Annotated in this window: 40 protein-coding genes (1 of these 40 only partly in view); 21 read left to right on the top strand and 19 right to left on the bottom strand. The window is 71.1% G+C overall.

The features are described 5' to 3' along the window. Positions 1-49 precede the first annotated feature (49 nt). The 4 genes from IPV10_RS09595 to IPV10_RS09580 are packed head-to-tail and all read left to right on the top strand — an operon-like array spanning position 50 to position 4,038. A complete protein-coding gene (locus tag IPV10_RS09595; RefSeq protein ID WP_207483165.1) occupies positions 50-901 on the top strand; it encodes a tryptophan 2,3-dioxygenase in 852 nt (283 codons plus the stop codon). Beyond that, on the top strand, positions 901-1,929 hold the full coding sequence (locus IPV10_RS09590) for a hydrolase (protein ID WP_207483163.1): 1,029 nt from the start codon (positions 901-903) through the stop codon (positions 1,927-1,929). The genes IPV10_RS09595 and IPV10_RS09590 overlap by 1 nt, the downstream gene beginning before the upstream one ends. 1 nt (position 1,930) lies before the next feature. Further along, positions 1,931-3,229: a kynureninase gene (locus IPV10_RS09585; protein WP_242684815.1), complete on the top strand. Its 1,299-nt coding sequence runs from the start codon at positions 1,931-1,933 to the stop codon at positions 3,227-3,229. Further along, positions 3,226-4,038: a PaaX family transcriptional regulator C-terminal domain-containing protein gene (locus IPV10_RS09580; protein WP_207483161.1), complete on the top strand. Its 813-nt coding sequence runs from the start codon at positions 3,226-3,228 to the stop codon at positions 4,036-4,038. The genes IPV10_RS09585 and IPV10_RS09580 overlap by 4 nt, the downstream gene beginning before the upstream one ends. Before the next feature lie 10 nt (positions 4,039-4,048). On the opposite strand, the gene IPV10_RS09575 is transcribed toward IPV10_RS09580, so the two are convergent. Beyond that, positions 4,049-5,050: a LacI family DNA-binding transcriptional regulator gene (locus IPV10_RS09575; RefSeq protein WP_207483159.1), complete on the bottom strand. Its 1,002-nt coding sequence runs from the start codon at positions 5,048-5,050 to the stop codon at positions 4,049-4,051. 163 nt (positions 5,051-5,213) lie between these two features. Between IPV10_RS09575 and IPV10_RS09570 the strand changes: the two genes are divergently transcribed. The 5 genes from IPV10_RS09570 to IPV10_RS09550 all read left to right on the top strand — a co-directional run bounded on the left by IPV10_RS09570 (position 5,214) and on the right by IPV10_RS09550 (position 11,218). Further along, positions 5,214-6,506, top strand: a complete 1,293-nt coding sequence (locus IPV10_RS09570) for an extracellular solute-binding protein (protein WP_207483157.1) — start codon at positions 5,214-5,216, stop codon at positions 6,504-6,506. Beyond that, entirely contained in the window at positions 6,487-7,455 is a 969-nt protein-coding gene (locus IPV10_RS09565; RefSeq protein WP_207483155.1) for a carbohydrate ABC transporter permease, read from the top strand. The genes IPV10_RS09570 and IPV10_RS09565 overlap by 20 nt, the downstream gene beginning before the upstream one ends. Next, on the top strand, positions 7,452-8,324 hold the full coding sequence (locus IPV10_RS09560; protein WP_207483153.1) for a carbohydrate ABC transporter permease: 873 nt from the start codon (positions 7,452-7,454) through the stop codon (positions 8,322-8,324). The genes IPV10_RS09565 and IPV10_RS09560 overlap by 4 nt, the downstream gene beginning before the upstream one ends. A 40-nt stretch (positions 8,325-8,364) precedes the next feature. Next, complete coding sequence (locus tag IPV10_RS09555; RefSeq protein ID WP_374192227.1) at positions 8,365-10,683, top strand: beta-glucosidase; 2,319 nt, start codon at positions 8,365-8,367, stop codon at positions 10,681-10,683. 187 nt (positions 10,684-10,870) lie between these two features. Continuing rightward, entirely contained in the window at positions 10,871-11,218 is a 348-nt protein-coding gene (locus IPV10_RS09550) for a hypothetical protein (RefSeq protein WP_207483151.1), read from the top strand. Between the two features lie 9 nt (positions 11,219-11,227). Here the strand turns inward: IPV10_RS09550 and IPV10_RS09545 are convergent, their stop codons facing one another. Beyond that, on the bottom strand, positions 11,228-11,629 hold the full coding sequence (locus IPV10_RS09545) for a hypothetical protein (RefSeq protein ID WP_207483149.1): 402 nt from the start codon (positions 11,627-11,629) through the stop codon (positions 11,228-11,230). Positions 11,630-11,836: 207 nt separating this feature from the next. Between IPV10_RS09545 and IPV10_RS09540 the strand changes: the two genes are divergently transcribed. Next, positions 11,837-12,043, top strand: coding sequence for a CsbD family protein (locus IPV10_RS09540; protein WP_207483146.1), 207 nt, complete (start codon positions 11,837-11,839; stop codon positions 12,041-12,043). Positions 12,044-12,098: 55 nt separating this feature from the next. Here IPV10_RS09540 and IPV10_RS09535 read toward each other — a convergent pair whose 3' ends face one another. Then, entirely contained in the window at positions 12,099-12,263 is a 165-nt protein-coding gene (locus IPV10_RS09535; RefSeq protein WP_207483144.1) for a hypothetical protein, read from the bottom strand. 146 nt (positions 12,264-12,409) lie between these two features. On the opposite strand from IPV10_RS09535, the gene IPV10_RS09530 reads away from it, so the two are divergent. Genes IPV10_RS09530 through IPV10_RS09510 form a run of 5 tightly spaced genes read left to right on the top strand, consistent with a single transcriptional unit; the run spans position 12,410 to position 16,531 of the window. Next, a complete protein-coding gene (locus IPV10_RS09530; protein WP_207483142.1) occupies positions 12,410-12,676 on the top strand; it encodes a Rho termination factor N-terminal domain-containing protein in 267 nt (88 codons plus the stop codon). Between the two features lie 9 nt (positions 12,677-12,685). Then, positions 12,686-13,762 carry a YbdK family carboxylate-amine ligase gene (locus IPV10_RS09525; protein ID WP_207483140.1) on the top strand — a complete coding sequence of 359 codons (1,077 nt, stop codon included), beginning with the start codon at positions 12,686-12,688 and terminating at the stop codon, positions 13,760-13,762. Between the two features lie 38 nt (positions 13,763-13,800). Further along, positions 13,801-15,186, top strand: coding sequence for an MFS transporter (locus IPV10_RS09520; RefSeq protein ID WP_207483138.1), 1,386 nt, complete (start codon positions 13,801-13,803; stop codon positions 15,184-15,186). Between the two features lie 55 nt (positions 15,187-15,241). Continuing rightward, complete coding sequence (locus IPV10_RS09515) at positions 15,242-15,931, top strand: DUF899 family protein (RefSeq protein ID WP_207483136.1); 690 nt, start codon at positions 15,242-15,244, stop codon at positions 15,929-15,931. 27 nt (positions 15,932-15,958) lie between these two features. Further along, complete coding sequence (locus IPV10_RS09510) at positions 15,959-16,531, top strand: hypothetical protein (RefSeq protein WP_207483134.1); 573 nt, start codon at positions 15,959-15,961, stop codon at positions 16,529-16,531. Here the strand turns inward: IPV10_RS09510 and IPV10_RS09505 are convergent. Genes IPV10_RS09505 through IPV10_RS09495 form a run of 3 tightly spaced genes read right to left on the bottom strand, consistent with a single transcriptional unit; the run spans position 16,491 to position 22,514 of the window. Further along, positions 16,491-17,849, bottom strand: coding sequence for a M1 family metallopeptidase (locus tag IPV10_RS09505; RefSeq protein WP_207483132.1), 1,359 nt, complete (start codon positions 17,847-17,849; stop codon positions 16,491-16,493). The genes IPV10_RS09510 and IPV10_RS09505 overlap by 41 nt on opposite strands. Further along, on the bottom strand, positions 17,846-21,766 hold the full coding sequence (locus IPV10_RS09500) for a Pls/PosA family non-ribosomal peptide synthetase (RefSeq protein ID WP_307861097.1): 3,921 nt from the start codon (positions 21,764-21,766) through the stop codon (positions 17,846-17,848). The genes IPV10_RS09505 and IPV10_RS09500 overlap by 4 nt, the downstream gene beginning before the upstream one ends. Before the next feature lie 10 nt (positions 21,767-21,776). Beyond that, positions 21,777-22,514 carry a hypothetical protein gene (locus IPV10_RS09495; protein WP_207483128.1) on the bottom strand — a complete coding sequence of 246 codons (738 nt, stop codon included), beginning with the start codon at positions 22,512-22,514 and terminating at the stop codon, positions 21,777-21,779. Positions 22,515-22,684: 170 nt separating this feature from the next. Here IPV10_RS09495 and IPV10_RS09490 point away from each other — a divergent pair, with 170 nt between their 5' ends. Next, entirely contained in the window at positions 22,685-23,029 is a 345-nt protein-coding gene (locus IPV10_RS09490; RefSeq protein WP_207483126.1) for a three-helix bundle dimerization domain-containing protein, read from the top strand. 4 nt (positions 23,030-23,033) lie between these two features. Here the strand turns inward: IPV10_RS09490 and IPV10_RS09485 are convergent, their stop codons facing one another. Further along, the gene (locus tag IPV10_RS09485; protein ID WP_207483124.1) at positions 23,034-23,846 is read right to left on the bottom strand and encodes a phytanoyl-CoA dioxygenase family protein; all 813 of its coding nucleotides are present in this window, start codon (positions 23,844-23,846) and stop codon (positions 23,034-23,036) included. A 74-nt stretch (positions 23,847-23,920) separates the two neighbouring features. Between IPV10_RS09485 and IPV10_RS09480 the strand changes: the two genes are divergently transcribed. Then, positions 23,921-24,736, top strand: coding sequence for a helix-turn-helix domain-containing protein (locus tag IPV10_RS09480; RefSeq protein ID WP_207483122.1), 816 nt, complete (start codon positions 23,921-23,923; stop codon positions 24,734-24,736). Positions 24,737-24,745: 9 nt separating this feature from the next. On the opposite strand, the gene IPV10_RS09475 is transcribed toward IPV10_RS09480, so the two are convergent. The 3 genes from IPV10_RS09475 to IPV10_RS09465 are packed head-to-tail and all read right to left on the bottom strand — an operon-like array spanning position 24,746 to position 27,628. After that, positions 24,746-25,336, bottom strand: a complete 591-nt coding sequence (locus IPV10_RS09475; protein ID WP_207483120.1) for an isocitrate lyase/phosphoenolpyruvate mutase family protein — start codon at positions 25,334-25,336, stop codon at positions 24,746-24,748. Positions 25,337-25,392: 56 nt separating this feature from the next. Next, positions 25,393-26,295, bottom strand: coding sequence for a hypothetical protein (locus tag IPV10_RS09470; protein WP_207483118.1), 903 nt, complete (start codon positions 26,293-26,295; stop codon positions 25,393-25,395). 46 nt (positions 26,296-26,341) lie between these two features. Then, complete coding sequence (locus tag IPV10_RS09465) at positions 26,342-27,628, bottom strand: glycosyltransferase (protein ID WP_207483116.1); 1,287 nt, start codon at positions 27,626-27,628, stop codon at positions 26,342-26,344. A gap of 66 nt (positions 27,629-27,694) precedes the next feature. On the opposite strand from IPV10_RS09465, the gene IPV10_RS09460 reads away from it, so the two are divergent. Next, positions 27,695-28,276 carry a TetR/AcrR family transcriptional regulator gene (locus IPV10_RS09460; protein WP_207483114.1) on the top strand — a complete coding sequence of 194 codons (582 nt, stop codon included), beginning with the start codon at positions 27,695-27,697 and terminating at the stop codon, positions 28,274-28,276. A gap of 16 nt (positions 28,277-28,292) precedes the next feature. On the opposite strand, the gene IPV10_RS09455 is transcribed toward IPV10_RS09460, so the two are convergent. The 7 genes from IPV10_RS09455 to IPV10_RS09425 form a co-directional block, all read right to left on the bottom strand. Further along, positions 28,293-29,813: a triacylglycerol lipase gene (locus IPV10_RS09455; RefSeq protein ID WP_207483112.1), complete on the bottom strand. Its 1,521-nt coding sequence runs from the start codon at positions 29,811-29,813 to the stop codon at positions 28,293-28,295. Positions 29,814-29,840: 27 nt separating this feature from the next. Continuing rightward, the gene (locus IPV10_RS17320) at positions 29,841-32,054 is read right to left on the bottom strand and encodes a CHAT domain-containing protein (protein WP_207483111.1); all 2,214 of its coding nucleotides are present in this window, start codon (positions 32,052-32,054) and stop codon (positions 29,841-29,843) included. Between the two features lie 271 nt (positions 32,055-32,325). Continuing rightward, a complete protein-coding gene (locus IPV10_RS09445; protein ID WP_207483109.1) occupies positions 32,326-34,788 on the bottom strand; it encodes a CHAT domain-containing protein in 2,463 nt (820 codons plus the stop codon). Between the two features lie 20 nt (positions 34,789-34,808). Beyond that, positions 34,809-36,344, bottom strand: a complete 1,536-nt coding sequence (locus tag IPV10_RS09440) for a S8/S53 family peptidase (RefSeq protein ID WP_207483107.1) — start codon at positions 36,342-36,344, stop codon at positions 34,809-34,811. Positions 36,345-36,357: 13 nt separating this feature from the next. Next, on the bottom strand, positions 36,358-36,834 hold the full coding sequence (locus IPV10_RS09435; protein ID WP_207483105.1) for a hypothetical protein: 477 nt from the start codon (positions 36,832-36,834) through the stop codon (positions 36,358-36,360). Next, entirely contained in the window at positions 36,831-37,439 is a 609-nt protein-coding gene (locus IPV10_RS09430) for an RNA polymerase sigma factor (protein WP_207483103.1), read from the bottom strand. Before IPV10_RS09430 ends, IPV10_RS09435 begins: the two co-directional genes overlap by 4 nt. 69 nt (positions 37,440-37,508) lie before the next feature. Next, a complete protein-coding gene (locus IPV10_RS09425) occupies positions 37,509-37,793 on the bottom strand; it encodes a hypothetical protein (RefSeq protein ID WP_207483101.1) in 285 nt (94 codons plus the stop codon). 182 nt (positions 37,794-37,975) lie between these two features. On the opposite strand from IPV10_RS09425, the gene IPV10_RS09420 reads away from it, so the two are divergent. The 3 genes from IPV10_RS09420 to IPV10_RS09410 all read left to right on the top strand — a co-directional run bounded on the left by IPV10_RS09420 (position 37,976) and on the right by IPV10_RS09410 (position 40,579). Then, positions 37,976-38,458: a hypothetical protein gene (locus IPV10_RS09420; protein ID WP_207483099.1), complete on the top strand. Its 483-nt coding sequence runs from the start codon at positions 37,976-37,978 to the stop codon at positions 38,456-38,458. 145 nt (positions 38,459-38,603) lie between these two features. Next, positions 38,604-38,810, top strand: a complete 207-nt coding sequence (locus IPV10_RS09415; RefSeq protein WP_207483097.1) for a hypothetical protein — start codon at positions 38,604-38,606, stop codon at positions 38,808-38,810. 83 nt (positions 38,811-38,893) lie between these two features. Next, positions 38,894-40,579 (top strand): MFS transporter, encoded by a 1,686-nt coding sequence (locus IPV10_RS09410; protein ID WP_207483095.1) that lies wholly within the window; start codon positions 38,894-38,896, stop codon positions 40,577-40,579. Positions 40,580-40,834: 255 nt separating this feature from the next. On the opposite strand, the gene IPV10_RS09405 is transcribed toward IPV10_RS09410, so the two are convergent. Next, a complete protein-coding gene (locus IPV10_RS09405; protein ID WP_207483093.1) occupies positions 40,835-41,002 on the bottom strand; it encodes a hypothetical protein in 168 nt (55 codons plus the stop codon). Between the two features lie 89 nt (positions 41,003-41,091). Continuing rightward, positions 41,092-41,427, bottom strand: the end of a protein-coding gene (locus tag IPV10_RS09400; RefSeq protein ID WP_207483091.1) for a hypothetical protein. Its footprint extends 576 nt past the window's final position; only the last 336 of its 912 coding nucleotides appear in the window; the start codon falls outside the window, past its right edge — the gene reads right to left on this strand; its stop codon occupies positions 41,092-41,094.

Raw genomic sequence — 41,427 nt, 5'->3', positions numbered from 1 at the left:
AACATTTCACTATTGTGACGTTCGGCGTGATCGTTATATGTTTGACGACATGAGCACTGAGAACGAACGCGCACTCGAAGACGGCATCGTCACCGACCTCACGGGTCGCATGACCTACGGGTCCTACCTCGCACTCGACCAGCTGCTCACGGCGCAGCATCCGGTGAGCCGGCCCGAGCACCACGACGAGATGCTGTTCATCATCCAGCACCAGACCACCGAGCTCTGGCTCAAGCAGCTGCTGCACGAGCTGTCGTCCGCGCGCACGCTGCTCGCCAGCGACGACCTCCGCGAGGCGCTCAAGCGCGTCGCCCGCGTCAAGAGGATCCAGGACGTGATGACCCAGCAGTGGTCGATCCTGGCGACACTCACCCCCACCGAGTACGCGCAGTTCCGCGGCTCGCTCGGCAGCTCGTCCGGATTCCAGTCCGCGCAGTACCGGTCCGTCGAGTTCGCGCTCGGCAACAAGAACGAGAAGATGCTCGGCGTCTTCCGCGACCACCCCGCGAACCTCGCGCTGCTCACCGCCGAGTGGGAGAAGCCGACCCTCTACGACGAGTTCCTCCGCTACGCCTCCCGCCGCGGGCTGCCGGTCCCCGCCGAGATCCTCGAGCGCGACGTGCGCCAGCCCTACCGCGAGACGCCGGCGCTCGTTCCGGCGATCCGCGAGATCTACCAGGACCCGAGCACCCACTGGGATCTCTACGAGGCGTGCGAGGATCTCGTCGACCTCGAGGACAACTTCCAGTTCTGGCGCTTCCGGCACCTGAAGACGGTCGCGAGGACGATCGGCATGAAGGTCGGCACCGGCGGCTCCAGCGGCGTGGGCTTCCTGCAGCGCGCCCTCGACCTCACGTTCTTCCCCGAGCTGTACGCCGTGCGCACCGAGATCGGCGGCTGATGAAGGCCGCGACGTTCTTCGACGGGGAGGGATGGCGCGACGGCATCCTGACCGCGGATGACGACGGGCGGATGCTGCTGAGCGATGACTCCCCCGCGGTCGGACTCCCCCGGTTCGACGGCGTGATCATCGGCGGATTCACCGACCACCATGTGCACCTGCAGCTCGTCGATCACGCGCTGCTCGCTGGATCTCGGCTCGGAAGAGTCGTCGACCTCGGGGCGAACCCCGCGGCGATCGCGCGGCTCGCTCGCCACAACTCCGGAGAAACGCACCGTTTCTCGGCCGCAACCGGCGATTCGGGCGGATTCGAGGGCGGAACTCCGGAGTTGCGAACGCCGCACGAGGCCCGCGCGACCTCGATCGAGTTCGCCGGAGCCTTCCTCACTCCACCGGGCGGGTACCCGTCCGAACGCTCCTGGGCGCCGGCAGGCTCGTTCCGCCAGATCGCGAGCCCGGCGGATGCCGCAGCGGCAGTGGCCGAGATGGCGGACGCCGGAGCATCCTGCATCAAGGTCGCCTGCAACAGCGACGCAGGCCCCGTCTTCGGCGACGACACGATCCTCGCGATGGTCGACGCGGCATCGGCCCGCGGCCTCCCCGTCGTGGCCCATGCCCAGGGCCCCGGCGAGGCGCAGCGCGCCGCCCGTCTCGGCGTCGACACCCTCGCGCACGCGCCGTTCACCGAGCGGCTCACGGACGACGAGATCGCTGCGCAGGCGGCATCCGTCTCCTGGATCTCCACGCTCGCGATCCACGGCGACGCCGACCGGTCGGTCGCGATCGACAACGTGCGCCGGTTCCACGCCGCGGGCGGCACCGTCCACTACGGCACAGACATGGGCAACGGCCCGACCCCGGTCGACGTGAACCCGCACGAGATCGCCGCGCTCCGCGACGCCGGCGTCGACGACACAGCGCTCCTCCGCGCGCTCGCACCTGCCGACCCGCTCGATCCGGCATCCGTCCTCCTCGTCCTCCCCGCGACGACCTCCGACCCCCTCGACGCCCGACCCCTGAAGGTGTGACATGACCGACCTCCTCGCAACCGCCCGCGCCCTCGACGCCGCCGACCCGCTGGGCGCGCACCTCGCCGCCTTCGCCGAGGCGCCAGGGGTCAGCGCCTACCTCGACGGCAACTCGCTGGGCCGCCCGCTCAGGGACATCCCCGAGAAGCTCGCGGCCTTCGTCCGCGACGACTGGGGCACCCGGCTCATCCGCTCCTGGGACGAGCAGTGGATGGCTCTGCCGATGGAGCTCGGCGACCGCATCGGCGCCCTCGCCCTCGGCGCCGCGGCCGGGCAGACCGTCGTCGCCGACTCGACGAGCGTGCTCATCTACAAGCTCATGCGCGCCGCTGCCGGCGCCGACTCCACCCGCACCGAGCTCGTGATCGAGGCCGGCAACTTCCCCACCGATCGCTTCATGGCCGAGGGCGTCGCCGCCGAGACCGGCATGACGGTGGTCTGGCTCGAGCCCGACCCCGTCCACGGCGTCACGGTCGCCGACGTCGAAGCCGCCGTCTCCGACCGCACGGCCCTCGTCTCGCTGAGCCACGTGGACTACCGCTCCGGCGCCCTCGCCGACATGCCGGGCATCACCGCGGCCGTGCACGAGGCCGGCGCGCTGATGATGTGGGACCTCTGCCACTCGGTCGGCGTGATCCCGATGCAGCTCGACGCCTGGGGCGTCGACATGGCCGTCGGATGCACCTACAAGTACCTGAACGGCGGCCCCGGCTCCCCCGCCTTCGCGTACCTCCGCCGCGAGCACCAGGGCGTGCTGCGCCAGCCTATCCAGGGCTGGTGGAGCGCCGCCGACATCTTCGCGATGGGCCCCGAGTACGTCCCGGCCGGCGACATCCGCCAGCTGCTCAGCGGCACCCCGCCCGTCACCTCGATGCTCGCCATGCAGGGGATGCTCGACCTGATCGAGCAGGCCACGATCGACGGAGTCCGTGCGAAGTCGAAGTCCCTGACCGACCTCGCCGTGCGGGCGTACGACGAGGTGCTCGCCCCGCTCGGCGTGCGACTGCTGAGCCCGCGCGACCCGGAGCTCCGCGGCGGGCACGTCACGATCGGCCACGACGACTTCCGCGAGGTCACTCGCCGGCTGTGGGCGGACGGGATCATCCCCGACTTCCGCTTCCCCGACGGCATCCGCCTGGGCCTCTCCCCGCTGAGCACCTCGCACGTCGAGACCGTCACGGGCGTGCTGGCGGTGCGCGACGCGCTGGCCCTTCGATCCCAACGCCCTCTCCGCGCATCGCCTCCGGCGCTGCCCGGAGCCTCGGGGCGCGTGGGCCCGGCTCAGGGGTCCGGCCTGTGAACGATGCCGCCGTGCTCGACGACATCGACGCGCGCCCCGGCAGCACCGCCTCGCTGCTGCGCACCGTCGTGGGCCTGTATCTGCGGCGGCTCGGCGGCTGGATCTCGGCGGCGCAGCTGGTGGCGCTCGCCGGCGACCTCGGCATCCCGGCCGCGCAGGCCCGCACCGGCATCACGCGCCTCAAGCAGAAGGGGCTGCTGATCGCCGAACGCGACGCCGCGATCGGCTACCGGCTGAACCCGGCAGCGGTGACCATGCTCGAGCGCGGCGACCGGCGCATCTTCGAGATGCGCGAGATGACGGATGCCGACAGCTGGTGCCTCGTGTCGTTCTCGATCCCGGAGAGCGCGCGGAGCGTGCGCCATCAGCTCCGCCGCCGCCTGCAGTGGATCGGCGCAGGTGTCGTCTCGCCCGCGCTGTGGATCTGTCCCGGCCACCTGCAGGGCGAGATCGAGCAGATCCTGGCGGAGCTCGACGCGAGGCAGTGGGCGACCCTGTTCCAGGCGGCGACCCCGAGCACCGCGGGAACTCTGCCTGAGGCTGCGGCCGAGTGGTGGGACCTCGGCGCGCTGCGCGCCGAGCACCTCGCCTTCCAGGAGTCGCTCGCGGCGCTCCCCGCCGCCCCGTTCGCCGCCTACGTGCAGCTGATCGACAGCTGGCGGGTGCTCCCGTACGTCGACCCCGGGCTGCCGCCGGCGATGCTGCCGGACGGCTGGCCGGGCCGCCGCAGCTTCGCCGAGTTCGCCCGCCGCTCGGCGGCGCTGCAGGCGCCGGCATGGGAGCACGTGCGCAGGATCGCGGCATCCTGACCCGCGGCGGTCAGCCCGCGTGGGCGGCCGTCGTCGCGCGGACCACCAGTCGCGTCGGCAGGATCACGTGCGTCTCCTCGAGCTCGCCGCCCGACAGGAGCGTGAAGACCATCTCGGCGGCGAGCGCGCCGAGCCGGCGCATCGGCTGCTGGATGGTCGTGAGCGGCCGCGCCCGGCGCGACGCCTCCGGGACGTCGTCGAAGCCGATCACCGAGAGGTCCTCCGGAACCCGCAGCCCGAGGTCGTTCGCGACGTCGATCACCGCGATCGCCGACAGGTCGTTCGCGGCGAACACCGCGGTCGGGCGCGTCGGGGCGCCGAGCATGACGCGTGCCGACTCCCTGGTCGTCTCCAGCTCGTACCGGCCGACCTTGATCAGGGCGGGGTCGACCAGGATGCCGGCATCCGAGAGCGCCCGGCGATAGCCCGCGTCGCGCAGCGCCGCGGATCGCAGGTCGGGGCGCCCGGCCAGGAAGCCGATCCGCCGGTGTCCGAGGTCGATCAGGTGTCGGGTGGCGGCGTATGCGCCGCCGAAGCTGTCCGATTCCACCGTGGGAAGGTCGGCGCGCCCCGTGTGCGGGTCGATCGCGACGACGGGGATCTCCGTGCCCGGGCTGACGACCGTCGGAGTCACCATGATCGCCGCGTCGATCAGCGTGCCGGAGAGCCTGCTCAGCGAGCGGCGCTCCCAGCCGTCTCCGGCGCCGTGATGCGACCCGCTGTAGGCGAGGAGGTCGAACGCGGTGTCGTGCACTGCGGCGCCGACGCCCTTCAGTATCTCCGCGCTGAACGGCTCGAAGTCCGCCAGGAGCACCCCGATCACGCCGGTTCGCCGTGCCCGCATGCTGCTGGCGACCAGGCTCGACTCGTAGCCGAGCTCGCGCACCGTGTCGAGTACCCGCTGCACCGTGACATCGGCGATCCCGTAGCGCCCGTTGACGGCCTTCGACACGGTGGACACCGAGACGCCGGCCGCTCTCGCGACGTCGTGGATCGTTGTCCGTGCCCCCATGACACGCCAGCGTAGCCCCGCGCGGGCTCGCATGGAAACTGTTTTCGAAAACGTTTGACGAGTTGATCGCACGACACGAGACTGCTTCCCACCGCGGTCTCATCCGAGCCGCCGCGGGCGCCCGCATCGACGCGGTGCGCCACTCGATGAGGAGAACAATCACATGATCAGCAGAAGGCTCCCCCTCGCCTCCGCAGCCGCACTCGCGGCCGTCGGAGCGCTCGTCCTCTCCGGCTGCACCACCGGCGGATCCGACAGCGGCGACGGCAGCACCTCGATGACGCTCTGGCACAACTCCACGACCGGACCGGGCGTGGATTTCTGGGAGCAGACCGTGGCCGACTTCGAGGAGGCCAACCCCGGGGTCACGATCGACGTGCAGTCGATCCAGAACGAGGACCTCGACGGCAAGCTGCAGACGGCGCTCAACTCCGGCGACGCCCCCGACATCTTCCTGCAGCGCGGCGGCGGCAAGATGGCGGCAATGGTCAAGGCCGGCCAGCTCAAGGACCTCACCGACGCGATCAGCGGCCCGGCAGCCGAGGAGATCCCGGATGCCGCATACTCGGCGAACAGCCTGGACGGCAAGGTCTACGCGATGCCGGTGGCGGTCCTGCCCGGCGGGCTGTTCTACAGCCAGGACCTCTTCGACCAGGCCGGGATCGCCGAGAACCCGACGACGCTCGACGAGCTGACCGATGCGACCGCCGCACTCAAGGACGCCGGCATCGACCCGGTCGCCCTCGGCGCTCAGGACGCGTGGCCCGCCGCGCACTGGTACTACTGGCTGGCGCTGCGCGAATGCAGCCCGGAGACGCTGGCCGAGGCGGCCGACGCCATGACGTTCGACGACGAGTGCTGGGTGCGCGCCGGCGAGGACCTGCAGGAGTTCGCGGCCACCGAGCCGTTCAACGCCGGGTTCCTGACCACCTCCGCGCAGAAGGGCGCCGGCAGCTCTGCCGGCCTGATCGCCAACCACCAGGCCTCGATGGAGCTGATGGGCGCGTGGGATCCCGGTGTGATCGGCTCCCTCACCCCCGACCAGAAGCCGCTCGCGGATCTCGCCTGGTTCCCGTTCCCCGAGGTCGACGGCGGCGAGGGCCTGCCCGGTTCGATGATGGGCGGGGTCGACGGCTACTCCTGCTCGGTGGATGCCCCGGACGCCTGCGTCGACTTCCTCAACTTCCTCGGCACGTCGGAGGTGCAGACCGCGTACTACAAGGCGTTCAACGCCCCGCCGGTCAACACCGTGGCGCAGGAGGCGGTCACTGAGCCGTACCTCCAGGACATCCTCGAGGCCTACAACGCGGCCCCCTACGCCTCGCAGTGGCTCGACACCGTCTACGGGCAGAACGTGGGCAACGCCCTGAACGTCGCAGTGGTGACCATGCTCGCGGGTCAGGGAACGCCTGAGGACATCGTCAAGGCTGTCCAGGATGCCGCGGCGAAGGCGTGAGACGGCGGTCCGGCTGGAAGTGATCCTTCTGGCCGGGCCCGCCCTGCTCGTCTTCCTCGCCTTCGTGATCTTCCCCGTGCTGATGGCCGCCTTCTACGGCTTCTTCAGCTGGCAGGGGTACGGCCCGCCGACGGACTTCGTGGGGCTGAAGAACTACCTCACGATCCTGCAGGACCCGCTGTTCCACGAGGCCCTGGCCCACAACGGCATCATCCTGGTGCTGTCGCTGGTGCTGCAGGGGCCCGCAGCGATCCTGCTCGCGCTCCTGCTGAACCGCCGCATGCGCGGGCAGTCGCTGGTCCGGGTGCTGATCTTCGTGCCGTACGTGATCTCCGAGGTCGTCGTCGGCACCGGCTGGAGCCTGATGCTGCAGACCAAGGGCGCGCTGAACGCGCTGCTGGAGAACAGCGGACTCGGCTGGCTGGCGAACGACTGGCTGTCTGACCCCGGCATCGCGATCTGGACGCTGATGGCGATCATCACCTGGAAGTACATCGGCTTCGCCGTCATCCTTTTCCTCGCGGGGCTCCAGGGAATCCCCGAGGAGCTCCACGAGGCGGCCGCGATCGACGGGGCGTCGTACTGGCAGATCCAGTGGCGGATCACCCTGCCGCTGCTCGCGCCGACGCTGCGGATCTGGGCGTTCCTGTCGATCATCGGCTCGCTGCAGCTGTTCGACCTCGTCTACATCATCTGGGGGCAGTACATCGCCTCCACAGCCGGCACGTCGACCATGGCGACCTACATGGTGTCCGAGGGCCGCAACGCGGGCAACTACGGGTACGGCAACGCCGTGGCCGTGGTGCTCTTCCTGATCTCCCTCGTCGTCGCGCTGATCTATCAGCGGGCCGTGCTCCGCAGGGACACCGAGGGCGCACTGACCGATCCGGAGGCCGGGAAGCCGGCAGCCGAGGCGCGCACCGCGCGCGTGAAGGAGAAGACACGATGACCGCCACCTCGGTGCTCGTCACCCGGCGGCCCGGCCGGTCCGCCCGGCCGCGGCTCCCCTGGGCGAACCCCGCCGTCTACGTCGTCGCGGCGGTCGCGATCGGGCTGATGCTCGCCCCCATCGCCTACATCATCGTCGGCGGATTCCGGACGAACGCGCAGATCACGACCGACCCGTCCGGCCTGCCGCAGCCGTGGGTGGTGTCGAACTACCTCGACGTGCTCACCGGCGGCGTGTTCTGGCGGCAGATCCTGAACTCCACCCTGGTGGCGCTGGCCACGACCGCCGGGGCGGTCTCGCTCGGGCTGATGGCCGCGTACACGCTCGCCCGCTACCGGTTCGCCGGCCGCGGTGTGCTCTACGCGTTCTTCGCGGCCGGGCTGATGTTCCCGCTGACCGTGGCGATCACGCCGCTGTACATCGTGATCAGGAGCCTCGGGCTGATGAACTCGCTCGGCGGGGTGATCCTGCCGCAGATCGCGTTCGCGCTGCCGACCACGATCATCATCCTGGTCCCGTTCCTGCGGGCGATCCCCGACGAGATCCAGGAGGCCGCGTTCATCGACGGATGCAGTCGCCTCGGGTTCTTCTGGCGGATGGTGCTGCCGCTGTCGCTGCCCGGTGTCATCACCACCGGCATCCTGGCGTTCATCGGCAGCTGGAACGGCTATCTGCTGCCGCTGTTCATCCTGAACGACGACGCCGCGTTCACGCTGCCGCTGGGCGTGCAGTCGTTCGCCTCGCAGTACTCGGTCGACACCGCCAAGGTGCTCGCGTTCACCTCGCTGTCGATGATCCCGGCGCTGGTGTTCTTCAGCCTGTTCGAGCGGCGGATCGTCGGCGGACTGACCGGTGCGGTCAAGGGCTGAGCGCCGGCCCGGATCATCCGACCGCCAAGAGACCCCGAAGATGAGAGATACGAACGTGCCGCAGAACTCCCCCGCCCCCTCCCCGCGCGTGACCGCGCTCCTGGAGCAGATGACGCTCGAGGAGAAGCAGGCCCAGCTGGTCGGCTTCTGGGTCGACCAGGGCGATGAGGTGGTCGCCCCGATGGCGGGCGAGAAGAAGAGCTCGACCCGATACGAGGAGGCGACCCGCGACGGTATCGGCCACCTCACCCGGGTCTACGGGACCCGCCCTGTCGACCCTGTGGAGCGCGCCGGGTGGCTGTGGGCGGAGCAGCGCCGCCTGCAGCGCGAGACCCGGCTGGGCATCCCGGCGATCGTCCACGAGGAGTGCCTCACCGGCCTCGCGGCCTGGAAGGCGGCGACCTTCCCCACGCCGCTGGCCTGGGGCGCCTCGTTCGACCCCGAGCTGGTCGAGGAGACCGGACGCGCGATCGGCACGTCGATGCGCGCGCTCGGGATCCACCAGGGGCTCGCGCCGGTGCTCGACGTCATCCGCGACCCTCGGTGGGGCCGGGTGGACGAGTGCATCGCCGAGGACCCGCTGGTGGTCGGCGCCCTCGGCGCCGCGTACGTCCGCGGCCTGCAGAGCGAGGGCGTGCACGCCACGCTCAAGCATTTCGTCGGGTACTCCGCATCGAGGGCAGGGCGCAACCACGCCCCGGTGCACGCGGGCCGGCGCGAGATCGAGGACGTGCTGCTCCCGCCGTTCGAGATGGCGCTGCGCGAGGGCGGCGCCCGCAGCGTGATGAACTCGTACACCGACATCGACGGAGTGCCCGTCGCGGCCGACCCGACGTACCTCACCGGGGTCCTGCGCGAGCGGTGGGGGTTCGACGGCGTGGTCGTGTCGGATTACTTCGCCGTCGACTTCCTGCGGAGCATGCACCGGGTGGCTGCGGACGCCGCGCACGCGGCCCGGCTCGCGATCGGCGCAGGGATCGACGTCGAGCTCCCCTCGCCCGACGCGTACACGACGCTCGCCGCACAGGTGCGCGACGGGTCGCTGGGCGAGGATGTCCTCGATCGCGCGGTGGTCCGGGTGCTGTCGCAGAAGGAGGAGCTCGGGCTCCTGGACGCCGATTTCAGCACCCCTCCGGAGCGGATCGACCTCGATTCGCCGGAGCATCGGGCGATCGCGCGCCGGCTCGCGGAGGAGTCGGTCGTGCTGCTGAGCAACGACGGGCTGCTCCCCCTCGACGCGGATGCCGCACGGCGGATCGCCGTGATCGGTCCCAACGCCGACAGCGCCGAGGCGCTGATGGGCTGCTATTCCTTCGTGAACCACGTGCTCGCGCACCATCCGCAGACACCGGCCGGGATCTCCCTGCCGACGGTCCTGGGGTCGCTGCGGGGCGAGTTCGCGGATGCCGTCGTCTCCCTCTCCCCCGGGTGCGCCGTCGAGGGCGAGGATCGCTCAGGCATCGCCGCCGCGGTCGCCGAGGCCGCGCGGGCGGACGTCGCGATCGTCGTGGTCGGCGACCGGGCCGGCCTGTTCGGCCGCGGCACCGTGGGCGAGGGCAACGACGTCGAGACGCTCGAGCTCCCCGGCGTCCAGCGCGCCCTCGTCGAGGCCGTCGTCGCGACCGGGACGCCCGTGATCCTGATCGCGATGACCGGGCGGCCGTATGCGCTCGACTGGGCTCTGCCCCTGCGCGCCGGGGTCCGCGGCGCCGTCGTCGGACTCGGCGCCGTGAACTCGGCGGCGCCGGAGGCCGCCGCTGCGGCTGCGGCATCCGCCCGTCCCGCAGCCGTGCTGCAGGCGTTCTTCCCCGGCGAGGAGGGCGGACCGGCGATCGCCGCACTGCTCAGCGGCCGCGTGTCGCCATCGGGGCGGCTCCCCGTGTCGATGCCGCGATCGGCCGGCGCGCAGCCGTACTCGTACCTGCATCCGGTGCTCGGCGGCCGTACGGACGTCACGAGCGCCGACCCGACGCCCGCGCGTCCGTTCGGATTCGGCCTGAGCTACACGACCTTCGACCACGACGACCTCGCCGTCGCTTCCGCCGACGGAGTCCTGCGCGCGTCGGTGCGGGTGCGCAACACCGGCACGCGCACGGCATCCGACGTCGTGCAGCTGTACGCGCACGACGAGATCGCCAGCGTCACGCGTCCGATGGCTCAGCTGATCGGCTTCCGCCGCATCACCCTCGAGCCGGGTGCGGAGGAGCGGGTGACGCTCGAGGTGCCGGTCGACCGGCTCGCCTTCACAGGGCTCGACGGCGTGCGCCGCGTCGAGCCCGGGCGGTTCCGGCTCTGGGTGGGACCGTCATGCGAGGACGAGGAGACCGTCGCGACGCTCGACATCGGAGCCGACGGCTAGCCGGCTGACCTCCGCGCAGACCAGGGCGCGGATCGCGCGCTCGTCGATGGCACGCATGGCGGAGGAGTGCCTCCGTGAGCAAGGGCGAGCCTGCACCGGTTTGTTTCACTGAGTGTCGCCGGCGGTTCCCCTCCGCGGGCGGCGCCCCTACTCTTGCGGGAACGCATCCGACCGACAGGAGACTCCCGTGTCCAGCCCGCTGAACCACCTTCCGCCCCTCCAGGTGCGTGAGCGTGCAGCGTGCATGTGCCGTCAGGGAGACGTCTGCTCCTCGTTCGCTTCGGGTCACGCGCTGCACCTGATCCAGGCCCGCATCGCCTCGGCGACGCCGGCCGAGTGGGTCGACGCGATCGTCGAACAGGCGGATGCCGCCACCGGCGATCTCGTGGTGCGCACGCTCGACGGCGTCGCGCACGCACTGTGGAACGCGTCGGGAGCGGCCCTCGAGGCGGCGCCGGGGACTCCGGTCGCCCTGCACCCCCGCTACAGCGTGCTCGCGGTCGGCCGGGCGCAGTTCAACGTCGCCGCGGTCTGAGCTCGCGCGTCAGGCCGACGCCATCATCATGTCCTTCATGGCCATGCACGCATCCATGCACGCCTGGCAGGCCTGAGCGCACATCCGGCAGACGTCGCTGTCATCGGCGTGCGCCATGCACTGGTCCATGCACACCTGGCACATCGCGATGCAGGCGTCGAGCATCGCCATCATCGACGCCGGCGTCATGCCCTGCATCCGCATCATCGAGCGCATGGTCGTGTTGCACATGTCGGCGCAGTTCATGCACGCGGGCGAGCAGTCCATCATCTGCGTGGAGCAGACGACGCACGCCTGCTCGCAGGCCGAACACGCGTCCATGCACGCCTGCATGACGGACATGTCCATCGTGGCCATGTCCGGCATCGACATCATGTTCTCGGACATGGCGCCCATCATCATCGAGTCCATCGCACACCGCTTCCGTCTTCGGCCGCAGCCGAGTGAGAACGGGCAGGACCACCCGCCTGACGCCAGGGTAGTCCTCCGCGGGCGGCGCGTCGATGGCGGATCTCCGCCTCTCATGCGCCGCGCGGATTGTCAATCCCGTGGCCGCCTCCCTGGATGGGTGAGACGGTGTCATCTCGACCGGAACACCCCCATTGAGAGGAGCTGACGATGAGCGGCGCAGACGACATGAAGCACGCAGCGGAGAAGATGGCCGGAAAGGTCAAGGAGGGCGCCGGCAAGGTCACCGACAACGAGGACCTTGAGCGCGAGGGCCGCATGGACCAGGCGAAGGCGTCGGCGAAGCAGGCCGGCGAAGACGTCAAGGACGCCGCGCACGATGCCGGCGACAACGTCAAGGATGCCTTCAGGGAGTGACTCCGAGCGCGTGGGGCCCGCCATCGGGCGGGCCCCACTCGCCGGTCACCCCGGTTCAGACGCTGCTGCGACCACTGATCGCCCTGATCAGCCACGCGATCACAGCGATCGCGAGAAGGACCAGACCGACCCAGAGGAGGAACTGCAGAGACTGCACCAGTCCGCCGGTGATCGCGAGGATCACGGCGACGACGACCACGATGATCAGGAGGATGTTCATCGGTCTTCCCTTCTGCCGAGGACAAGGCGTCCGCTTGAGTGACCTCACGCTACTCGCAGGCGCACCACTCGCCGGAGGGGCTTGACGCGGCCCCCTCCTGGTGCCACGACTCCACGGAGACGGGGAAGCACAGAGGAGATGAGGACATGCCCGAACGGCGGAACAGGTCGCTCAAGGACCCGGAGCTGTACGAGGAGCTCCGCGAGGACGGAGCGTCGAAGGAGAAGGCGGCGCGGATCTCGAACGCGGCGGCGAAGGAGGGGCGCAGCACCGTCGGCCGGCGCGGTGGCGAGCACGGCGACTACGAGGAGTGGACCGTCGACGAGCTCCGCAGGCGCGCGAAGGAGCTGGGCCTGAGCGGCTACAGCGGCAAGCGGAAGTCCGAGCTCATCTCGGCGCTGCGGAACCACTAGGGGCCGGCGATGCCCGCCCGATTCGGCGTCGAGGAGGAGTTCGTCCTCCTCGACGAGGAGACTCTCGTGCCGCTGTCGATGCGCGACGGCAGCCGCGAGCGCATCACCGGCCACAGCAGCGGCGGTGAAGTGATGCCGGAGTACCTCACTTGCCAGTTCGAGTGCGTCACGGAGCCGGCATCGACACGGGCGGATGCCTCGGCGCAGCTCAGCCGGATGCGGCAGCTGATCGGCACCCACGCCGCGCAGCAGCGGGCGGTGGCCGCCCCCTCGGCGACGCCGTTCATCTCCCCCGGCGGTCTCGTGGTGTCACCCTCCGAGCACTACGCGGAGGTCGCCACGCAGCTCGCCGAGATCACCCGCGAGCACGAGGTCAACGGACTCCACGTCCACGTCGAGGTCGACGGCGACGAGGAGCGCGTGCGGGCGCTCAATCGCGTGCGCGGCTGGCTGCCGGCGCTGCTCGCACTCACCGGCAACGGGCCGTTCGCCCACGGCCGGCACACCGGGTTCGCGAGCTGGCGCAGCATCCTGATCCGCCGCCTGCCGTCATCGTGGTGCCCACCCCACTTCCGTGACCTGGACGACTACCGCGCCCGCGTCGACCGCCTGATCGCGCTCGGCGCGATACCGGATGCGGGCTCGCTGGCGTGGGCCGTTCGCCTGTCCGAGCACTATCCGACGGTGGAGGTCCGCGTCTTCGACGCCCAGCTGACCCCGGAGGACGCCCTGTTCGCCGCGACGCTGTCGCGGGCGCTCATAGTGAGCGATCCGCCGCCGAGCGCCCGCGACGAGGAGCTCGACGCGATCGACGCGTCACTGTGGATCGCCGCGAGGCGGGGGCCGGAGGCCAGGGTCATCGACCCGAGCACCGGAGAGGTGGCGCCGCTCTGGGAGGTCGCGGCGACCATGCTCGCGCACGCCGCGCCCGCGCTCGCGGAGTACGGCGACGAGGAGTTCGCGGCCGGGCATCTCGAGCGCATCCGCGTCGAGGGGACGGGCGCGCAGCGCCAGGAGAGGGCGTACGAGCGGGACGGCATCGCGGGGCTCCGATCGCTGTACCGCGCCGGCACGACCGCCGCCTGATCGGAGCCGGGTGGCCCCGTCGTCGGTATCGTCGAACCGTGGCTTCCTTCTCGGCACTCCAGCGTCTCGTCATCACGATCGCGGTCCTCGCCTCGTTCGTGACTTTCCTCGACGGCACGGTCGTCACTGTCGCGCTCCCGGCGATCAGCCGCGAGCTCGGCGGCGGCATCACCACGCAGCAGTGGGTGGTCGACGCGTATCTGATCACGCTCAGCGCGCTGATCCTGCTCGCGGGCTCCGTGTCCGACGCCTACGGCCGCGTGCTCGTGATGCGCGTCGGGCTGATCGCCTTCGGCGTGGCATCCGTCGCGGTCGCCGCCGCCCCCGATCCGCTCATCCTGATCATCGCCCGGGCTGCGCAGGGCGCGGCGGGAGCCCTCCTGGTGCCGAGCTCGCTGGCGCTCATCACCGCCACGATGCGCGCCGACGTGCAGTCGCGCGCCATCGGCGTGTGGACAGCGTTCACGACCGCGGCGATGCTCGTCGGGCCGCTGCTCGGCGGCCTGTTCGTCGATCTCCTCTCCTGGCGGTTCGTCTTCCTGATCAATGTCCTGCCGATCGGCGTCACGCTCGTGCTTCTCGCCCGGCTGCGCCTGCCGGAGCATCCGCGCGGGATCCGCGTCGACTGGTGGAGCGGGGCGCTGTGCGCGATCGGACTCGGCGCCGTCGTGTTCGCGCTCATCGAGCAGCCGAACCTCGGCTGGGCCTCTCCCGCGATCTGGATCCCCGGCACCGCGGGTGCCGCTCTGTTCGCGCTGTTCCTGATCCGGCAGCAGCGAGCGGCGACACCGATGATGCCGCTGTCGCTGTTCCGGGTGCGCAACTTCGGCTGGGGGAACCTCGCGACGCTCTTCGTCTACGCCGCACTGTCACTCAACGGCTTCGTCGTCGGAGTGTACCTGCAGCAGGGCGCCGGTCTCAGCGCGACCGCCGCGGGGCTCGCGAGCCTGCCGCTGACGATCCTGATGATCCTGCTGAGCTCGCGGGCGGGTGCGTGGGCCGGCCGGTTCGGGCCGCGCATCTTCATGACGGTCGGCCCGCTGCTGATGGGCGCGGGCGCGCTGCTGCTGCTCACCGTCGCCTCCGACTTCGACTACTGGTGGCAGGTGCTCCCGGCGATGATCGTGATGGGTCTCGGTCTCGCGCTCACCGTGGCACCGCTCACCTCGGCGATCCTCGGCGCCATCGAGGAGAAGCGCTCTGGCATCGCCTCGGCCGTGAACAACGCCGTCTCCCGCGTCGCCGGACTCCTCGTGGTGGCCATGGTGTCGACCATCGTCGGCGGGAAGCTCGACCTCGACGGCTTCCACAGCGCGGCGTGGGTCACGGCCGCGCTCATGGCGCTCGGCGGGATCGTGTCGTGGATCGGCATCCGGCGGGGCCCGGCCGAGCCGGAGGAAGCCGAGGCCGAGGCGACCCGTTGACGGTGTCGGCGGCCCGGCGCAGACTGGGTGCGTCCACGAGTGATCGGAGACCCCGGTGAGCACGCTTCCCCTTCTCCCTGTCGTCGACGCCGAGACCTGGCAGCGCGAGCTGGACGAGCTGCGGGTGCGCGAGAAGGCGGCGACCCGCGAACTCGACGCCATCGCCGCGCAGCGACGCCGACTGCCGATGGTGCGGATGCCGGAATACATGCTGGCGGGCGAGGAGGGCCAGGTGCGCCTGGCCGACGTCTTCCAGGGGCACTCGCAGCTCATCGTGTACAACCACATGTGGTCGGACGGCAACGAGTGGCAGTGCCCCGGATGCACCGGGTTCACGTCGCAGTTCACCCGGCTCGACGTGCTCGAGCGCTACTACGACACCCGCTTCGTGATCGTCACGAACGGCCCGATCGACGAGGCCCTCGCCTACCGCGACCGGGTCGGGAACCGGATGGCGTGGTACTCGAGCGCCGACAGCCCGTTCGGCGCAGACGTCGGCGCCCCGCCCGACAGCGGCTTCGCCGTGAACGTCTTCCTCCGCGACGGCGACACGGTGTACCGCACCTGGCACACCGACGGGCGCGGCACCGAGCGGCTCAGCCACATCCACGGCCTCATCGACGTGCTGCCGTACGGTCGCCAGGAGGAGTGGCAGGACTCCCCCGCGGGCTGGCCGCAGCACCCGACCTACTCGCGGGGCATGGGCTCGAAGGAGATCGGCGAGCTGTACGGAGCGCACGCCTGACGCCGAGCCGCGCCATAGGCTTGCCCCATGCCGAGCAGCGAGGTCACGACGCTCCGCGTCGGCCCGGTGCGCGTCGCCTGGGCCTTCGGAGCGGATGCGCGCCGGCGCGTGCTCAGCCGTCTGCTCGCAGACGCGGGCGCGCCGGACGACGACATCGTGCACCAGTGCCCGCACTGCGGCTCTGCCGCGCACGGCCGGCCGCTCACCTCGTCGGGGACGACGGTCGTGAGCATCAGCCACCGGGGTGAGCTCGCGGTGGCTGCGCTCGCCCACGCGGATGCCGCGGCCGCCGTCGGCGTCGACGTCGAGGCCGATCGCGGCCGCGAGCAGATGGCCGACCTCGCTCCCCTGTTCGCGCCCCGCCCGCCGCCGGACGTCCGCGGCTGGACCGCGATCGAGGCGGCGGTGAAGGCCGACGGCCGCGGGCTGAGGATCGCGCCCGGCGAGGTCCGCCTCAGCGACACGGCGGGCGACCTGCTCCCCGGAGGAAGACTCATCGCCCTGCAGGGCGACCGGCGCATCGAGGTCGTCGGGGTCCCCGCTCCGGAGGGCTACGTGATCAGTATCGCGATCGACCCAGCCCGAGAATCGGGCCAGTGAGCGGCGCCGGAGTCTCCCCCTCCGGTCCCGCCGGAAGAGCAGGCAGTGCGGCATCGTGCAGCCACGCGGCGAACAGGCCGGCGAGCGGGCGCCCGCTCACGGCCTCCGCGAGCGCGACGAAGTCCTCCGTGACCGCCGAGGCGTGAGCGCGCCCCGAGGTCCATGCGCGCACCAGATCGAAGAAGACGTCATCGCCGATCGTGAGGCGCAGCGCGTGCAGCGTCAGGGCTCCGCGCTTGTAGACGCGGTCGTCGAACATCGTGTCCGGCCCCGGGTCGGCGATCACGACGTCCTGGTCGAGTCCGGACAGGTGCTCGTGATGCGCGAGCGCCTTCGCGTGCGCGCTCGGACCGCCCGACGCCTCCGACCAGATCCACTCCGCGTAGCAGGCGAATCCCTCGTTCAGCCAGATGTCCTGCCAGCGGCGCAGCCCGACGCTGTTGCCGAACCACTGGTGCGCGAGCTCGTGCGCGACGAGCCGCTCGAGGCCGCGCTCGCCGTCGATGTGGTTCGCGCCGAAGATCGCCATCGCCTGCGCCTCGAGCGGGATCTCCAGGTCGTCGGGCGTGACGACCACCGTGTAGCCGGTGAACGGGTACGGCCCGAAGAACCCCTCGAAGGCCGACATCATCCTGCCGAGATCGGCGAAGTCGGCGCGCACCCTGGCGGCGAGCATCCGCGGATAGAACAGCCTTCCGGGCACGCCGTCCAGCGGCATCCGCTCTTCGGCATACTGCCCGATCTGCAGCGTCATCAGGTAGGTGGCCGTCGGGGTCGGGATGTCGAACGTCCAGACGGCCCGTCCGCGTTCGACGCCGCGCGCGGCCGGCACCGACCCGACCACCGTGTACCCGGGGTCGGTCGCGATCCGGATGCCGTAGGTGGCCTTGTCGAACGGCACGTCGTTGCACGGGAACCAGGTCGGGGCCCCCGTGGGCTGGGAGGCGATGAGCAGGCCGTCTTCGAGCTCCTCCCAGCCGAGCGATCCCCAGCGGGTGCGGCGCGGTCCGGGGGCGCCCACGTACTCGATGACCACCTTGATGACGTCACCCGGCTCGGCGCTGCTTCCCAGCGCGATCTTGACCTTGCGCTCGTTCTGCGTGAAGTCCGCCCTCCGACGGCCTTCGACCCGCACCTTCTTGACGCGCAGCCCCACCAGGTCGAAGGCGATCGCCGAGGTCTCCTGCTCTATGCGGACGTCGATCACCGCCGTGCCGGCGAGACGGTTGGTGGAGAGCTTGTACTCGAGGTCGAGGTCGTAGTGCTCGACGCGGATGCGCGCGTCGCCGCTGTGCGGGGTGTACGGGTCGACGTTCATTCGCCTTCCGCCTGATAGGCCCGCACCTTCACGGCGCGCCACGGGCCGATCGGGTTGCCGCTCCAGCGGCTTCCGGCTGGCACGGTCTCGCCTCTCATGACGAGGGATGCCGGGCCGACGGTCGCATCGGCGGCGATCGTCGCGGCCGGCAGCACGACCGAGTGCGGGCCGAGGGTCGCGCCCGATTCCAGGGTCACGGTGTCGATGCTCATCACTCGATCATGGAACAGATGCGTCTGAACCACACAACCGCGGTTCACCGTGGCGCCGTCGCCGAGTCGCACGAGGTCGGGTTCGGGGAGCCAGTAGCTGTCCGTCCAGACGCCGTGGCCGATCTTCGCGCCGAGGCTGCGCAGCCAGATCACGAGCGCCGGCGTTCCCGCTGCCGCGTTCGCGAACCAGGGAGCCGCGACCATCTCGGTGAACGTGTCGGCGACCTCGGTGCGCCACACGAAGCTCGACCAGAGCGGATGCTCGCCGGCGCGGATCGGGCCGACGAAGACCCACTTCGCGACGGTGGCCGATGCCGCGGCCACCGCCCCGGCGGCGAGCAGCACGGCCCCCGACAGCAGGATCGCCGCGAACAGCCCCCAGGTGTCTGTGAGCCAGGCCAGGGTGAGCAGGACGGCGAGGCCCAGCCCGCACGTGAAGAAGACCGGGATGATGCGGCACAGCTCCCACAGGGCACGGGCGTAGCGCAGCGACTGCCGTGGACGGTAGGTGCGCTCGAGGTCGGAGTCGTTCACGACACGGCGAAGCCGCACGGCGGGTGAGCCGAGCCACGACGACCCCGCCTTCGCCTTCTCCGGGGCCACGGAGAGCACGGCGATCAGGCCGTCCTTCGGCACCCTGTGGCCGGCGGCGGCGAGGCCGGAGTTGCCGAGGAACGCACGTTTTCCGATCCGGGCGGTCGCGATCCGCATCCAGCCGCCGTTGAGCTCGTAGGTGCCCACCATCGTGTCGTCGGCGAGGAAGGCGCCGTCATCGATGACGGTCATCTTCGGGATCAGCAGCACCGTCGACGCCTCGACCTCGCGGCCGACCCTGGCGCCCAGCATCCGCAGCCAGACCGGGGTGAACAGGCTGGAATAGATCGGGAACAGCATCGTCCGAGCCGAGTCGAGCAGCCGCTCCGTGGTCCACGCCTGCCAGGCCACGCGCCCGTGCACCGCGTGCACGCCCTCTGTCATGCCGATCGAGAGCAGGCGCACGAGCAGCACGACGGCCGCGGCGAACACCAGGCCGGTCGTCAGCGTCGCAGGGACCAGCCAGAGTGCGAAGTGCCCGATCGCGGCGGACAGGGATGCCGACCCGCGGATGCCGGCGGCCAGCACGGCCGCGCCGACGGCGAAGGCGAGGAACGGCAGGAGGCCGAGCAGCGCGGACGAGGCGCCGTACGCCCAGAGCCAGCGGCGACGCACCGGCGGAGCCTCGGACGCGAGCGGGGTGCTCTTGCCGCCGACGCGCACCGCGGGCGAGCCCGCCCAGCGCTGGCGGGCACGGACCCGGCCGAAGACGGCGGAGCCCGGTGCGATCTCGGCCCCGCGCCCGATCTTGGTGCCCGGCGCGAGCGTGCTGCGCGCACCGATCGTCGCTCCTGCGCCGATGCGGATGTCTCCGATGCGCACGGTGTCGCCGTCGATCCAGTGGCCGGCGAGATCGACCTCAGGCTCGATGGCCGCTCCGTCGCCGATGTGCAGCATCCCGGTGACGGGCGGCAGCGAGTGCAGATCGACGCCATTGCCGACGCGGGCTCCGAGGGCGCGCGCGTACAGCGTCACCCAGGGCGCGCCGGCGAGCCCGACCGGGTCCACCTGCTGCGAGACCTGCTCGGCGAGCCAGAGCCGCAGGTGCACGCCGCCGCCGCGCGGGTAGTCGCCGCCGCGCACGCCGGCGAGCAGCAGCCTGGCTGCGAGCGCGGCCAGCGCCATCCGCCCGAACGGGGTGGTGAAGACGACGAGCCCGGTGATGATCGCCCACGCCGGCGCGTCCGGCAGGAACTCGTAGCCGGGGACGAGCTGCAGCAGCCAGCTTGCAACCAGCAGCCAGGTGATCCAGCGGGCGCCCGAGAGGATGAACAGCGGGATGCCGAGCAGGGTCTGCACCCACTGCATCCGACGCGGGGTGGGCTTGGCCTCGGTGAACGCGCGCGTCTCCTCCACGGAGGCGGCGTCGACGGCATCCGCCATCTGCCTGAGCCTCGGCAGGTCGTAGACGTCGGCCATCGTGTACTCCGGCGCGCGGGAGCGGATGCGCGAGACGAGCTGCGCGGCGGCGAGCGAGCCTCCGCCGAGCTGGAAGAAGTCGGCGCCGTCCTCGGAGGGGCGGATGCCCAGCACCGAGAACCACTGCTCGGCGAGCCACGCGGCCGTGCCGGAGAGCGTGGAGTCGGCGCCGTCCTGGTCGGTGAGAGGCCAGGGCAGAGCCGCCTTGTCGACCTTGCCTGACGTGCGGATCGGCAGGTCGTCGACCACTGCGAGGAGCGGGATCAGGGGCGCGGGCAGAGCCTCGGCGAGCTGGGCGCGCGCGTGCTGACGGTCGAACCCCTCGCCCGGGACGACATAGCCGACGAGGATGGCGATGCCGGCGGAGGTCTTGCGCACCGCGACCGCAGCGGCCGTGACATCGTCGACGGCCTGGAGCGCGGCCTCGACCTCGCCGAGCTCGATGCGCCGGCCGCCGATCTTGACCTGATCGTCGACCCGCCCCTGGAACACGAGGCCTTCGGGATCGGCGCGGACCATGTCGCCGGAGCGGTATGCGCGCGACCAGCCGAGAGTGGGCATCGCCGCATACTTCTCGGCGTCCTTCGACGGGTCGAGGTAGCGGGCGAGGCCGACTCCGCCGATGATGAGCTCGCCGACCTCGCCGTCCGCGACAGGGTCGCCGGCGGCGTCGACGACCGCGAGCGACCAGCCGTCCAGCGGCAGGCCGATGCGCACGAGCGGCTCGCCGCCCATGAGCGCGGCGCAGGCCACGACGGTGGCCTCGGTGGGCCCGTACGTGTTCCACAGCTCGCGGCCCTCGCCGACGAGCCGGGCGACGAGCTCGGGCGGGCAGGCCTCGCCGCCGAAGATGAGCAGGCGCACGTTCTCGACCGTGTCCTCCGGCCACAGCGCCGCGAGCGTGGGCACGGTGGAGACCACGGTGATGCCGTGACCGACCAGCCACGGGCCGAGGTCCTCGCCGGAGCGGACCAGCGCGCGCGGCGCGGGGATCAGACAGGCGCCCGACCGCCATGCGAGCCACATCTCCTCGCAGGAGGCGTCGAAGGCCACGGAGAGACCGGCCAGCACGCGATCGCCGGGGCCGAGGGGCGCGTCCTGCATGAACAGACGCGCCTCGGCATCGACGAATGCCGCGGCCGACCGGTGCGAGACCGCCACTCCCTTCGGCGTGCCGGTGGACCCCGAGGTGAAGATGATCCAGGCGTCGTCCTCCAGCCCCGGCTGGGCGACGACCGGGACGGCCGAGGTGCTCGGGTGCGGATCGGCGCCCGCGAAGAGCGCGGCGGCCTTCGCCGCCTCGGGGGCCTCCGAGGGCGTGTAGACCCCGCCGGGGCCGATGATGCCGCGCACGTCCGCCTCGCCGAAGACGAGATCGGCGCGCTCCTGCGGGTCGTCGGCGTCGACGGGCACGTAGGCGGCGCCGGCGGCCAGGATCGACAGGATCGCGATGTACAGCGAGCGCTCCCCCGACGGCATCCGCACGCCGACCCGGTCACCGCGGCGCACTCCCTGCTCGTGCAGGCGCGCCGCGGTCACGTTGATCCGGGCGATGAGCTCGGCGTAGCTGAGTGCTCCGCCGGCATCCTCGATCGCGGAGGCGTCCGGATGCCGCTCCGCGGTGTCGCGGAGGATGTCGATCAGCGTCCGAGGCGCCGGAGCGTGGGCGGTCCGATCGTAAGCCTTCTGCACGCCTGTCACGTCAGGCGGAGAGCAGAGCGACCAGCTGCGCCTTGGTCAGGCGCGAGAACCCGGTGCGCCCAGAGGCGCGAGCCCGCTCACGGAGCGCGGCGACGGTCAGCGCGCTCAGATCGTCGGATGCCGCGGGCGCGGCGGCGGCCTGCGCGGACGACGTGCTGTCCTCGGCGACGGGCTCGGCGACGACCGGCTCGGTCGCGACGGGCTCGGTCCCGACGGGCTCGGTCGCGACGGGCTCGGTCGCGACGGGCTCGGTCGCGACGGGCTCGGCGACGGCCCGCTCGGTCTCGACGTCGGCATCGGATGCCGCGGCCTTCTTCGGAGCCTTCTTCAGGGCCTTCTCGGTGGCCTTCTCTGTGGCCTTCTCCGGCGACTTCTTCGCGGCCTTCTCGGCCTTCTTCGCAGCTGCCTTCTCCGCGGCTGCCTTCTTCTCGGCTGCCTTCTTCTCCGCGGCCTTCTTCGCTGCGGCTTCCTTCTCGGCGGCCCGCGCCTCGAGCTTCGACGTCGCCTTCTCCAGGCGGACGACCGCCTCGACAGCGGCCTTCTCCACCTTCCGGGGCTTGCCGGCGAGCTTCTTCCTGGAGGGCCGCGCCGCATCCTTCGCGTCGTCGGCGAGCTCGCGAAGCTTCTGTCCCTGCTTCTTCGGGAGGGTCTTGCTCAGCTTCCTGGCATCCTTCGCGGCTGCCGCGGCGGCGTCGAGCGCTGCCACCGCCGACGTCTGCGCCTTGTTGGTCTTGGCCACGAGTCCTCTATTCGTTCGGGCGGCACTGTTCGGGGGTGCCGCGGCGCCGCACATCGTACTCGTCCGGGGTGAACGCTTGGAGAACGGCGGAGCGTCGCGAGACCGGCCGGACACCCGCCCTCATCGAATGAGGCATTGCGCGAGCCGGTCGTGGCCCGGACAATCTGAGCATGAGCGAACTCAAGGGTGATGACGGAGACGCCAAGCTGCTGGATCGCATCGCCGCCCGGTTCCCGACCGTGGCGAGCGCGAGGATCGAGGAGATCCTGCATGAGGAGCAAGCCAGGCTCGACGGCGGCCGCATCCGCGACTACATCCCGGTGCTGGTCGAGCGCGCGACCACCGAACGGCTCCGTGGAGAAGCCGTCCCCGTGCCGTTGACGGCGGTCGACGATCCGAGCCGGCCGGTGGCTGCCGTGCGAGCCGATCCGAATCGCCTCGACCCGCTCGAGATCGACCGACGCTCTCAGGCCACAGGGCCGCTGCTCGGCGACCTCGGCGGGCCGCTCGCCTGAGTGTTCAGTGCGGTGCGGCGGGAGTCCAGCCGTCGCCGCACGCGCCGCCGTCCGCCGTCTCGGCGATCGTGACCTCGGTGCCGTCGAGACGCAGCAGCGGGTTGTAGAACCTCGAGATCTCCACGCTGCTCACCGGGACGTAGTGGAAGATGAGCGATCGCCGGAACCGGTCGGCCGAACGGTTCGGGCCGGAGCCGTGGACCATGCTGCCGTGGAAGAACAGCACGTCTCCCGACGCGAGCTCGGTCTGCTCGGCGGCGAACCCCTCGGGCAGCGTGATCTCGGTGCTGGTGAAGGACTCCTCGGGGTCGGCCTCGTCGGGGCAGATGATCTCGTAGCGATGCGACCCCGGCACGACCTTGAGACCGCCGTTCTCGGCATCGCAGTCGTCGATCGCGACCCACGCCGCGATGCAGGTCTCCGGGTGCGCCTGGAGGAAGATGTTGTCCTGGTGCAGGGCCTGCCCCCGCGCCCCCGGTGGCTTGAAGTAGAACATCGACTGCGCCGCATGCACCGGACCGACCATCTCCTCGACCGGACCGACGATGCGCGGATCCAGCATCCATCGCCGCGCGAGGCGACCCATCTCCAGCTCCGTCCGGCGGTGCGGATGGACGAACCGAGGGTACCTGGACAGCGGGTCGTCGTCGCCGACCCTGTCGTCGTGGCCGACTCCGCGGTCGCTCTCGATCTGATGCATGAAGACGTCGCGGATCTCGGCGATCTCGGTCGCGCTCAGAAGGCCGGGGAGCTGGGTGACGCCGTGGCGCCCGTAGTCGGCGGCGAGGGAGGAGGCGATGCTGCTCTGGATGGACATGACGCCTACTCTCGCCCGAGTGATCGCCCTGCACCATGGAATGATCAGTCGATGACATGGATTATCCTGCTGTTATGTCCTCCCCTATGGCCCCGGCGGAGACTCCGCATCCGCACGTCGTCCGCGTGGTGGCCGGAGGGTTCACCGCTGACCACCAGTACGCGACCTGGCGCGAACACGGCACGGAGGACTGGCTCCTCATCCACACGGTCGCAGGCTCCGGTCGCGTGACCGGCCCCTCCGGCGAGGTCATCACGACCGCCGGCGACAGCATCCTCCTGCGCCCGGGGATCCGGCACGACTACGGCACCGCCGCGAGCTCGTGGACGCTGGCCTATGCGCATTTCCACGCGCGTGCGGAATGGGCGCCGCTGCTGGACTGGCCGCCCAGCGGCGGTGGCGTCGGGGTGATCAGGGCCCCAGGCGAGGTGCGACTGCGCGTCCTCAGCGGGCTGCGATCATGCGCCGGGTTCTCGGCTGGTTCGATGTCGCAGTCCGAGCTCTTCGCGATGAACAGCCTGGAGTCGGCGCTGCTGTGGCTTGACACCCAGAATCCGCTGCGCGGCCGGATGGACGAGCGTCTGCTCCGCGTGGTCGAGCGGATCGGCGCCGACCTCGCCGGCGACCTCAGCGTGTCCGCTCTCGCCGTCGAGGCGCGGCTGTCGCCGTCGCGGCTCTCGCACCTCTTCGCAGAGGGTCTCGGCGTCTCCCCGCAGCGGTACGTCGAACGCGAGCGACTCGGTCGTGCGGCGCACCTTCTCGCGTCGACCGATCGCGCGGTGAGCGATATCGCGCGCGACGTCGGGATGAGCGACCCGCTGTACTTCTCCCGTCGGTTCTCCCGGCTGCACGGGATCAGCCCGACGGGCTACCGGCGCCGTCGATCGTGACGCCGGCGCTCAGGCCCCGAACCGCCGCTGCAGGTCGGCGTAGCCGATCACCCCGTCGAGGAAGCCGAGCGTCCCCGACTCGGCGAGCTCGGCGCCGGCCCGCTCGAGTGCGCTGAACGCCACGCGCGCGAGGCTGCCCCCGAGGCTCACCCGCCTGACGCCGAGCGAGAACAGCGTCGGCACGTCGATGAGGTGCGATGCGAGCCCGGCGACGATGTTGAGCGGCGCCGGAATGGCCTCGACCAGGCGGCGGATGCTCTCCTCGTCGTTCACGCCGGGCACGAAGATGCTGTCGGCGCCGGCCTCGATGTAGCGGAGCGCCCGCTCCACGGTCTCCTCGAACGGGTCGCCGGCCCCCCTGACGAAGTACGCATCGGTGCGCGCGTTCAGCACGAACGTCCCGCGAGGAGCGGATGCTCTCGCCGCCGCGAGCCGCTCCGCGGCCTCTTCGATGTCGAGCAGCGCACCGTCCACGGTGGCGATGGCCGCGAACCCGAGCTGCTCGAGGAGGCGGGCGGAGCCCACGTCCCACGCGTTGGGGATCACGAATCCCGGTCCTGCGTGCAGAGCGAGCAGTGCGTCGGCCTGATCCTGCGTCATCGGCGCTCCCCTCGAGCGGCTTACATGTGCCTACGGTAGCGCCCGGTGCGCGCGGATCAGCCGAGGTCGGCGTCGTCGTCGGCCTCACCGCGGACGATCGCGGCCCAGCGGCTCAGGTAGAGCGCCCCCGCCTCGTCGTGGATGAGCGAGGGGTGATGGCGTACCGGATACGGCGTCGGCGGCACTCCATCACCGGGGCGGACGTCGACGTGCGCGACGTCGTGGCCGTTCTCGTGCAGCCAGTCGGACATGGCGTAGTCGGTGCGGGAATCGCCCAGCGTCCGCCAGCGCGGAGGCACCGGGATGCCCTCGTCGGCGAGGAACGACAGCATCAGGCTCGCGCCGAGGTCCTTCCCCACCTGGTTCGACTCGATGTCGGTGGAGATGATCGTCGGGTCGATCCGGTAGCGCACCTCGCCCGCGGCATCCGGGAATCGCTCACCCTCCCGCTCGTACCCGAGGCCGTGGCGCGTCATCGCGGCGGCGATCGCCTCGTCGAGTGCGGGCTGGCGAGCACGGAACTCCTCGTTGGAGACGTCGGTCAGCTGCTCGACCGAGACCATGGCGCGCTTGGTGTCGTCGAAGAACACCAGGTCGGCGAACTCCTCTCGGACGATCCGCTCGACCTCTCGCCCGAATGCCTCAGGCATCCGCAGCCCGTCGTCGACCGTCACCTCGCCGGCGCCCGCGGCGGTGATGCGCATCCGCACCGCGCCCTTCTCGCAGATGCCCCAGATGCGCACGTGCTCGCCGAGTCCGGCCTCGAGGAGCGGCGGGATCACCTGCTCCCGGAGGAACGCGTCGGAGCGGCCCGTGTTGAAGGCCATCGGGATGCCGGCGTCGGCCAGCGCCGCGAGATCGCGGACGATGCTCGGGATCGCGATCGTGCGCGTCACCGGGCTCGCGATGGGTCCGTCGACGTCGAGGAGGAGGCCGAGCGCAGGTGTCGAGTCAGTCACCTGTCGATCCTATGGGCGGGCTTCGCGGGGGCGCGTACACGTCGCGTCACGCTCGGGAGGCGACGAGGCCGAGCATGATCCGCTCCACGCCCGCCGCGCCGGGCGCGGCTGCCACCTCAGACTCGAGCGCCCGCGCGCACTCGCGATACGACGGCTCTCTCAGGACCTTGTCGACGGCGGCCGCGATGGCATCCTCGCGAGGACGCCCGGTGTGCAGGTTCACCCCGCTCCCCGACCATTCCACGCGCCGGGTCGTCTCGACCTTGTCCTCCGTGTCGCCGGCGACGACCATCGGAACACCATGGGCGAGAGCGTGGTGAAGGCCGCCATACCCCCCGTTCGTGACGAAGACATCGACCTTCGGCATCAGGGCGTCGTACGAGATGAACGCCTCCGCCCGCGCGTTCGGCGGCAGCGCGCCGAGCGAGGCGACGGGCGCATCGCCCGTGGTCACGACGACGAGGACATCACGATCCGCGAGGGCGCGGATCGTCGGGATGATCAGCTCCCCGGGATCCGAGTTGGCGACGGTGCCCTGCGACACATGCACGACAGGGCGCCCCGAGTCCAGGTCCGGCCACCAGCCGGGGAGCGTCACCCGCCTCGGCGGCCGGGAGACGGGGCCGACGAAGCTGACAGTCGGAGCGAGGTCTCGCCTGGCGTACTCGAACCCCGGCACCGTGAACTGCACGTAGTGATCGGCGCGCAGTGCCCAGTCCATGAAGAAGACGTCGAGTTCGGCGCCGGTCTCACGGCGCACGAACTGCTCGACCTGACGCTGGGGCCTGCGCAGGATGACGTGCCTGGCCATCCGGTTCAGCAGCCGGTTCCTGGCTCGGCCGATGGCATCGTGGCGAGGAAGGATGCCGAGGCCCCACGGCGCCGTATCCACGCTGGTGAGCCCGAGCGGGAGGATGCCGCAGGCGACGATCGGGGGCCGCGGATCGGGTGACAGCGCCAGCGCGCCGGCGCCGACCACCGTGAAGTCCGTCAGCACGGCATCGGTGCGCTCCGCCTCGATCGCCGCCCGCATCGCCGCATACTGGTCATGCGCGGGCGCGATGAAGATCTGCTCGACGTCGCGGACGATGCCCTTCGTCCCTCCGCGACGATCGCCGCTGCCGCGCACCTCGGCGATCACGTCCCTGTGGTCGAGGTGCGCGGCGCCAGGCCAGCGGAGGAATTCGGCCCCTGCGCCGCGCACGGCGTCGGCGAACCTGTCGCCGGTGAGGAATCGCACGCGGTGCCCTGCGCCGACGAGATGCTCGGCGACGCCGAGCATTGGAGCGACATGACCGTCGGCCACGTGGGCGGCGAGCAGCAGAGACACCATCGCGGACTCCTTCGTCCGGCGTCGCGCCTCTCGCGCGGTGCGCCATTTGATGTTAATGATAGTAACATGAAATCGCGTCGATACACAGGTGCGGCCCGCGCCCGCGCCGCCGAGGCCACCGGCGAGCGCATCCTTCAGGCGGCGTTCGCCCGGTTCTCAGTCGATTACTACGACCAGGTCACTCTCGACGACATCGCCTCTGCCGCGGGGGTCACTGTGCAGACCGTTCTGCGCCGGTTCGGCAGCAAGGAGAATCTCGTCCGGGTGCTGACCGGGTCACGGGCGACGGCAGTCACCGCAGAGCGCGACGAGGCGGTGGCCGGGGATGTGGCGGGTGCCATCGCGAACCTCGTCGACCATTACGAAGCGCTCGGCGACCTCGACATGCTCCTGCTCCGCCAGGAGGAGCGAGTGCCGCCCTTCGCCGAGATCACGGCGTCCGGCAAGGAGTACCACTCCCGCTGGATCGAGCGCGTCTTCACACCGTGGCTGGACGGCCGCGACGGGGACGCCCGCCGACGCCTGCTGGCGCAGCTGGCCTCGACGTGCGACGTCTACGTGTGGTACCTGCTGCGCAGGCAGCACGGGCTGTCCCGAGAGCAGACCGAACTCGCGCTGATCGAGATGGTGCGCGGGACGCTGGACTGACGGCGCATCGCAGCCCTCAGTCCGGCCGCAGCCACTCGAGCAGGCGCTCGGACGTCTCCCTCTTCTCGAAGTAGTTGCTGTGGTGCACGCCGGTCGCGCCGGGGAACGTGTAGCTGCGCTCGCGGGCGATCGGGAAGACCGGATCCCGGCTGCCCTGGGACACCCCGAGGGTCGGCACCACGAGATCGTTGGCGTCGCGCTCGAAGATCCGGTCGACCACGGCATCCTTGGCGGTGTCGCGCACCATCGCCCAGAACGGTCCCGACTTCTCGGGCCGGTAGTCGGCGGCGATCGAGTAGTACCCGGCTTTCGGGCGGATGCCGGCGTTGATGCTGTCGATGAATCCGCCTCCCGGTGCCATCGATGCGAGGCCGGGCAGACCGTTCAGTGCCGCGTGCCCGATCACCTTGACGACCGTGACGATCGCCTCGAGCACCGAGGCCACGATGTCGGCGGGTCCTGGCGGGGCGAGGTTGAGCAGCGTCGTGCTGCGGTCGATGAAGGAGATCATGTGGTCGGCGTCGGCGAGCGCCGTGCCGTGGTTCGGTGCGGCGACGAACACGGCCCGCTCGACGCGGAGCCCGGGAACGACGGCATCCGCCAGCTCACCGGCGAGCACGCGCGTGACGAGTCCTCCCCTGCTGTGGGAGACCACGTCGACCTCGAGCTCCACACCGTGCGGGATGCGCGCGGCGAGCTCCGCGGCGTTCTCCTGGGGGGAGTGCGACAGCGTGAAGTGGTCGAAGGCGAAGACGCGACCCTCGTAGCGCTGGTGCAGCTCATTCATGGTCGCATCGGGGAGCTGATGGAACGCGGCGTGCGAGGACGAGAAGGTGCCGTGCACGAACAGCAGCGCGCGCCTGCGGTGCAGTCCGGTCCATTCGCCGTCGCTGAGACCGGAGGATGCTGCGGCCCGGAACGAATCCGGACGGAAGGAGCGCACCAGATAAGGGCGCCGCCGTGTCTCCCATCGGTTCGCGAAGTGCTCCGTGACGGGGCCGAGCACGGCATCCATCACCGGGTAGACGAGCACCTTGAGCAGCTTGCGCCCGATGGCGCCGAACAGGCCGCGGTCTCCGCCCTCGGCGGGTGGCGCGGGCGTCGCCTGCCTGATCACGAAGCGCTTCATGCCGCCCGCTCCGCGTGTGGCCGGCGGCTCGACCTCCTGTTCGCCGGTCTCGGGGAAGGTCCAGGTCACGGCCCCGGCCTCGTCGAGTGCGACGACCACCTGACCGACCTCAGGGCCGAGGTCCGGCGTCTCGAGGACGAATGCGTCCTCCCCGGTCACCGTGCGCGTCCGCGGAGCGGACGGCGGCGGCGGCACCTCGCGCACGTCGAGGTCGAAGTTCATGATCTCGACGAGACCCGCCCGCTCGAACGCCAGATCGAGTGCCTCCGTCGCCTGCTCCGGCCCGCGATCGCCGCTTCCCGGCCGACGCGGCAGACGCGCCGTGACCGTGCCGACGAGGCCGGGCGCCGTGATCCGGTAGCCCGGTGCCGCGTCGACTCCGCCGGCTGTGCCGTCGAGTGTGACCATGTGAGTGCTCCGTTTCGTCTCGGGCCGTCAGGCGGTGCGGGCCAGCACGAGATTCGGGTGGCCGTAGTAGATGTAGGCGAGGTGCGTGGTCTGCGGATCCGCCGCATCCGGGTCGAACATCGCCCGACGCCGCCTGAGCGCCTCGGCCACCGGCACGCGCTCGTCGAGCGCCGCCTGGTAGAAACCCAGAGCCGTGTCCTTCGCCACCTGGTCGTCGACGTTCCACAGCGGCGCGACAAAGCCCGCGGCACCCGTCCTGAGGAAGGAGGTCGCGAGACCGCCGGCATCATCGAGGAGCTCGGTCGACTGGCCGATCTGGCATGCGTTCACGAACACGAAGCTGCGTCGCAGCCGGCTTCCCGCCACGTAGAGCGCGTCGAGCCTGGCGTTGCCCTCGTTCAGCACGATCCCGTTGAATCGCGGGTTCGGGTCGATCTGCCCGTGGCAGGCGAAGTGCACCAGATCGGGTTCGACGGGAGCGCCGTCGTGCTCGAGCGTGCCGTCGAACAGCGCGTCGAGCTCGCCGAGCGTGGCCGTGAGCCGCACCGCCCGGTACAGCGCGGCCAGCTCGTTTCCCTCCTCCGAGGCCTTCGGAAGCGCCCGCTGGCCGCTCGTGGCCAGGTAGTCGCCGATGACGAGCGTCACGGTGCGCACGTCGAGCGACTCCGGCGGAGGCAGCGGCGGATAGAGCATGCCGCCGGTGCCGCGCGGACGCGGCGCGTTCCACCTGCTGACGCACAGCTGCGCGCCGAAGAGCGGCGGCAGCGCCGTGTCGACGAGCTGCTGGTCGATGTACTCGGCCTCGGTCGAGGCCAGCTCCCAGGGGATGTAGGCGTCGGTGCTGACGAGCAGCACGCTCGGAGGACGATGCTCGAGCGCGGTGCGCCGCCACACCTCGCTCAGCGCCTGCCAGGCCTCGGACGGCACCTGATCGGCGATCGTGCGGGCGACCCCGAGAACCCGGTTGCCGACTGCCGCGGCGCCGACGTTCTCGTGGATCAGCCGCACCTGCTGCATCGCGAACGACTTCGCGTTGTGCTGGCGGAACCGGGTGCGAACCTGGCCGCGAGGCAGGGCGACATCCTGATGACGGCTCTCGAACTGCCACTCCAGCTGCGTGCTGTCGTCGTTCTCGCTGATCGTGACGACCAGGTCGGGCGGCCGCTCGGCCTCGACGACCTGCACCGGCGTGGTCAGCCCGCCCTGGGCGCCCGCGGCGGGGGCGGGGATCGCCGGCATGATGCCGTCCGCCGAGACGGCGATGGGGCGCCACGCGCGCCCGCAGAGCACGCCGCCGAACGAGAAGTCGATGAACACGAGCGCCGAGGCGATCGCGCCTTCGATCGGATCGGCCGTGACCGTGAAGGTGACCTGCCCGGATTCCGGGTCGGCGCGGACCACATGCAGGACGTCCCTCGTGCGGGTCGCCGAGAAGCCGTGGGCGACCATCGACACCACGAGATCGAACTCCGCCAGCACGGTGTCGACGACGACCGCGCCGTCGACGGCACCCGCCGAGGGAGGGACGCCGAGGCCCACGACCACATCGAACGGCCGGCCGACGGTCGCGTGAGTGGGGCAGTCGATGCGCGGCGATGCGGTGAACGGCTGTGCGGCGCTCGGCGCCGGTGCGGTCACCGGGACCTCGCCGGCCGAGGTCACAGGAGCTTCCGCGCCCGCCGAGCCCTCCGTGACCTCCGCTGGTGGAGCGGATGCCGGAGGCGGAGCGAGATCCGTCGCAGGAGCGAGATCGGGCGGAGGAGCGGATGCCGGGGGCGGCCCGGGTGCGGGAGGCGGAGCGGATGCCGGGGGCGGCGCTGCCGGCGAGACGGGAGGCGGCGCCATCGGAGCGGGAGGCGGCGCCATCGGAGCGGGAGGCGGCGCCATCGCCGGAGGCGGGCCCGCTTCGACGCCGCGGCCTCCGCTGACGTCCATCAGGACTCCCGCGACGGCATCGCCGTCGAGCACGACTGCGGTGCCGGCATCCGCCTGCCGGGCCTCGGCCAGCTGAACCGTGCGCATCGCTCCGCTCTCGTGCAGGTTCAGGGCATCGACCACCGCCGCATCGGGCTCACGCACCGCCATGGCGCGGAGGAACCGGATGGTGAAGGCGTAGAAGAAGAGCGCGTCGTCCGCGCGCCGGCGCACGACGACGTACGCGTCGTCGGAGATCCCCGCTGCCCGTTCCGCGGCATCGGCCATGCGCTGATTCGCGTCCACGGTGACGGTCGATATGAACACGTGCCTTCCTCTCCTGCGTCGCCCGGCTGCCGCACCGGATCGAACACGGACTCGGCGATGAGTCCGCCGGAGACGTCGAAGCTGCGCACGGTGCGCGCCGCGAGCCTCCCTTCATAAGACACAGAGGCCGGTCGGAGCGCGGTGATACGCACTCGGCGGATTCTGATCCCGGCGGTGTCCCCCGGCGCCGTCTGGTGCCATCATCCTCGCGCCGGTGAGCCTGCGCCAGAGGCGTTTCGCCGGTGTCGGCACCTGGGGCCGCCGCCGCCCCTCAGAACCCGGCGCCGTGCGCCTGGAACGGCGCGACGATGCCGGTCTCCTGCGCCGCCAGTGCCAGCGATCCGGCCGGGGAGACCCCGGCCGCGAGCCGCTCGTGCATCGCGGCGAGCAGGTCGCAGGCGACATCGTCGGCGACCACGACGGGCGACGCGATGACGCAGCGCGTGCCGGCGTGCAGCCAGGCGCGGGTCATGCCCACGGCCTCCTCACCCCAGCGCACGGACGAGCGACCGAGCTCGCAGGCGGAGAGCACGACCGTGTCCGGCACGTTCGGGATGAGGTCGATGTCGTGCCCGAACAGCGAGCCGTCCGCGAGCTCCAGACCGGAGAACAGCGGGTTCTCCGACGAGTGCCTGCCGTGCGCTGCGACGTGCAGGGTGCCGACTCGAGCGGCGAGGGCCTCCGTCGCCTCCACCGTCGCGGCGGCGCGGTCAAGCACCGTGGCCGTGCGCCACGCCGAGGCCGCCCTGGTGACCTCCTCCGTGCCGCGCGCGACGCGGGGGCCCACGACGAAGCCGACGCCCGGTGCCGTCGCGCCGGCCCGGCCGGCGACCCACTGACTCGCCGAATTCGCCACGGTGAAGGCCCTGCCGCGCATGCCCGGCAGCATGCCCCAGGGGATCCCGCCCAGGATGCCGGGCACCGTGATGGCGACGCTCCGCTCCCCGATGGTGGCGAGGACGGGCTCGACGAGCGCCTCCGACAGCGCGATGAGCCGCTCCTCGAGCGAATCCCGCACCACCGGAACCAGCGGCCCCGTGCGCACGGAGGCGGTCACGTCGAGGTCGGCGCGCAGCCCGGCGAAGGCGGAGTCGACGCGCGCCCACGGCCCGATGTCGAGCACGCGGGCGTGCTGCTGCGTCACGGCGAGTGCGGTCAGGCCCGCGCCGTCGAAGATGTACGAGACGAGCGCGGTGCCGTCTGTGAGCGAGGAGCGGAGTTCGTCGAGCGAGATGCGATCCCGCGTGCCGGCCGCCCCGGTGGACGACCACTGCCGTCGCCGAACCCGCTCGCTGAGCTCCGCCGCCCGCGGCGACGAGAGCCAGTCGCCCGCGCCGGACTCGGACCGCAGCACCCGGAGCTCGGCGAGGTCTGCGGCCAGCGCCTCGTCTCGCGGCGGGCGGAGCGGGATCGTCTGCTGGCTGAGGTGCCTCGCCCGCTCGGACCAGTCGAAGACGACGTCGGGACGCCGCGACCGCACGGCCGATCCGAGCCCGGCGAAGACGAGCCCCGCCCCGTGCATCGCGAGCGACGTCGCGAGATCGAGGCTGCCGAACGACCGGTGCCATTCGGCGAGCGCGTCCAGACCGGCGGCGGCATGCCGCCTGGCACCGGACTCGTCACCGCGAGCCCCCGCGCGCGCGGACCGCACCTCCTGCGCCAGCAGACGCACCTGAAGCGGCGCGTCCCGCGGAGTCCGGATCACCGCCGATGCCGCACTCCCCCGCCCCGCGAGTGCGAGCTCCCCGGTCAGTCGAAGCGCCGCGGCCTCCGCGCGCAGGCCCTCGCGGTGCAGCGCGTCGGCGACGGCATCCGCCTCCGTGCCGGGCGATGCGCTCCTCCGCCCGCCACCGGGCACGTCGCGCTCCGCGATCAGCCGCGCGCGCAGGCGCAGCCCGTCAGCGCGCAGCGCCCACCAATCGCTGCCGACCGCGCGGAAGGTGCGGGCGGCGGCGGATGCGGCGGCCACGGCCTTCGCCGGCGTATGCGTGAGCAGCGACCGTGCCAGATGGAACTGCGCCTCGCCCTTCGCCTGCCGCATCCGGTTCGCGCCGAACACCGCGACGACGCGCTCGAGGCTGCGCTCGGCCTCCCGAGCGAGCCCGGCATCCCGCAGCACCTCTGCGCGGTCCAGGTCGCAGATCGCCGCGTTCACGGCGGATGCCGCGGCGAGCGCGCCGCGGGCCTCGCCCATGGTGTCCAGCGCGGCGATCAGGTCGCCCTCGAGCAGAGCGATGTAGCCGGCGTTGTGCATCGCCATCGCCCGCTCCACTTCGCCCCCGACCGTGCGGTAGTCGTCCGCCGCCGCCTCGACGTCCGCCCGCGCCGCCGCGAGCCGCCCGGCCTGGCTGTGCGCGACGCTGCGGTTGACCAGCATGGGCGCCCGGTACTCCGCCTCCTCGCCGATCCCGGTGATCCCGCGATCGAGCAGCGTCACCGCCTCGTCCAGCGCGCCGCGCTCGAGGGCGAGGAGGCCGAGCTGACCGTACACGATCGCCGCCGTGCCGTCGGACACCCCCGGCAGCGCCAGCGCCTCGCGGCACAGCTGCTCGGCGGCTTCCGGATCCCCCTGGCGGATCGTCAGCGCGGCGAGCGAGCCGGCGATGCGGGCGCGCAGGTCCTGGTCGTCCGTCCGCTCGGCGGCGAGCTTCAGCACGCGTCGCGCCGCCGCGTTCCGTCCCGCGTTCAGATGAGCACGTCCCTGACGGTGCAGCTCTGCGGCGGACAGCTTCATGCTCTCAGGATGGCGCGTGATCACTCCATCCGCGAGCGGTCCCGTCCGGCGAGTTCGCTCACCACGATCTTCTTCGCGGCATCGGGGCTCTCGCCCGCCACGATCTGCGCCGCGATGCGACCCGCGACGACGGGCGCGGCGAACGACGTGCCGCTCCACACCCCGAATCCGCCGCGGAAGTCGTCGACGTCCAGCGTCTGCCGGCGACGGCCGTGACCGTCATCCCTCGTTCCGGCCTGGATCCCGCCCTCGAACGCGACCGGCACCGTGGAGAGCAGCGAGACGCCCGGCGCGTACACCTCGACCCAGTCTCCGACGTTCGAGAACAGCGCCACGGAGCGGTCCGAGGGGTTCAGCGCGCCGACCGACACGTGCAGGTCCGGCTTCTCGGCGGGGATCGCGGCGGGATAGGTCGGTCTCGATGTCGCCTCGTTCCCCGCGGAGCAGACCACGGCGCAGCCCCGCCCGCGGATCTCGTCGAGAAGCCGTCCGAGTTCGGACACCGTGCCAGGGTCGTCCGGGGTCTCGTGGTAGTAGCTGAACGAGAGATTCAGCACCGCGACCCTGGAGCCGCCGCGCTTCTTCTCGAGGGTGGTGTCGTCCATGAACTCCACGAGCCGCCCGAGCGCCCCGATCAGGTCGTTCTCGAGGATCACGCCCTCGCCGTCGGCGATCCGCGCCGGCAGGATCATGGCATCAGGGCACTCCTGGCGGATGATGCCGGCGATGAATGTGCCGTGCCCCGCCGCGTCGTCGAAGATCCCGTCCAGCGGCTCGGCGAGCGATGGGTCGCGCTCCGGATCCGTCGGCGACGCCGGGTCGATCCCGATGGGCTCGCCCGAGCGGAGCCGGGGCTCGATCACGGCATCCGCGAGCCACGGATGCTCTCCCGCGCCTGTGTCGAACACCGCGACGATCGGCGGGGTCGCGTTCGGGTGGCGGCGTGCGGGAGCCGGCCCGAGGTAGGTCACCGGCTGCAGGCCGCCGGTGCCGAGGTCGCCGTAGCTGCCGATCCCCACGGTGCCGGCGTTCGCCTTGAACGGATTCGCCTTGAAAGGGTTCGCTTTGAACGGGTTCGCCTTGAACGGATTGGCTTTGAACGGGTTGAGCCCGATCGTGTCGGTGGTCAGCACGTGATTGAGGCCGATGCCCCTCCGGCCCCAGTCGCTGCGCCGCGCCTGACGCAGCAGAGCCCACGCGTCGGGGGTCGCGACCACGCGATCCGCGTCGGATGCCACGCCGAGATGCAGCAGGACCGATGTGCTCGCCCCGCGCGAGCGGCGAGGCGCGCGGCGGCGCTTCGGGTCGGAGCGAGGGCCCTCGACCCCGCCGTCCTCCGCGTCGAGGTCGAGCGCCCAGCCCGCCTTCGCAGCCAGAGCGCGCAGCTCCTCGATCGCACGCGGGTCCGCCTCGGCGGTGTGAACCAGGAGCTCGTCGGCGACGTACAGCGTCGGGAAGACCGAGCCGGGGACCTCGCCGGAGGGGTCGAGCAGCGCGAAGCGCCGCACCTCCCGCCAGTCGTCCGGGTCCCTCATCGTCGCGTCCTGATCGCTCACGGCTTCTCCTCACTCACACTTCGAACTGCGGGGTCTGGAACTCGTGCAGGTCGCCGTCGCCGCCGCGCACGACGATGCGCAGCCTCGAGACCCCTGCCGGGATCGAGTCGAACTGGAAGCGCCCGTGCTCGCCGGCGACGGCCGGCCAGTCCCGCTCGCCCTGCGCGAGGCGGATGGCGAGCGCCTCGGCATCCACCCACCCGTCGACGCGGCGGGAGCCGTCCTCGGTCGCTGTCACGTGCAGCAGCACGCTGGTCTGCCCGTCGCTGAACTGCAGGGTCGCGGTGTCGGTCTCACCGCGGACCACCGCGAGCGGCGTCGCCTCGACGAGCGTCAGCAGCTCGTACGCGCGCGACAGATCCTCGACCGCGACGGCGGCGACCATCCGGTCGACGAGATCGTCCGGCACCGGATCGGCGGCCTCCCACGTCTCGCGAAGCCGCGCGAACAGCGCGGCGTCCGGGCTTCGGGCCCCATCGTCCCTGGTCATGATCTTCCTCCCCAGCCGTCGCCCTCGAGCAGGGCGCGGAGCTTGCCGAGACACCGCTGACGCGTCGGCCCGATCGACCCGATCGGCATCCGGAGGTCCGTCGCGATGCGCGCGTAGTCGGGGCGCTCCTCGAAAGCGACGACCCGCAGCAGTCGCTGGCATCGCTCGTCGAGCGTCCGCACGCAGCTCCACAGCCGGCGGCTGTCGTCCTGCACCTCGGCGGTCTGCTCGGCCGACTCGTGCGCGGGCAGGCGCGGCTCGAGCGAGTCCGCGTCGGTCGCGCCGTCGCGCCGCTGCCCCTTGCCCACGCGCCACGCCTCGCGGCGCGCGCACATCGTCAGCCATCCCGAGATCGCCCGCGGATCGATGATCGAGTCGTGCCGGCGGACGAGCGTCAGCCAGGTCGTCTGCACGACGTCCTGCGCGAGCGCGGCATCGAGCCCGTAGGCGCGCACGATGTGCCACAGCGACGGCGTCATGAGCCGCACGAGCTCGTCCATCGCACGCCCGTCGCCTTCGCGCCAGCGTGAGAAGAGGGAGCCCGCGCGTTCCCAGCGCGCGGGCTCCGTGGAATCGACCGCCGCAACGGCCCCCTCCTGCGTCATACGGTCAATTGTGTCCACACCGGGTAGAGAGCGGTAGAGCGCTCCTGATACATGTCCGCGGAAGATTCTTCAGCGAGCCGGGATCGACCCGACGTCGAGGGCGAGCCACCGGCGGATGACGTCGCCGTACTCTTCGTCCCAATCCGGTTCCGTGACAGCCCAGCGATGCATGAGACGCGCGGCGACATCGCCGTGCCGGCCGGCCTCGAGCACTTCGGCGAGCGCCTCCGCCGCCGCGAAATCCAGACTGCAGATGACCTCCTGCGCTCCGGGTGTACCGCCCAGGAGAGCCCCGACGGTGCGGGAGAGACGGTCGACCGCCTCCTCGAGGCGGGGTGGGACTGCTGTGTTCATGATCCGGTCTCCTTCGTTCATCTCAGAAGCGGAGAGCGATATGCCGGTCGCCCTGATACGTGCCGCTGCGATGTATCAAGGCGGTGCGCGGGCTCTCTTGCACTGTGACCCGGGTCGCGGGTCGTCCCCGGCCCCTGCAGCCATGAGGGTCCGCCGTCGCGGACCGGAAGGAGGGCGCCGACATGGCACCCAGGAAGTCACTGCGCGAGACGGCTCTGTGGGCGATACTCGCGAACCGGCATCCCGCCCTGTGGGAGGAGATCATCGGTCCGAACGGTCCGCTCGGGAGGACTGTGAACTCGGTCGCCCTGAACCCGCAGCCCCTGCCGCCCGCCGAGGCTGCGGTGGGCGTGCGGTACGGCCTCAGGACCGCGTACGCCGTGGTCCAGGCCGCCGGCACTGCGCGATTGCTGGGCGTCGCGTTCGACGACATCCCCGACATCTGCCCGCCGGAGCCGGAGCCGTTCCCGCCGCTGCCGGAGGGGCCGGATCCGATCCCGTGGCGGACGGCGCTGAAGACGGTCCCGAACTTCTACGCGGACTACGCGCTCGGGCTCGCGATCGGACTGGAGGCCACGGCCGGCGACTGGGAGCACCTGCCGGCGGCCGGAGCGCTGGGCAAGCTGCGCGAGCGGGCCATCGGGGTTGCACCCGTGAGGGGCTGATCCGCGCGCACGAGCTGCGAGCAGCCCCGCGATCCCACTTCCCCCGAGGATCGAGGGGCTGCTCGTCGTGCGCGATCTCCAACCACACGAGCCCCGTCTTCACAACCCCCTGGCGAGCGGATGCCGGCGGGCGGAATCTGGGCTCATGGCACGCAATCCAGACGACATCACGCAGCCGCGGGACCACCTCCCGCCGGCCGAGGAGCGCGACGAGGCGACCGACGGCGAAGAGCCGGGCTATCCGGCCGCAGACCCTCCGCAGGCCCCTGAGCACGCCTCACCGGCGACCGAGGCCGAGCCGGACAAGCCGAAGCGACACGGCGTCGACAAGCTGCCTCCCGGTTCCGCCTGACACGGACTTCCGGCCCGCGGTCACGCTCGAACTTCAGTGATCTCACCGATGCGCGTGATCGCGCGTGAGATCAGGATGCGGGAATGGCAACTCGTGTCGCGAAGCCGCGATTCACCGCCGCGCTGAGACATCACGACCTGCGCACCCTCGCGCTGGCGTTCATCGCGGACGGCGGAGCATCCTGGGCTTATAACGTCGTCCTCATCTCCTACGTCTTCGAGCGCACGCATTCCGCCGGCTGGATCGCGGCGCTCGTCACCGTCCGCTGGATCGTCGGGATGCTGTGCGGCGGTTACGCCGGTGTGCTCGCCGACCGCTACGACCGGCGGATGGTGCTGATGGTCAGCGCGATCCTCGCCGCGTTCGTGACGCTGGGCATCGCGACGCTCGTCGTGTTCGACGCCCCGCTGTGGCTGCTCCTGCTCGCGGCGGCGCTGCTCACGGCCGTGTGCTCGCCGGTGAGGGCGGCATCCGGAGCGCTCATCCCCGAGACTGTCCCCGAATCCGATCTGGTGGCGGCGAACGCCTTGTTCGCGGTGCTGGAGAGCGTGATCGTGGTCGTCGGACCGGGGATCGGCGCCGTCCTGCTGCTGGTCGGTGAGCCCGTCTGGGGCATCCTGATCAATGCGGCGAGCTTCGTCGTCGCAGCTCTTCTGTACCGGACGCTGCGGGTGCGATCACGGGGCAGCGCCGAACCCGGCGGCGGCGCCTTCACCCAGTGGGTGTCTGGCGTCGCAGCGCTCGGCAAGCACCACAAGGCGCTCGTGCTCACGATGTTCCTCGTGCTCGACTCGGCCGTCGCCAGCTCCGCGACCGTGCTGCTGCCGTCGCTCGCCGAGCACCTGGACGGCGGCGTCGCGGGATACAGCCTGCTGCTCGCCGCCAACGCCCTGGGCAGCGTGATCGTCGCGGGCCTCGCTCAGCGCCTCACCGGGTCGAGGCGGCTGACCCTGCTCATCACGGGTGCGCTCGTCATCCAGTGCGTGCCACTGTGGATATCCGTCTTCGTCGGATCCATCCCGAGCGCTCTGCTGCTGCAGGTCGTGTCGGGCGTCGGGATGGTGATCGTCGACGTCCTCGCCTTCACCACCCTCCAGCGCGACCTGCCGCGTGACGTTCTCGGGCGGGTGATCGGCACCGTGGACGTGATGATCCTCGCCAGCGCGGTGCTGACCTCCATCCTCGGCAGCTGGCTGCTCGCGCAGTTCGGGATCGGCTGGGCGTTCGCCGCGATCGGCCTCGGCGTGCCGCTGCTCGGCCTCATCGGGGTGCCTGTCCTGCTGCGGATCGACAAGGACATGGCGCAGAAGGCCGCCCGGCTCGCGCCGTACACGAGCGTCCTCGAACAGCTGGACCTCTTCGCCGGCGCGCCGCGCAGCCTCCTGGAGCACCTTGCCGAAGCCGTCGAAGAGCGCACGGTGCAGGCCGGGGAGACCATCATCCGGCAGGGCGACCCGTCCGACGCGCTGTGGGTGCTCACCGACGGGATGCTGCAGATCAGCGCCGTGCGCGACGACGGCGTCGCGATCGACCTGCCCGATGTCGCAACGCCCGGCTATGTCGGGGAGATCGGTCTCCTCGACGACGCCGCACGGTCTGCGACCGTGACGGCCGCGACCGAGTGCCGGCTGCTCCGCATCCCAGGAGCGGACTTCAGCGCCGCACTGGCCGCTTCGACGCCGTCTCCGTCGATGCTCGACCGCGCGGGCGTTCGCACCTCCCGCACATCCATCGCCGCGGCGCCCGTCGAGGATCTCGCGACGGAGTGAGCGGGCCGGCTCGCCGACCGAGTCTAGGTCTGCCCGTCGATCGCCGCCCGCAGAGCGCCTGGCTCGAGCCCGAGCGACCACTCCGCCACATCCGCCACGACCCGCACGTGTGCCGGATGCCCGATCTGCACCGAGGCGTTCACGTAGGACCCGGCACCGTCCAGCGCGATGAGGATGCGGATTGAGCGAGTAGGACAAATCGAAGCGCCGGCCGACTCGCAGTGAAGGAGTCGACCGGCGATTCAGTGGATTCAGTCAGCTGGCATGCACCGGCTTTGCGTTCGGCGCTTCTACTGGATAGTGCCGCTTTGCCCACAGGATAAACAGAGCGAGGCCGAGGAGCAGGAGCACGACTCCACTCAGGCCGATGACTGCCTGACCCGCCAGGAACCGGCCGTTACCGCCGGTTTCGTCGAGGATCATTCCGGCCTCGAACGTAACGATTCCGAATGCGATTATGAGCGCGACGCCGGCGGACAAAAGGCACAGAGATAGAGTTCGCATGATTCACCTCACCAGTTGCACCAGTGTGAGGCGATCGTGGAGCCCCAACCGGAATTGTTTGAACGAGCCTTCTCCAGGTTCCAGGAGTCAGGCTTAAGGATTGCATAGAACGCGTGGCAGTCGTACTGCTGGTGCAGCGTCTCCTTGCTCGTCAGGACGGGCCAACGCGACACGGCCTCCGACCACCCCGCAGAGAGGAAGATCGGCGTCGCGGTCGCGTAGCCGCTGACGACCGCACCCCAGGTGCTACGGAAGAGCGAGTATCGGGGCTGGCTGTTCCACGAGCCCGTATTCATTCGATCGAACAGGTTACCGCCCATCCACGGATCAGCCACGATCGGGTA

The organism is Microbacterium sp. SD291 (genome assembly GCF_017355365.1).
Classification (GTDB): domain Bacteria; phylum Actinomycetota; class Actinomycetes; order Actinomycetales; family Microbacteriaceae; genus Microbacterium.
This window is presented reverse-complemented; position numbering and strand designations above follow the sequence as displayed.

Bases quoted from the DNA above. Each gene is read 5' to 3' on its own strand.
- IPV10_RS09460 (WP_207483114.1), top strand. From the start codon at position 27,695: ATGAAATCGCGTCGATACACAGGTGCGGCCCGCGCCCGCGCCGCCGAG.
- IPV10_RS09525 (WP_207483140.1), top strand. From the start codon at position 12,686: ATGCCCGCCCGATTCGGCGTCGAGGAGGAGTTCGTCCTCCTCGACGAG.
- IPV10_RS09465 (WP_207483116.1), bottom strand. From the start codon at position 27,628: ATGGTGTCTCTGCTGCTCGCCGCCCACGTGGCCGACGGTCATGTCGCT.
- IPV10_RS09510 (WP_207483134.1), top strand. From the start codon at position 15,959: ATGCCGAGCAGCGAGGTCACGACGCTCCGCGTCGGCCCGGTGCGCGTC.
- IPV10_RS09410 (WP_207483095.1), top strand. From the start codon at position 38,894: ATGGCAACTCGTGTCGCGAAGCCGCGATTCACCGCCGCGCTGAGACAT.
- IPV10_RS09570 (WP_207483157.1), top strand. From the start codon at position 5,214: ATGATCAGCAGAAGGCTCCCCCTCGCCTCCGCAGCCGCACTCGCGGCC.
- IPV10_RS09430 (WP_207483103.1), bottom strand. From the start codon at position 37,439: ATGACGCAGGAGGGGGCCGTTGCGGCGGTCGATTCCACGGAGCCCGCG.
- IPV10_RS09485 (WP_207483124.1), bottom strand. From the start codon at position 23,846: ATGTCCATCCAGAGCAGCATCGCCTCCTCCCTCGCCGCCGACTACGGG.
- IPV10_RS09565 (WP_207483155.1), top strand. From the start codon at position 6,487: ATGCCGCGGCGAAGGCGTGAGACGGCGGTCCGGCTGGAAGTGATCCTT.
- IPV10_RS09505 (WP_207483132.1), bottom strand. From the start codon at position 17,849: ATGAACGTCGACCCGTACACCCCGCACAGCGGCGACGCGCGCATCCGC.
- IPV10_RS09405 (WP_207483093.1), bottom strand. From the start codon at position 41,002: ATGATCCTCGACGAAACCGGCGGTAACGGCCGGTTCCTGGCGGGTCAG.
- IPV10_RS09530 (WP_207483142.1), top strand. From the start codon at position 12,410: ATGCCCGAACGGCGGAACAGGTCGCTCAAGGACCCGGAGCTGTACGAG.
- IPV10_RS09555 (WP_374192227.1), top strand. From the start codon at position 8,365: ATGAGAGATACGAACGTGCCGCAGAACTCCCCCGCCCCCTCCCCGCGC.
- IPV10_RS09560 (WP_207483153.1), top strand. From the start codon at position 7,452: ATGACCGCCACCTCGGTGCTCGTCACCCGGCGGCCCGGCCGGTCCGCC.
- IPV10_RS09420 (WP_207483099.1), top strand. From the start codon at position 37,976: ATGGCACCCAGGAAGTCACTGCGCGAGACGGCTCTGTGGGCGATACTC.
- IPV10_RS09595 (WP_207483165.1), top strand. From the start codon at position 50: ATGAGCACTGAGAACGAACGCGCACTCGAAGACGGCATCGTCACCGAC.
- IPV10_RS09575 (WP_207483159.1), bottom strand. From the start codon at position 5,050: ATGGGGGCACGGACAACGATCCACGACGTCGCGAGAGCGGCCGGCGTC.
- IPV10_RS09535 (WP_207483144.1), bottom strand. From the start codon at position 12,263: ATGAACATCCTCCTGATCATCGTGGTCGTCGTCGCCGTGATCCTCGCG.
- IPV10_RS09475 (WP_207483120.1), bottom strand. From the start codon at position 25,336: ATGACGCAGGATCAGGCCGACGCACTGCTCGCTCTGCACGCAGGACCG.
- IPV10_RS09585 (WP_242684815.1), top strand. From the start codon at position 1,931: ATGACCGACCTCCTCGCAACCGCCCGCGCCCTCGACGCCGCCGACCCG.
- IPV10_RS09435 (WP_207483105.1), bottom strand. From the start codon at position 36,834: ATGACCAGGGACGATGGGGCCCGAAGCCCGGACGCCGCGCTGTTCGCG.
- IPV10_RS09540 (WP_207483146.1), top strand. From the start codon at position 11,837: ATGAGCGGCGCAGACGACATGAAGCACGCAGCGGAGAAGATGGCCGGA.
- IPV10_RS09545 (WP_207483149.1), bottom strand. From the start codon at position 11,629: ATGGACTCGATGATGATGGGCGCCATGTCCGAGAACATGATGTCGATG.
- IPV10_RS09490 (WP_207483126.1), top strand. From the start codon at position 22,685: ATGAGCGAACTCAAGGGTGATGACGGAGACGCCAAGCTGCTGGATCGC.
- IPV10_RS09445 (WP_207483109.1), bottom strand. From the start codon at position 34,788: ATGAAGCTGTCCGCCGCAGAGCTGCACCGTCAGGGACGTGCTCATCTG.
- IPV10_RS09455 (WP_207483112.1), bottom strand. From the start codon at position 29,813: ATGGTCACACTCGACGGCACAGCCGGCGGAGTCGACGCGGCACCGGGC.
- IPV10_RS09425 (WP_207483101.1), bottom strand. From the start codon at position 37,793: ATGAACACAGCAGTCCCACCCCGCCTCGAGGAGGCGGTCGACCGTCTC.
- IPV10_RS09415 (WP_207483097.1), top strand. From the start codon at position 38,604: ATGGCACGCAATCCAGACGACATCACGCAGCCGCGGGACCACCTCCCG.
- IPV10_RS09480 (WP_207483122.1), top strand. From the start codon at position 23,921: ATGTCCTCCCCTATGGCCCCGGCGGAGACTCCGCATCCGCACGTCGTC.
- IPV10_RS09590 (WP_207483163.1), top strand. From the start codon at position 901: ATGAAGGCCGCGACGTTCTTCGACGGGGAGGGATGGCGCGACGGCATC.